At 61.7% G+C, this 57,504-nt stretch carries 51 protein-coding genes and 2 pseudogenes (2 of these 53 cut by a window edge); 26 read left to right on the forward strand and 27 right to left on the reverse strand.

Features of this window, described 5'->3' with window-relative positions:
- The 3 genes in view from HBR94_RS02405 to HBR94_RS02415 are tightly spaced (at most 10 nt apart) and all read left to right on the forward strand, a layout consistent with a single transcriptional unit that may run on beyond the window.
- On the forward strand, positions 1-742 hold the 3' portion of the coding sequence (locus tag HBR94_RS02405; protein ID WP_170044082.1) for an amino acid ABC transporter permease. It extends 440 nt beyond the left edge of the window; only the last 742 of its 1,182 coding nucleotides appear in the window; the start codon falls outside the window, past its left edge; its stop codon occupies positions 740-742.
- 10 nt (positions 743-752) lie between these two features.
- Entirely contained in the window at positions 753-1,850 is a 1,098-nt protein-coding gene (locus tag HBR94_RS02410; RefSeq protein ID WP_115128940.1) for an amino acid ABC transporter permease, read from the forward strand.
- 10 nt (positions 1,851-1,860) lie between these two features.
- Positions 1,861-2,625 carry an amino acid ABC transporter ATP-binding protein gene (locus HBR94_RS02415; RefSeq protein ID WP_045062117.1) on the forward strand — a complete coding sequence of 255 codons (765 nt, stop codon included), beginning with the start codon at positions 1,861-1,863 and terminating at the stop codon, positions 2,623-2,625.
- Positions 2,626-2,671: 46 nt separating this feature from the next.
- On the opposite strand, the pseudogene HBR94_RS02420 reads toward HBR94_RS02415, so the two are convergent.
- Positions 2,672-3,097, reverse strand: a pseudogene (locus HBR94_RS02420) (type II toxin-antitoxin system MqsA family antitoxin); the annotation flags it as partial.
- Positions 3,097-3,168, reverse strand: a pseudogene (locus tag HBR94_RS28925) (type II toxin-antitoxin system MqsR family toxin); the annotation flags it as partial. The pseudogenes HBR94_RS02420 and HBR94_RS28925, both read right to left, overlap by 1 nt.
- A 159-nt stretch (positions 3,169-3,327) precedes the next feature.
- Here HBR94_RS28925 and HBR94_RS02425 point away from each other — a divergent pair.
- Entirely contained in the window at positions 3,328-3,987 is a 660-nt protein-coding gene (locus tag HBR94_RS02425) for a FadR/GntR family transcriptional regulator (protein ID WP_057958539.1), read from the forward strand.
- Positions 3,977-5,257, forward strand: coding sequence for a CynX/NimT family MFS transporter (locus HBR94_RS02430; protein WP_170044084.1), 1,281 nt, complete (start codon positions 3,977-3,979; stop codon positions 5,255-5,257). Before HBR94_RS02425 ends, HBR94_RS02430 begins: the two co-directional genes overlap by 11 nt.
- On the opposite strand, the gene HBR94_RS02435 is transcribed toward HBR94_RS02430, so the two are convergent.
- The 8 genes from HBR94_RS02435 to HBR94_RS02470 form a co-directional block, all read right to left on the reverse strand.
- Complete coding sequence (locus tag HBR94_RS02435; RefSeq protein ID WP_169959725.1) at positions 5,254-5,904, reverse strand: DUF1120 domain-containing protein; 651 nt, start codon at positions 5,902-5,904, stop codon at positions 5,254-5,256. The genes HBR94_RS02430 and HBR94_RS02435 overlap by 4 nt on opposite strands.
- A 17-nt stretch (positions 5,905-5,921) precedes the next feature.
- A complete protein-coding gene (locus tag HBR94_RS02440) occupies positions 5,922-7,064 on the reverse strand; it encodes a DUF1120 domain-containing protein (RefSeq protein ID WP_170044085.1) in 1,143 nt (380 codons plus the stop codon).
- Between the two features lie 11 nt (positions 7,065-7,075).
- The gene (locus HBR94_RS02445) at positions 7,076-9,508 is read right to left on the reverse strand and encodes a fimbria/pilus outer membrane usher protein (RefSeq protein ID WP_346342828.1); all 2,433 of its coding nucleotides are present in this window, start codon (positions 9,506-9,508) and stop codon (positions 7,076-7,078) included.
- A gap of 55 nt (positions 9,509-9,563) precedes the next feature.
- Entirely contained in the window at positions 9,564-10,265 is a 702-nt protein-coding gene (locus tag HBR94_RS02450; RefSeq protein WP_115128934.1) for a fimbria/pilus chaperone family protein, read from the reverse strand.
- A 33-nt stretch (positions 10,266-10,298) separates the two neighbouring features.
- A complete protein-coding gene (locus tag HBR94_RS02455) occupies positions 10,299-10,925 on the reverse strand; it encodes a DUF1120 domain-containing protein (protein ID WP_115128933.1) in 627 nt (208 codons plus the stop codon).
- Positions 10,926-11,014: 89 nt separating this feature from the next.
- Entirely contained in the window at positions 11,015-11,635 is a 621-nt protein-coding gene (locus HBR94_RS02460) for a DUF1120 domain-containing protein (RefSeq protein ID WP_170044086.1), read from the reverse strand.
- 37 nt (positions 11,636-11,672) lie between these two features.
- Positions 11,673-12,287, reverse strand: coding sequence for a DUF1120 domain-containing protein (locus HBR94_RS02465; RefSeq protein WP_115128931.1), 615 nt, complete (start codon positions 12,285-12,287; stop codon positions 11,673-11,675).
- A 47-nt stretch (positions 12,288-12,334) separates the two neighbouring features.
- Positions 12,335-12,961, reverse strand: coding sequence for a DUF1120 domain-containing protein (locus HBR94_RS02470; protein ID WP_057438259.1), 627 nt, complete (start codon positions 12,959-12,961; stop codon positions 12,335-12,337).
- Positions 12,962-13,388: 427 nt separating this feature from the next.
- Between HBR94_RS02470 and HBR94_RS02475 the strand changes: the two genes are divergently transcribed.
- From HBR94_RS02475 to HBR94_RS02495, 5 genes are all read left to right on the forward strand, one after another.
- Positions 13,389-14,198, forward strand: a complete 810-nt coding sequence (locus HBR94_RS02475) for a response regulator (protein ID WP_170044087.1) — start codon at positions 13,389-13,391, stop codon at positions 14,196-14,198.
- A 200-nt stretch (positions 14,199-14,398) separates the two neighbouring features.
- The gene (locus HBR94_RS02480) at positions 14,399-15,034 is read left to right on the forward strand and encodes a response regulator transcription factor (protein ID WP_057438263.1); all 636 of its coding nucleotides are present in this window, start codon (positions 14,399-14,401) and stop codon (positions 15,032-15,034) included.
- A gap of 84 nt (positions 15,035-15,118) precedes the next feature.
- Positions 15,119-15,589 carry a nuclear transport factor 2 family protein gene (locus HBR94_RS02485; RefSeq protein ID WP_057444437.1) on the forward strand — a complete coding sequence of 157 codons (471 nt, stop codon included), beginning with the start codon at positions 15,119-15,121 and terminating at the stop codon, positions 15,587-15,589.
- Between the two features lie 36 nt (positions 15,590-15,625).
- A complete protein-coding gene (locus HBR94_RS02490) occupies positions 15,626-15,910 on the forward strand; it encodes a GIY-YIG nuclease family protein (protein WP_057444436.1) in 285 nt (94 codons plus the stop codon).
- Between the two features lie 81 nt (positions 15,911-15,991).
- A complete protein-coding gene (locus HBR94_RS02495; RefSeq protein ID WP_057438265.1) occupies positions 15,992-16,921 on the forward strand; it encodes a glutathione S-transferase family protein in 930 nt (309 codons plus the stop codon).
- Positions 16,922-17,119: 198 nt separating this feature from the next.
- On the opposite strand, the gene HBR94_RS02500 is transcribed toward HBR94_RS02495, so the two are convergent.
- Positions 17,120-17,473 (reverse strand): glutaredoxin family protein, encoded by a 354-nt coding sequence (locus HBR94_RS02500; RefSeq protein WP_170044088.1) that lies wholly within the window; start codon positions 17,471-17,473, stop codon positions 17,120-17,122.
- A complete protein-coding gene (gene yejK / locus HBR94_RS02505; protein ID WP_038443112.1) occupies positions 17,473-18,477 on the reverse strand; it encodes a nucleoid-associated protein YejK in 1,005 nt (334 codons plus the stop codon). Before yejK ends, HBR94_RS02500 begins: the two co-directional genes overlap by 1 nt.
- A gap of 396 nt (positions 18,478-18,873) precedes the next feature.
- Here yejK and HBR94_RS02510 point away from each other — a divergent pair, with 396 nt between their 5' ends.
- Positions 18,874-19,155: an HU family DNA-binding protein gene (locus HBR94_RS02510; RefSeq protein WP_038443110.1), complete on the forward strand. Its 282-nt coding sequence runs from the start codon at positions 18,874-18,876 to the stop codon at positions 19,153-19,155.
- A gap of 68 nt (positions 19,156-19,223) precedes the next feature.
- Here the strand turns inward: HBR94_RS02510 and rlmF are convergent, their stop codons facing one another.
- The 5 genes from rlmF to HBR94_RS02535 all read right to left on the reverse strand — a co-directional run bounded on the left by rlmF (position 19,224) and on the right by HBR94_RS02535 (position 25,814).
- Positions 19,224-20,240, reverse strand: coding sequence for a 23S rRNA (adenine(1618)-N(6))-methyltransferase RlmF (gene rlmF / locus HBR94_RS02515; protein WP_057958549.1), 1,017 nt, complete (start codon positions 20,238-20,240; stop codon positions 19,224-19,226).
- Between the two features lie 138 nt (positions 20,241-20,378).
- The gene (locus HBR94_RS02520) at positions 20,379-23,225 is read right to left on the reverse strand and encodes a valine--tRNA ligase (protein WP_170044089.1); all 2,847 of its coding nucleotides are present in this window, start codon (positions 23,223-23,225) and stop codon (positions 20,379-20,381) included.
- Between the two features lie 213 nt (positions 23,226-23,438).
- The gene (locus HBR94_RS02525) at positions 23,439-23,822 is read right to left on the reverse strand and encodes a DNA polymerase III subunit chi (protein ID WP_170044090.1); all 384 of its coding nucleotides are present in this window, start codon (positions 23,820-23,822) and stop codon (positions 23,439-23,441) included.
- Positions 23,823-23,829: 7 nt separating this feature from the next.
- Positions 23,830-24,258, reverse strand: a complete 429-nt coding sequence (locus tag HBR94_RS02530; RefSeq protein WP_170044091.1) for a DNA polymerase III subunit chi — start codon at positions 24,256-24,258, stop codon at positions 23,830-23,832.
- A gap of 65 nt (positions 24,259-24,323) precedes the next feature.
- Positions 24,324-25,814, reverse strand: coding sequence for a leucyl aminopeptidase (locus tag HBR94_RS02535; protein WP_170044092.1), 1,491 nt, complete (start codon positions 25,812-25,814; stop codon positions 24,324-24,326).
- A 282-nt stretch (positions 25,815-26,096) separates the two neighbouring features.
- Here HBR94_RS02535 and lptF point away from each other — a divergent pair, with 282 nt between their 5' ends.
- From lptF to tadA, 10 genes are all read left to right on the forward strand, one after another.
- On the forward strand, positions 26,097-27,215 hold the full coding sequence (lptF, locus tag HBR94_RS02540; protein WP_057958552.1) for an LPS export ABC transporter permease LptF: 1,119 nt from the start codon (positions 26,097-26,099) through the stop codon (positions 27,213-27,215).
- Entirely contained in the window at positions 27,208-28,287 is a 1,080-nt protein-coding gene (lptG, locus tag HBR94_RS02545; RefSeq protein WP_057958553.1) for an LPS export ABC transporter permease LptG, read from the forward strand. The genes lptF and lptG overlap by 8 nt, the downstream gene beginning before the upstream one ends.
- A gap of 152 nt (positions 28,288-28,439) precedes the next feature.
- Entirely contained in the window at positions 28,440-30,239 is a 1,800-nt protein-coding gene (lepA, locus tag HBR94_RS02550; protein ID WP_003210439.1) for a translation elongation factor 4, read from the forward strand.
- Between the two features lie 5 nt (positions 30,240-30,244).
- Complete coding sequence (lepB, locus tag HBR94_RS02555) at positions 30,245-31,099, forward strand: signal peptidase I (RefSeq protein ID WP_057438278.1); 855 nt, start codon at positions 30,245-30,247, stop codon at positions 31,097-31,099.
- A gap of 154 nt (positions 31,100-31,253) precedes the next feature.
- Entirely contained in the window at positions 31,254-31,943 is a 690-nt protein-coding gene (gene rnc / locus HBR94_RS02560) for a ribonuclease III (protein WP_029297476.1), read from the forward strand.
- Entirely contained in the window at positions 31,936-32,838 is a 903-nt protein-coding gene (gene era, locus HBR94_RS02565; protein ID WP_029297473.1) for a GTPase Era, read from the forward strand. Before rnc ends, era begins: the two co-directional genes overlap by 8 nt.
- Positions 32,839-33,004: 166 nt before the next feature.
- Positions 33,005-33,694, forward strand: a complete 690-nt coding sequence (gene recO, locus HBR94_RS02570) for a DNA repair protein RecO (RefSeq protein WP_057438280.1) — start codon at positions 33,005-33,007, stop codon at positions 33,692-33,694.
- A gap of 51 nt (positions 33,695-33,745) precedes the next feature.
- Positions 33,746-34,489 carry a pyridoxine 5'-phosphate synthase gene (pdxJ, locus tag HBR94_RS02575; protein WP_057438282.1) on the forward strand — a complete coding sequence of 248 codons (744 nt, stop codon included), beginning with the start codon at positions 33,746-33,748 and terminating at the stop codon, positions 34,487-34,489.
- Between the two features lie 230 nt (positions 34,490-34,719).
- Positions 34,720-36,099 (forward strand): multicopper oxidase family protein, encoded by a 1,380-nt coding sequence (locus tag HBR94_RS02580; protein ID WP_170044093.1) that lies wholly within the window; start codon positions 34,720-34,722, stop codon positions 36,097-36,099.
- A complete protein-coding gene (gene tadA / locus HBR94_RS02585) occupies positions 36,099-36,590 on the forward strand; it encodes a tRNA adenosine(34) deaminase TadA (RefSeq protein WP_057958555.1) in 492 nt (163 codons plus the stop codon). Before HBR94_RS02580 ends, tadA begins: the two co-directional genes overlap by 1 nt.
- Before the next feature lie 85 nt (positions 36,591-36,675).
- Here tadA and cmoB read toward each other — a convergent pair whose 3' ends face one another.
- The 5 genes from cmoB to lon all read right to left on the reverse strand — a co-directional run bounded on the left by cmoB (position 36,676) and on the right by lon (position 42,217).
- A complete protein-coding gene (gene cmoB / locus HBR94_RS02590) occupies positions 36,676-37,632 on the reverse strand; it encodes a tRNA 5-methoxyuridine(34)/uridine 5-oxyacetic acid(34) synthase CmoB (protein WP_057438288.1) in 957 nt (318 codons plus the stop codon).
- Positions 37,629-38,372: a carboxy-S-adenosyl-L-methionine synthase CmoA gene (cmoA, locus tag HBR94_RS02595; RefSeq protein ID WP_170044094.1), complete on the reverse strand. Its 744-nt coding sequence runs from the start codon at positions 38,370-38,372 to the stop codon at positions 37,629-37,631. Before cmoA ends, cmoB begins: the two co-directional genes overlap by 4 nt.
- Before the next feature lie 192 nt (positions 38,373-38,564).
- Complete coding sequence (locus HBR94_RS02600) at positions 38,565-39,212, reverse strand: lysoplasmalogenase (RefSeq protein ID WP_170044095.1); 648 nt, start codon at positions 39,210-39,212, stop codon at positions 38,565-38,567.
- A gap of 1 nt (position 39,213) precedes the next feature.
- Positions 39,214-39,606, reverse strand: coding sequence for a protease inhibitor I42 family protein (locus HBR94_RS02605; protein WP_057438294.1), 393 nt, complete (start codon positions 39,604-39,606; stop codon positions 39,214-39,216).
- A gap of 190 nt (positions 39,607-39,796) precedes the next feature.
- Positions 39,797-42,217: an endopeptidase La gene (lon, locus tag HBR94_RS02610; RefSeq protein ID WP_057438296.1), complete on the reverse strand. Its 2,421-nt coding sequence runs from the start codon at positions 42,215-42,217 to the stop codon at positions 39,797-39,799.
- A 387-nt stretch (positions 42,218-42,604) separates the two neighbouring features.
- On the opposite strand from lon, the gene HBR94_RS02615 reads away from it, so the two are divergent.
- On the forward strand, positions 42,605-44,941 hold the full coding sequence (locus HBR94_RS02615; protein ID WP_169959720.1) for an EAL domain-containing protein: 2,337 nt from the start codon (positions 42,605-42,607) through the stop codon (positions 44,939-44,941).
- 187 nt (positions 44,942-45,128) lie between these two features.
- Here HBR94_RS02615 and HBR94_RS02620 read toward each other — a convergent pair whose 3' ends face one another.
- The 3 genes from HBR94_RS02620 to HBR94_RS02630 form a co-directional block, all read right to left on the reverse strand.
- Positions 45,129-47,540: a glucose/quinate/shikimate family membrane-bound PQQ-dependent dehydrogenase gene (locus HBR94_RS02620; protein WP_169959719.1), complete on the reverse strand. Its 2,412-nt coding sequence runs from the start codon at positions 47,538-47,540 to the stop codon at positions 45,129-45,131.
- Positions 47,541-47,640: 100 nt separating this feature from the next.
- Positions 47,641-48,978, reverse strand: a complete 1,338-nt coding sequence (locus HBR94_RS02625) for a carbohydrate porin (RefSeq protein WP_057438298.1) — start codon at positions 48,976-48,978, stop codon at positions 47,641-47,643.
- 574 nt (positions 48,979-49,552) lie between these two features.
- Positions 49,553-51,571, reverse strand: coding sequence for a TonB-dependent receptor (locus tag HBR94_RS02630; RefSeq protein WP_170044096.1), 2,019 nt, complete (start codon positions 51,569-51,571; stop codon positions 49,553-49,555).
- Between the two features lie 177 nt (positions 51,572-51,748).
- On the opposite strand from HBR94_RS02630, the gene HBR94_RS02635 reads away from it, so the two are divergent.
- Complete coding sequence (locus HBR94_RS02635) at positions 51,749-51,982, forward strand: VF530 family protein (RefSeq protein ID WP_057438302.1); 234 nt, start codon at positions 51,749-51,751, stop codon at positions 51,980-51,982.
- Between the two features lie 4 nt (positions 51,983-51,986).
- Positions 51,987-52,613 carry a Pr6Pr family membrane protein gene (locus tag HBR94_RS02640; protein WP_115128923.1) on the forward strand — a complete coding sequence of 209 codons (627 nt, stop codon included), beginning with the start codon at positions 51,987-51,989 and terminating at the stop codon, positions 52,611-52,613.
- A 104-nt stretch (positions 52,614-52,717) separates the two neighbouring features.
- On the opposite strand, the gene HBR94_RS02645 is transcribed toward HBR94_RS02640, so the two are convergent.
- On the reverse strand, positions 52,718-53,485 hold the full coding sequence (locus HBR94_RS02645; protein WP_169959718.1) for a siderophore-interacting protein: 768 nt from the start codon (positions 53,483-53,485) through the stop codon (positions 52,718-52,720).
- A complete protein-coding gene (locus tag HBR94_RS02650; protein ID WP_057958564.1) occupies positions 53,482-54,054 on the reverse strand; it encodes a PadR family transcriptional regulator in 573 nt (190 codons plus the stop codon). The genes HBR94_RS02645 and HBR94_RS02650 overlap by 4 nt, the downstream gene beginning before the upstream one ends.
- 490 nt (positions 54,055-54,544) lie before the next feature.
- Here HBR94_RS02650 and HBR94_RS02655 point away from each other — a divergent pair, with 490 nt between their 5' ends.
- Together HBR94_RS02655 and HBR94_RS02660 are read left to right on the forward strand one after the other, a co-directional pair.
- Positions 54,545-55,036, forward strand: coding sequence for a CS1 type fimbrial major subunit (locus HBR94_RS02655; RefSeq protein ID WP_170044097.1), 492 nt, complete (start codon positions 54,545-54,547; stop codon positions 55,034-55,036).
- Between the two features lie 117 nt (positions 55,037-55,153).
- Positions 55,154-57,504, forward strand: partial view of a CS1-pili formation C-terminal domain-containing protein gene (locus HBR94_RS02660; RefSeq protein ID WP_170044098.1) — the 5' portion only. The gene runs 175 nt beyond the window's last position; 2,351 of the gene's 2,526 nt are visible here — the first part of the coding sequence; it begins with the start codon at positions 55,154-55,156; its stop codon lies beyond the right edge, outside the window.

A 57,504-nucleotide genomic window follows, 5' to 3' on the forward strand; every position in this document is an offset into this window, starting at 1 on the left:
GTTCCTGACCATGCCGGGGCCGCGCAACAGTCATAACTTCGGCGACACCTTTTTTGTCAGCAGCCGTGGCCTGAACATGCCGGCGGCCGTCGCGGCCGATGGGTTCTGGCCGTTTGTCGTCAGCGTGATGGTGGCGATCATCGCCATTGTGTTGATGAGCCGTTGGGCCAATAAACGCTTTGAAGCCACCGGCGTACCGTTCCACAAATTCTGGGCAGGCCTGGCGCTGTTCCTGGTGATCCCGGCGTTGTGCACGTTGCTGTTTGGCGCGCCCGTGCATTGGCAAATGCCGGAACTCAAGGGCTTCAACTTCGTCGGCGGCTGGGTTCTGATCCCCGAGCTGCTGGCGCTGACCCTGGCGCTCACGGTTTACACAGCAGCGTTTATTGCCGAGATCGTGCGTTCGGGCATCAAGTCGGTCAGCCACGGCCAGACCGAAGCCGCGCGCTCCCTGGGCCTGCGCCCCGGGCCCACGCTGCGCAAGGTCATCATCCCGCAAGCCCTGCGGGTGATCATCCCGCCGCTGACCAGCCAATACCTGAACCTGGCGAAAAACTCGTCCCTGGCCGCCGGTATCGGCTATCCGGAAATGGTTTCGCTGTTTGCCGGCACGGTGCTCAACCAGACCGGCCAGGCCATCGAGGTCATTGCCATCACCATGAGCGTGTACCTGGCAATCAGCATCAGCATTTCCCTGCTGATGAACGGGTACAACAAGCGCATTGCGCTGATCGAACGGTGAGGACACCCGTATGACTTCCCATACTTTCAAACCTGATATGCCGCCGCCGAACAAAGTCTTTGGCCCGATGGCATGGATGCGCGCCAACCTGTTTTCCAGTTGGCTCAATACCCTGCTGACCTTGCTGGCGTTCTACCTGGTGTACCTGGTGGTGCCACCGATCCTGCAGTGGGCGATCCTCGACGCTAACTGGGTCGGCACCACCCGCGCCGACTGCACCAAGGAAGGCGCCTGCTGGGTGTTTATCCAACAGCGCTTCGGGCAGTTCATGTACGGCTACTACCCCGGCGACCTGCGCTGGCGCGTGGACCTCACCGTGTGGCTGGCCGTGATTGGCGTGGCACCGCTGTTTATCTCGCGGTTTCAGCGCAAGGCGGTCTATGGCCTGGGCTTTCTGGTGCTGTACCCGATCATCGCCTACTTCCTGCTGCACGGCGGGATCTTCGGCCTGACCAACGTCGCCACCAGCCAATGGGGCGGCCTGATGCTGACCCTGGTCATCGCCACTGTCGGCATCGCCGGGGCCTTGCCCCTGGGGATTGTGCTGGCGCTGGGGCGACGCTCGAACATGCCGGCGATTCGTGTGGTGTGTGTGACCTTCATCGAGTTCTGGCGCGGCGTGCCGTTGATTACCGTGCTGTTCATGTCGTCGGTGATGCTGCCGCTGTTCCTGCCTGAAGGCATGGGCATCGACAAGCTGCTGCGGGCCCTGATCGGCGTGATCCTCTTCCAGTCGGCCTATGTGGCTGAAGTGGTGCGCGGTGGCTTGCAGGCGATTCCCAAGGGGCAGTACGAAGCGGCCGCCGCGATGGGCCTGGGCTACTGGCGCAGCATGGGCCTGGTGATCCTGCCGCAAGCCCTGAAGCTGGTGATCCCCGGCATCGTCAACACGTTTATTGCGCTGTTCAAGGACACCAGCCTGGTGATCATCATCGGCTTGTTCGACCTGCTCAACAGCGTCAAGCAAGCCGCCGCCGACCCGAAATGGCTGGGCATGGCCACTGAAGGCTATGTGTTCGCGGCCCTGGTGTTCTGGATTTTCTGTTTTGGTATGTCGCGCTATTCCATTCATTTGGAACACAAGCTCGACACTGGCCACAAGCGTTAGGAGTTTTTTGATGAGCGAAGCAATCAAACAGCCGGTGAGCCCTGAAGGCATTATCCAGATGCAGGGCGTCAACAAGTGGTACGGCCAGTTCCATGTGTTGAAAGACATCAACCTCAACGTCAAGCAGGGCGAGCGCATCGTGCTGTGCGGGCCGTCGGGCTCGGGCAAATCCACCACCATCCGCTGCCTCAACCGCCTGGAAGAGCACCAGCAGGGGCGCATCGTGGTCGATGGCGTGGAACTGACCAATGACCTCAAGCAGATCGAAAGCGTGCGCCGGGAAGTGGGCATGGTGTTCCAGCACTTCAACCTGTTCCCGCACCTGACCATCCTGCAGAACTGCACGCTGGCGCCGATGTGGGTGCGCAAAATGCCCAAGCGCAAGGCCGAGGAAATCGCCATGCACTACCTGGAGCGCGTGCGCATCCCGGAGCAGGCCCACAAGTTCCCGGGACAATTGTCGGGCGGCCAGCAACAGCGCGTAGCGATTGCCCGTGCCCTGTGCATGAAGCCGAAAATCATGCTGTTCGACGAGCCGACCTCGGCCCTCGACCCGGAGATGGTCAAGGAGGTGCTGGACACCATGATCGGCCTGGCCGAAGACGGCATGACCATGTTGTGCGTGACCCACGAAATGGGCTTTGCGCGCACCGTGGCCAACCGCGTGATCTTTATGGACAAGGGCGAGATCGTGGAACAGGCGGCGCCCAATGACTTCTTCGACAACCCGCAGAATGAGCGGACCAAGTTGTTCTTGAGTCAGATTTTGCATTGATGGATGTTTGAGACCAACCCGGCCTGGCGCCGGGTTTTTTTTGCGGCTAGGAAGCGTTGAGTACTTCAGTGTCGCTGTTCACGGTAGAGGTGAAGGCACCGCGCAAATCAGCACCCTCGGCGAGAACTTTTGCGTCTGCCAGCAAATGTGGGTGACGATCCAATAACCGCATCAACAGCACCAAGGGTTTGGGTGCCATCAACTCACCGCGTTCGTACCGAGAGAACGCGTTGTGGCCGCCCCCGAACAGCAATTGCACGGCTTCTTTTTGTGTAAGGTGCCGTTTTCGGCGGATGCGTTTTATCTCGGCGCCGATCATTTTTCGCGCGGCGAGAACCAGCTCATCACCCGCTTCTGCATAGCGATCCGCACTATCGGTATCGGGGTCCCAAAAGCCGTCGCCACAGGCTTTGCATTCCCAGCCTGAAAGAGTGTCGACCCGACGCTCCATGCCCTGGACACTGATGGTTTTGCGTTCCTTCCAAGCCGCCTGACATCCGCCTTTATCACCGCCAAATCGTAATGAGGTGGGTACTTTTCCATAAGACACCTGAGGCCAATAATTACCCTTGAAGGGTAATTTTACTGATCGAAAATTCGCTTCCTTTGCCCGCCTGAAAACCCTGGTGCGTTGCTTCTGTAGGCAACTCCGAATAGGCTGTACGAAAATTCATCCTATGATTGGACGAAAGCACAAAACCCATGCCAGACATCGCCCCTCTGATCAAACGCTCCCTGGTCGACCAGGCCCTGGACCAACTGCGCCAGCGCATCACCCAAGGCAAATGGGCGATTGGCGAGCGCCTGCCCACCGAGCCGGAGCTGTCGGCCGAGCTGGGCATCAGCCGCAATACCGTGCGCGAAGCCATGCGGGTGCTGGCGTTCTCCGGGCTGATCGAGGTTCGCCAGGGGGACGGTAGCTACCTGCGTTCCATGACCGATCCGTTGGGGGTGATGAATGCCATGTCCCAGTGCACCCTGGAGCAGGCGCAGGAGACGCGGCAGATTCTTGAGGTCGAGGCCGTCGGCCTGGCGGCCTTGCGCCGCACCCCTGAGGATCTGCAACGCCTGCACCAAGCGCTGCAGGCCAGTGGCGAGCACTACCACGGCGACCTGGAGCACTACATCCAGTGCGACCTGGTGTTCCACAAGCGCCTGGTGGACGCGGCCCACAACCCGGCCTTGAGCGAGCTGTACCAGTACTTTTCCAGCATCGTCGGCGCCCAGTTGCGCCAGACCCTGAATATCAAGCCGCGTCGCCAGGCAGTGTTCGACCTGCATGTCGAACTGCTCAATGCCGTGGAGCAGCAGGCCCCGGAGCGCGCCAAAGCCCTGTCCCGGCAGTTGATCAATGAACCTTGAACCCGAGAACGCCATGCCCCGCCCAGAAAATGCCCTTGAAGAATTGCTGATCGACGCCGAGGCCGACGACGAGGTGGTCCAGCACAGTCCGCCGCAGGTGCATCGTCCGTGGCTGTTGTTACTGGGCCTGATCCTGGTGGCGTTGAACCTGCGCCCGGCGTTGTCGAGCATGGCACCGCTGCTCAGTGAAGTGTCCGCCAGCCTGGGGTTGTCGGCGGCCCAGGCCGGCCTGCTGACCACCTTGCCGGTGCTGTGCCTGGGCCTGTTTGCGCCCATGGCGCCGATCCTCGCCCGACGGTTTGGCGCCGAGCGGGTGGTGCTGGGGATTTTATTGACCCTGGCCGCCGGGATCATTCTGCGCAGCTCATTCGGTGAGGTCGGGCTGTTCGCCGGCAGTCTGCTGGCCGGGGCCAGTATTGGCATTATCGGGGTGTTGTTGCCGGGTATCGTCAAGCGTGACTTCGCCAGGCAGGCCGGGGCCATGACGGGTGTCTACACCATGGCCCTGTGCCTGGGCGCGGCGTTGGCAGCAGGGGCCACGGTGCCGTTGAGTCATTACTTCGCAGACAGCTGGAACATCGGCCTGGGCTTCTGGATGCTGCCGGCACTGCTGGCGGCGCTGTTCTGGTTGCCGCAAGTCGGGCAGAAACACGGCGCCCACCAGGTGGCGTATCGGGTCAAGGGCTTGCTGCGCGACCCGCTGGCCTGGCAGGTGACGTTGTATATGGGCCTGCAATCGTCCCTGGCCTATATCGTGTTCGGCTGGCTGCCGTCGATCCTCATCGGCCGTGGCCTGAGTGCCACTGAAGCCGGGTTGGCCCTGTCCGGCTCGATCATCGTGCAACTGGCCAGCTCCCTGGCCGCACCCTGGCTGGCCACCCGTGGCAAGGATCAACGCCTGGCCATTGTGGTGGTGATGCTGCTGACCCTCGGCGGCCTGTTCGGGTGCCTGTATGCACCGTTGGACGGTCTGTGGGGCTGGGCGATTCTGTTGGGCCTGGGCCAGGGTGGCACGTTCAGCCTGGCGCTGACCTTGATCGTGCTGCGCTCGCGCGATTCCCATGTGGCCGCCAACCTGTCGAGCATGGCCCAGGGCATCGGTTACACCCTGGCGTCCCTTGGCCCGTTCGCGGTCGGCCTGGTGCATGACTGGACCGGCGGCTGGACGGCCATTGGCTGGATTTTCGCGGTAATCGGCCTGGGTGCAATCGTCGCCGGGCTGGGCGCAGGACGTACGCAGTATGTGCAGGTCACCAGCGAGAAACTCTAGAGATACAGCACTTCCAGGGTTGCCGAGCCATCCAGCGGGGTGTCGGTGCTCAGGTCCAGGTTCTGCCGGGCATTGATCACCGCCTCGACTTTGACCGTGCTGATCAGAACCTGAATCGCCGACGGTCCGGCGACACTGTCTTTGGTTTCGGTGAAACCCAGGTAACTGTTGGCGCCAATCTCGATGGTGTTGAGGTTGGCGGTACGCCAGGCCAGGCCGCCGGTGGTGGACTCGGTGCCGTAGATCAGCGAAGTACTGTCGACCAGCGTTTTTCTGGGATCAAACGTCATGGAATACAGCCCGATGCGATTACCACTGTTGTCGAACCCCAACCCGTAATAGATCTCGCTGTTGACCGTGGCCGAACCGTTGCGATTGTCGCGCATGCGCAGGGCAAAGCGCGCTGGGGCATTGCAGCCGATTCTGACTTGCAACTGCTTGATCGGCAGGCGTGTGCCCTTGTCGAGGTTCAGGTCATGCTGGGAAATCTTGCCGTAGTCGATCATCCCGCCGCTGGACAGCAGCGGGGTACAGGCTGTCGGCGTGACCTGGCCTTTGACGCTCAGGTCCACGGTCGAGGCGGCCAGCGCAGGTTGCGCCGAGACCAGTAACAGCAGGGCGGGCAAAGCCAGGCAGTGCTTGTGCATAAAGAAGGTTCCAGAGGTCAGAGGTAGATGATTTCCAGGGTGCCGGAGCCGTTGATACGCACCACGCTGCGCAGGTCCATGGATTGGGTGGGGGCCAGGTAGGGCTTGATGCGCACCGTGCCGACCAGGTGTTGAGCGGCAATCGGCCCCAGGGTGCTGCCGATGCTGTCGGTAAACCCCATCAGGCTATTGGCGGCGATCGGGATCTGCCGGGCGGTGGCGCTGCTCCAGGCCTGGCCGTTGCTGGTGGAGTCGGTGCGATAGAGGGTGCCCAGGTTATCGGCGCTGAAGTCCGCCGGGTCGATGTTCAGATAGTAGCGACCGATTTTGTTGTGACTGGCATCCACGCCCAGGCCGTAGGCGGTCTCATCGGTGCCGCCGGTGGCCGAGCCGAATCGGTTGTCGTGCATCACCAGGGCGAAGCGTGCGGGGGCATCGCAATTCACGGAAAACTGCAACGTACGGGTGGGCAGCGGGGTTTCTGCAGTGGCGCTCAGGTCCTTGGTCAGCAAGGTGCCGTAATCCACCAGGCCGCCGTTGGATAACTGCGGTGTGCAAGCGACGGGGGCGAAGTGGGCGCGCAGGGTCAGTTCCCGGTAGCGTCCGCTTTGGGGGGCGTCGAAGGTGCCCGACACTTCCCAGGTGGTCGCATCGCGCACGTGGGTCGCGGCCACGTCGGCCCAGGCACTGAGGCTTACTTGCAGGGAAAAGTGCTGGCCTTGCACCGGAGTGCCGCCGACCATCGGCACCACCCCATGGCCTGGACGCCAGTTCAACGCTGTGGCGACGGTGGCGGGAGGCTGGCCGGCGCCCGGTAGTAACCCCAGCTCCACTGCCTGGCCATCCAGCACGCCATCGCTGACTTGCAGGGCGTAGTGTCCATGTTCGGTAAATTGCAGGTATTGCGCATTCGCCGCCAGGGCCCGATAGAACACACCCATATCCGCCGGTTGCGGACAACTCAGGTTCAGGCTCAGGCGGCGTTCGCCGAGCAGGCGCTGGGGGGCGCTGTCGTTTTGTGCAAGGCGGCTCATCAGGCCCAAATCCAGCAAGGATTCACTGAGGGTCAACTGGCACTCGTCATCGGCCAGGGCATTGCCGGCAAGGCCGACGGTAAGCACGACCGCCATCAGTCGCTTTGGGGCGCGGAAAAGGCGCATGGTGATCGTCCTCATAAGGCGTTGCAGCTCGCTGGCGCGGTTTCGAAGTACACCTGGGGATCGCCCTTGGCCGGCAGTTCAAACTGCAGCCGGCAGCGCTCCATCTCTGGTGCGCTGACCCACAATTCGGACTGCTCCAGCACGTTGGGCAGGAACACCTGGCCACCGTCCTGCACCAGGGTCACGAACTCGCCGCTGGCGGTACTGACAGAGGCGCCACGGGGCAGCAACTCCCCCTGCGCGGTGCGCGCGGTGAGCAACACTCGACGGGTCAAGGTCACGCCGAATTCGACCCGTTGCACGGCGCCGCGCCCGGCCGAGATCATGGTCAGGCCATTGTTGATATCGGCATTGCGCGGCAGCGAGCGGGTCTGCACTTCTACCGGGCTGCGGCCATAGGCGCTCACCTGGGGCACCACGGCCTGGCCTTGCCAGTCGGTCCACACCGGGCCGCTGGGCGTGCTCAGCTTGATACCGCCCATGTCGCCCAGCGCCACCACGGCAAAGGTGTCGCGCACCGCATACGGCGACAACGTGACACCGCCACCATGCAGCACCACGCCCCCCCGGGCGCTGCCCTGATAGCTCGAACGCTCGGCATCGGCGCGGCTGTAGCTGAAATCGAGTTGGCTGTAGCGGGGCAGGGCCGAGAGGCCGAGGGTGGTTTCGACCTGCTGGTCGCGGGTGTCGTGTTCGGCGCTGACGCGGTAACTCAATTGATCGTCGATCTGTTCGTTCAGCCCCAGCCCCGTGCGATGTTCGCCACCCGAGTTGCGGACCCAGGCCCGCACGCGGCGGCTCTCGCCCAGAGGCAGGCTGACGTTCAGGTACACCGCGTTGTCCTGCTGCTGGCGCCCGCCCATCTGCCACTCGGCACTGGCCGACAATGACACCCCGCCGACGCTGGTGCCCCAGGACGCCAGGCCGCGACTGCTGCTCTCGCCGTCAGCGCTGCTCGAGCGCGAAACCCCGGCACTGAAAGCCCCCAGCCACGGGTGGGACCAGCCCAGCGTGGCGCTTTGTTGATCGCGATAACGGGAGCGCGGTTGCTGGGTGGTGTCGGGCGCGTAGGTGGCTTCTTCCAGTTCCCGATAGCCCGGTGTCCTCCAGGAATTGGCCACGCTGAACGACCATTGATCATTCAGGCGCTGGGCCCAGGACAGGTCGGTTTGCAGGCCACGGACCTTGTCCCGCGCCTGGGTATCGGCGAGCTGTGTGGACAGCTGGATCTGACTGTCCAGCCACGGCAGCCAACCCAGGCTCAGCCCCGCAGCCCGGTATTCACTGGACACCAGCACGCCGCTGCCCAGGGACAGTTGCGAGTGCACGGCACCGGTCCAGCCCGCGCTGGCGACCCACGGATCGTCGCCCTGGGCATCGCCGATATTGCGCACACGGCCCACCGCCACCGAGTACCCCGGTGCTGGCAACCCGAGGCCGAGCATGGCGGCGGGGACGGTGAAGCGTCGCTCGCCGCCGCTGCTTTCCTTGACCGTGACTTCGACGTCCGAACGCGAGTTCAGGCGCCGTACGTCCGTCAGGGAGAACGGTCCGGCGGGCACCACCGTGGAGTGAATCAACGCGCCGTTCTGCCGCACCTCGACTTGCGCCGGGCTGTTGGCAATACCGTCGATGGTCGCGCTTTGCCCCTGTTCCAGTAGAGCCTGTTCGGTCAGGACCTGGACCCCGGTGATCTGCGCACCGGATAACACCGGGTTGTAGAGGCTGATCTGCCCGGCTTGCAGCACGGCTTGATGGCTGGCAAAGGTGCGCTGGGCATAGGCCTCCAGATGGGTGCTGCGCGACAGCCCATCCTGCCAGGTCTGTACTTGGCGGCTGCGCACGATCCAGTCGCCGGCGTTGAAACCCACCTCGGTATTGGCCGAGCCAAACCGGCTGTTGCCGTCGCCGAAGCGGTTATAGAACCCTGTGAGATCGTAATTGAGCAAGCCGGCGACGCCGCCGGTTTCATAGCCCGAGACGTCCTGTTGCACCGGGCGCAATGCATCGGTCGGCACCACCAGGGACACGCTGAGGCTGGCGGGGGCCGGCTCCACCAGGCTTTGTGGGTACTGCGCGAGAAAATCATGGCAGGGCCCTTCGTCGCCGGGGATCGTCAGGTTGGCGGCGTCCAGCAAGGATCGGTCAAAACACAGTACGCCCTGTTGATCAAAACCCACCTCCAGGCGCCCACGAGGCTGGCCGTTGACCCGCAGGCTCACCGCCTGCCTGCCGGCGGCAAAGCGCGGGGCGTCCAGCAGCAGGTTGGCCAACTGTGGGTCAATGCCGCGCTGGTGCAGGGTGGTGGCGTCGAAGCCGGGCCGTGCTTCGGCCCAGGCTTTGCCCGGCAATAAGGCACAGGCCAGCAGCATCGCGGGGAAGGCAAGGCGAGCGGGGGTGTCGGGCACTGCTTCGCCGTCACGGGAGCTCAATATTGTTTTCACGAAAGGCACTCGATTGAAGGGCGTCTGTGGCGGGGCGGGAACCTCTTGTTGCTCGTCAGATGATCGGGGCTTCGTAGGCGGCAGCCGCAAAGCCGTAGACGGTGGCCGGTTGCAGTCGCACTTTAGTGGCGGGGCCGCCGCTGGCCTGCACACTCAGGGTCTCCCCGGGCAACACGTAGGTGCGAGGCAGCATGGCTTTGCCGTCACCGGGCAGCAGGCGCAGGTCCTGGGCCAGGCGCACCACATACGGGCTGTCGTTGCGCACGTGCAAGGTACTGCCCTGTTGCGACCAGGTCAGGCTGGTCCAGGGCGTGCGATTGAGGGCTAGGCCCTTGGGGTGGATGATCACCGGCAGGTTCTGGCGCACCGTCACGCCGACCTGTGCGTGCCCGGCTTTGGCCGCGGAACGGCCCTGGGGCATACCTTCGAAGATCGCCCGTTTGAGCCGCTGGGTACGCAGCGGTTGTTGGCTTTGCAGGATGAAACGGACCAATTGCGATTTGTCCGGCTCCACCCGTGACAGTGGCGGCGTGACTACCAGCAGGGGTTCGGTGTCTTCGGGAATGTCTTCCAGGGTGACGTGCAACAAGGCGAGCTGGCCGTCGGTGTTGGTCACTGAAACGGCGGCCTCACCCTCGGCTTCGTAAATAATCACCACGGAGGTGTCCGGCACCATGCCGTCGGCCTGGGCCTGTGCGCCAAGCAGCAGCGACAGGGCAAGCCAGCAGGTTGTTGTTTTGAGTAAGGTTGTGGTCATGCCGGGGTCTTCCATTGGGGCAGCGTGAAGAGGTCAGAGGTAACGCAGGTCCAGCACGATGGAGCCATCGAGCGGCACCTCCTGATTCAGGGTCAGGTACTGGGTGAAGTTGATCGACGTGTCGATGCGCAATTGAGTCGTCAACTGGCCGATGAAGTCCGGCTGGCGATCTCCGGGCAGGGCAAAGCCGACATAGGATTTGGGGTACGCATTGGGTTCCGGGCGCCAGGTTTCGCCACTGTCGGTGGAGGCCAGGACCTGCATGGGCTGTGAGTCGCCCTGGGGGTTGCGGTAGGACAGGGCGATGGACCCCAGGCGCTCGGCCGGGACGTGGATGTTTCGGCCCAAGCCATAGAAGAAACCAGGGGCCAGTGAGGATTGCGCGCGGTTATCGAGCCCCACCAGGGCAAACAACATCGGCCTGGTGCATTGCACCTTCAGTTCCAGCAACTGGCCCGGTAGTACGGTGAACTCGTTGGCGTTGAGGGTGTGGGCGGGAATTTTCCCATGATTAACCGTGCCGTCCTCTGACAGCGTCACGTGGCAGGCATCCGGCGTCAGCCGCCCCGTTACCGTGATATCGACAGAAGACGCGGCGAAGGCCGCTGCGCCATTCGTCAGCAAAAGCCAGATCGCCAGAAGGCGAGGGTAGGTGTTCATCGGTGGGCGCCACTGGCCGAAGTAGACACGGCCGATACGAAAGAAATACCCATGCCCGCAAGTCTCAGCCAGGCATGGGCGTCCAAGGGTTACAGGTACTTGACTTCAAGGGTGGCGGAACCATCGAGGGTGACCTCGTTGCTCAGGTCCAGGCCGTCGGTACGGGCAATGCTGGTTTCCACCACCAGTTCCGCCACCAGCTCCTGGATGGAGGCCGGCTGGGTGGCGTCATCCATGGTGGCTGCGGCCATGTACAAACCTGGATTCCAGAACTTTTCGCTGTACCAGGTATTGCCGCCGTCTGCGGATGCAATCGGCTGCATCGGTATTCCGTTGGCGACCGCGTTGCGCAGCGTCAACCCGAACCAGCCCAGTTTTTGCGTGCCGTTGATCAAGCCCAGGCCGAACTGGGCCGCAGTGGGGGACGAGCCGGCGCGGTTGTCGATGGCGTGCAGGGCAAATTGAATCGGGGCATCGCACGTGACCCCCAGTATCAGGACGTGGGTGCCGATTTGTGTGGGGCTGTCTGCATGCAAGTCTTTCGCGGAAATCTTGCCATGGTCGACGATTCCGCCATGGTCCATGTTAGGCGTACAGGCGCTGGGTACGATCAGACCCTTGACGGTCAGGTCGACGGTGGAGGCCGCGTAACTGGTGGCAGAGCCAAGCAGCAGCAGGCTGGTGGCGATGGCGGTGAACACGGGTTTCATGGGAGCGAGTTCCTTTCGATTGGGGCTGTGTGTGGCGTTACAGATAGTTGACCTGGACCGTGGCGTGCCCATCGACGGGGACTTCGTCGGTCAGGGTCAGGCCATCGGCAGGCGCAATGTGGGTGTACAGGCGGATCTCCGCGTCCAAGGCGCGGACGGCGATAGGTACCAGGTCATTGCCCCTCGCAACTGCCGTCACCAGGGTGTGGTTGAGCATATTGGTCAGTTCCCACGTCACGCCGCCGTCTCGCGAGGTAATGGTCCGTACCGGGGCACCGTCAGCTATCGGGGTGTAGAGATGAAAGGCGGACCCTCCCAGTTTCTCGCCCTCGGGCGTCATGCCCAGGCCATGCCAGTTGTCGTGGTTGGCCGAGGAGCCGGCACGGTTGTCGACAGTGTTCAGGGTGAAAAGCGTCGGTGCTTCACAGCGCACGCTCAGTAGCATGGATTGATTGGGCAGTTTGGTGTGCTGGTCGGCGTTGAGGTCCTTGGCCGACATTTTCCCGAAGTCGATGGTGCCGTCGCCTGAGATCAACGGTGCGCAGGCGCTGGGCGTAATGGTGCCTTTGACGGCGAGGTCGGTGGTGCTGGCGGCGAATGCCGCCGGTGTGAACAGCAATGTCAGTAGGAGTCTGGAGGCAAAAGCGTTCATAGACATAGGGCCCTTTATCTGGAGTGGTCCAAGCAGCGTCGACCGGTTTAGAGGTACTTCACTTCCAGGGTTGCCGAACCGTCCAGCGCCACCTCATCGGTCAGGGTCAGCGTGTTTGCCGGGGCAATCCAGGTATTGAGCACGATCTCCACGGATGCGGTTTCGAGGGGGTGCGGCAAGTAACCGACATCCGGGACAAAGCTGCCGAATGCAATCAACCGGTTGGGCGCGACATAGTCGTCGTCCCACTGCATGCGCCATGTGCCATCGCGAAATTGCAGCATTTGCGATGGGATGTCGGCGACGGGGTTACGCACGATCACTACATACATCCCGAGTTTTTCCGTGCCATTGATCAGCCCCAGGCCATAGCCTGAGGCATTGGTGCCGTGCGATGTACCTGCCCGATTATCGACAGGGTTGATCGCAAACAGCGTCATGGCCTCGCAATTCACAGTCAGTTGCAGGGTCTTGTCTTCAATTCGTGTTTGTGTGTCCGGGTTCAGGTCTTTGGCCGAGATTTTCCCGAAGTCGATAGCGCCCGGCACGGTGAGGGTGCAGGCGCTTGGGGTGATAAGCCCTTTGACCGTAAGGTCCACGGTGCTGGCGGCAAAGGCCGACGAGGCACTGGCGAGCAACAGGGCGGTGCCCACCAGGTTTAACGACTTGTTCATGTTCAGGTTGTTCCAGTGCAGGTTCGGCTGATAAGGCGCACACGGCAATACCTGCCCTTTGTGAAGGGTGGCTTACAAGGCGGCTTGGCTTATGGGTTTCAGGGCTGCTGCGGGGCGGCGCCTGAGCTCCCTCTTCTCGGGGTAGGCGCAATTTAGCGGGGAGACTGGGCAGGGGAAATACAACTATTACGACAATCGGCGGGAGAGGGAAATCAGTTTGGAGCGTGTCGGAATAAGTTAATTTGTTTTGTAGGAAAGTTGGTTTTTTCGTAGTTTTTGCATCGTCATGACCGCCTTCATAAGGCTACTTTTGTAGTGCGATAGCAGTCGTGTGAAGTGTTCGCACGTCCCCTGGCTGTTGCGTCAGCGTTGCCGGCCTACTACGAGCGCTGGGCGTTGCAGGACCCATCGCAATCATGAGGTGACCATGGAGACTGGCGTATTTTCCAACGCAGTGCTTTCCCGTGAACCGACACCTTCGCCTACACCGCCTGTGCACTGGCAGCACCTCAAGGTACTGGTGGTGGAAGACCACTCCGCCTACCGCATCTTAATGGGGTGGTTCCTCAAACAGCTCGGGCTGGGCCATCAATTGGTCGGCGACGGGCAGCACGGGCTGGCAGCCCTTACCGAACGACGATTCGACCTGGTGATCAGTGATTGTCAGATGCCGCATATGGACGGCTACACCATGAGCCGTGCAATCCGTCTGCGTGAACACGCTAACGCCCAGAGGCGCGTACCGATCATTGCCTTGACCGGTAACCTGGTACATGACGACCCCCAGCGTTGCCGCGATGCAGGCATGGATGCCTGGTTGCTCAAGCCGTTGTCCCTGGGGCAATTGCATAGCGTATTGGCATTGTGGCTGCCAGGCCCGGCCGATGTGCAGGCGCCGGTGCCCGTTTCGGCACTCTGGCCGACCCGTGCCGGCCTGATTGAAACTTTTGGCGATGCTCTTGTAGTGGACCAGATGCTCGCCAGCCTGCTTTGCGAAGCCCGCGAGGACAGTGTCGGCCTGGCTCATGCGTGCCGGACTCTGAATGCGCCGTTGACCGCCGAGCGCTTGCATCGCCTGGTGGGGAGCCTGGCCTTCCTCGGGGTGGCGGACCTGGAGTTGCGAGGCATGCGCCTGATCGAGCGCGTCCATGCCCAGGGCATAGCATTGAGCGCGCCGCAGTTGGAAGCGTTCCAGGCTGACTTGCATACCTACCTCACTTACTTGGGCTCGCTGTGATGCCTTTGTCGATTTGTAGGTAAATGGAAGTCTGTGTTGAAAGTTTTTGGTGTAGGCGTTTTCTTTTTATTTTGTAGGTGTTGCCGAGCTGGCTACCAAACATTGATCGTGATGAAAAAACCGGGAGCTCAGGCAGTTGTTGAAGGGGACCGGCGCAGGTATTTTGCGCGGATTCAAGTTGCCATCATCCGTGGGTATTTATGCTTCGCGTAATTATTGCTGACGATCATCCCATTGTGCGTATCGGGCAGAGAGTGGTAATCGAGGCGAATGGTCGGTGCAAAGTCGTGGGGGAGGCCGATGGCCCCGATGAACTGCTGCGGTTGCTGGAAACCACGCCCTGCGACGTACTGGTGACCGACTTCGCTATGCCGGGCGGCCAGCAGGCTGACGGCTATGGCCTGCTGAGCCTGTTGCACCGCCAGTACCCGAGGTTGCCGGTGATTTTGGTGACCATGTTTGCCAATGTCGCCACCTTGCGCGCCTCCTTTGCCCATGGCGCACAGGCGATCGTCGCCAAAAGTGCCTCGGCCAAGGAGTTGCCCCTGGCTATCAAGACGGTGCACGCCGGCCAGACCTTTGTCAGCGAATGCCTGCGGGTGCAGTTGGTGGAGGCGGGTACGGGCGACCAGTCGCAACAGCCGCAGTTGTCCGGCAAGGAGCGCGAAGTGGTGCGCATGCTCGCCAGTGGCATGACGGTCAGTCAGATCGCCGCGCGGGTCAATCGCAGCATTTCTACCATCAGCAAACAGAAAAGCACGGCCATGAACCGCCTGTGTATTTCCACCGACGTGGATCTGTTCGCCTATGCTCGCAGCTGCGGGATGGTGCCCTAGGTATTCCGCAGATCAATGCCGATGGTGTTGCAGGCCCATGCACACTATCGTAAGTGACTTTCAACCCTTTGCCGGATGCTGCCCATGAGCGACGCCCATAACGCCCTGATCAACGAATTCTATGGCGCCTTCCAGCGCCTGGATGCCGAGGCCATGAGTGCCTGCTACACCGAGGATGTGCTGTTCAGCGACCCGGCGTTCGGCGAATTGCGCGGGCGCGATGCTGGCGACATGTGGCGCATGCTCACCACCCGGGCCAAGGACTTTTCCCTGACCTTCGACCAGGTACACAGTGACGACAACAAAGGCAGTGCTCACTGGGTGGCGACCTACCTGTTCAGCCAGACCGGCCGCACGGTGGTCAACGATATCCAGGCGCGCTTTGTGTTTCGCGACGGCAAGATCTGCGAGCACCACGACCATTTCGACCTGTGGCGCTGGTCGCGTCAGGCCCTTGGCACCAAGGGCCTGCTGCTGGGCTGGACGCCGCTGGTGCGCAACGCGGTGCGCGGCCAGGCGTTGAAAGGGTTGAAGGCGTTCCAGGCCAGTCGTTGATAAGATTGGCGCTCTTTTCGTTTGCCAGAACCTTTTGTGAACAGCCCACCTGAACCTGTCGCGCCCAAACCCTGGTTTGTCTACCTGGTCCGGGCGGCCAATGGCGCGCTCTATTGCGGGATCAGCAACGATCCGCTGCGCCGCTTTGCGATGCACCAGAGCGGCAAGGGCGCGCGGTTTTTTCTGTCCAGCCCGGCGGTGGCGCTGGTGTATACCGAGGCTTGCGCGAGCAAGGGCGAAGCCCTGCGCCAGGAACGCCTGATAAAGAAGCTCAAGAAAAGCGCCAAGGAGTGTCTGGCCCGGGCTTATCAATCTGACTGATCAGTTCCCATCAGGCCAATGGCTAGGCCGCCGGGGTTTTGCGCGATAATCTGGCCGCTCCTTCATCTGGCGGAGTCCGGCATGTCTGAGTTGATCCTGCACCACTACCCCCAATCCCCTTTCGCGGAAAAAGCCCGCCTGCTCCTGGGCTTCAAAGGGCTGTCCTGGCATTCGGTGATCATTCCCCCGGTGATGCCCAAGCCGGACCTGACGGCCCTGACCGGCGGTTACCGCAAAACCCCGGTGCTGCAGGTGGGCGCGGATATTTATTGCGACACCGCGCTGATCGCCCGCCGCCTGGAACAGGAAAAGGCCACGCCGCCGCTGTTTCCCGAAGGCCAGGAACTGCTCAGCCAAAGTTTTGCCGCCTGGGCCGATTCAGTGGTGTTTTCCCATGCCGTGGCCCTGGTGTTCCAACCCGAATCCCTGGCCGTGAAATTTGCCAAGGTGCCACCGCAGTTGCTGCAGGTGCTGGTCGCCGACCGTAGCAAGATGTTCGGCGACGGTAGCGCCGCCCGTATGCCGCTGGAGGTGGCGCGGCACCAGTGGCCGGCAATCATTGCGCGGCTTGAGCAACAGTTGCAGCGTCAGTCAGGGGATTTCCTGTTTGGCGAACCGTCGATTGCCGACTTCGCCATGGCCCATCCGTTGTGGTTCCTCAAAGGCTCATCAGTGACCTCGCCGCTTGTGGATAACTATCCGGCTGCCAGCGCCTGGCTTGCTCGGGTGCTGGGCTTCGGGCATGGCACCGCCAGCGAGATGAATGCCGGGCAGGCCCTGGAAATCGCCCGCGATAGTGCGCCTGCTGCGTTGCCGGATGAAGTGTTTGAAGATCCCAACGGGTTCAAGGTCGGCCAGCAAGTGACCATCGCCGCGACCGACTATGGCGTCGACCCGGTGGCGGGGGAGTTGGTGTTTGCCGGTCGCGAAGAGTTGATCCTGCGCCGCGAGGATGAGCGTGGCGGCACCGTGCATGTGCACTTTCCGCGCCTGGGCTTCTTAATCCGTTAATCAAACCGCTGTAGGCGCGGGTTTGCTCGAATGCCGTTCAGTCAGGCGTGGATCCCCTGTGGGAGCGGGCTTGCTGGTCAGTCAACATCAATGTTTGCTGGGCCGACGTCTTCGCGAGCAAGCCCGCTCCCACATTTGGTCTTCGCTGCGTTGAGCATTGCGTTCGCTTAACGGGTCGGCATTAGGGCTTGCTCGCGCCTACAGGTTCAGGGCGGACAGGATGGCATCCGGGTTGTAGTCGCGGATCTGCGTGCCATTCACGTCCACAAATGGAATCCCGCCGCCTCCCAGGGCCTCATAAGCCTTGCGTCCCTGGGCGTCCTTCTCGATGTCCACGGTCTTGTAGGGGATACCCTTCTGATCGAGGAACCGCTGGGTCTGCTTGCAGTACCCGCACCACTCGGTGCTGTACAGCGTGACCCGGGCAGTGGCGCCTACCTGCTCCGGGACGACCTGCGACGGATTGAACAGTCGCTCGATCTTGCCCCAGTTCTGGATCGCCACCACCACCAGCAACACCAGCAGGACTTTCTTCAGTACCCCGCCGAGCATCAGTTACGGCGCTTGAGCTGGTCGGTCAGTTGGGTCGGCAAGCCCTTGATGATCAGGGTGCCGGCGGCTTCGTCATACTCGATCTTGTCGCCCAGCAGGTGCGCTTCAAAGCTGATCGACAGGCCCTCGGCGCGCCCGGTGAAGCGGCGGAACTGGTTGAGGGTGCGTTTATCCGCCGGGATTTCCGGCGACAGGCCGTAATCCTTGTTGCGGATATGGTCGTAGAAGGCCTTTGGCCGATCTTCATCAATCAGGCCCGACAGTTCTTCCAGGCCCATCGGCTCGCCGAGCTTGGCCTGGCTGCTGGCGTAATCCACCAGGGTCTTGGTTTTCTCGCGGGCGGACTCGTCCGGCAGGTCTTCGCTTTCGACGAAGTCACTGAAGGCCTTGAGCAGGGTGCGAGTCTCGCCCGGACCGTCGACGCCTTCCTGGCAGCCGATAAAGTCGCGGAAGTACTCCGAGACCTTCTTGCCGTTCTTGCCCTTGATAAACGAGATGTACTGTTTGGACTGCTTGTTGTTCTGCCATTCGGACACGTTGATGCGTGCCGCCAGGTGCAACTGGCCCAGGTCCAGGTGGCGCGAGGGCGTCACGTCCAGCTCGTCGGTCACCGCCACGCCTTCGCTGTGGTGCAGCAGGGCGATGGCCAGGTAGTCGGTCATGCCCTGTTGATAGTGGGCAAACAACACGTGGCCGCCGACGGAGAGGTTGGACTCCTCCATCAGTTTTTGCAGATGCTCCACGGCAATCCGGCTGAAGGCGGTGAAATCCTTGCCGCCTTCGAAGTATTCCTTCAACCAGCCACTGAACGGGTGCGCGCCGGACTCGGCATGGAAGAAACCCCAGGCCTTGCCTTGTTTGGCGTTATAGCTCTCGTTGAGGTCGGCGAGCATGTTCTCGATGGCGGCGGACTCGGCCAATTCGGAGTCACGGGCGTGGAGAACTGCGGGCGTGCCGTCGGGTTTTTTGTCGATCAGGTGGACGATGCAATGACGGATCGGCATGGGCTTCTCGGCTGGTTGAGCGGGAGCGGTTGGCCTCCCGGAAAAAGTCGCCAGTGTACCGCACCCGTTGGTCGCGGCGTCGTTTGAAGCGGTTTCGGGAGGCCTCTGACGGGTCATATGCCTTTTTTTCACGGTTTAGAGCGATAAAGCTGACCAAATGGGTAGGTAGAAGCGGATATTTCCCCGTCTCTGTGCTAGTTTTGCCCGGTCTTACGCGATGTATCGGCGTTAAGCGTGCATTCAGCATTTGTCAGGTCGAACCAAACCCCGTTTCAGGCATCTATAACCCCGATCTCTCGCGGTTATGGCCAGGGGTGCCAGGCCATGACGGTCGGGCTCGATGGCTGACACTGCACTCTGCAATCCAAATGAATTTGATAGGGAAGGAACACCACAATGGCTTTGACTAAAGACCAACTGATCGCTGATATCGCCGAATCCACTGATACCACCAAGGTTCAAGTACGTGCCGTACTGGAGCAACTGGCTCAGATCGTTGGTGACCAGCTGGACAACGGCGGCGAAATCACTCTGCCAGGTGTTGGCAAGCTGAAAGTGACCGAGCGTCCAGCCCGTACCGGCCGTAACCCTTCGACTGGCGCTGCCATCGAAATCGCTGCGAAGAAAGTGATCAAGCTGGTTGTGGCCAAAGGCCTGACCGACTCGATCAACAAGTAAGACGCAGCAAAAAAAAACCGTGCACCGGAGCGATCCGGGCACGGTTTTTTGTTGCCTGCGATTTACCTCTAGCGCACCCAGCGCTGGCGCCAGATCTGCTGCTCGTTCTTGGTCTGGAAGGTCCAGGCCACAAAACGGCTCTGTTTCTGGCCCTGGGACATCTCCACTACCTGGCTTTCCAGGGCACCGGCTTTTTTCAGCGCGGTCTCGATGGCAGGCAGGTTGGAGGCTTTTGACACCAGGGTGCTGAACCACAGCACTTTATGGGCGAAATGCGCGCTTTCGGCGATCAATTGCGTGACAAACCGCGCTTCGCCGCCCTCACACCATAGCTCTGCCGACTGGCCGCCGAAGTTCAGTACCGGCAACTTGCGCTTGGGGTCGGCCTTGCCCAGGGCGCGCCACTTACGCTCGCTGCCTTTGGTCGCTTCGTCCATGGAGGCATGGAACGGCGGGTTGCACATGGTCAGGTCAAAACGCTCACCCGGCTCCAGCAGCCCCAGCAGAATATGTTTCGGGTTGGTTTGCAGGCGCAGTTGGATGACCTTGCTCAGGTCGTTGGACTGCACGATGGCCTTGGCGGCCGCCACGGCGGTAGGGTCAATCTCGGAGCCGAGGAAATTCCAGCGGTAATCCATGTAGCCGATCAGCGGGTAGACGCAGTTGGCGCCCATGCCGATATCCAGCACCTTGACGATCGAGCCACGGGGGATCTTGCCGTCGTTGACACTGGCCAGCAGGTCGGCGAGGAAGTGCACGTAGTCGGCACGCCCTGGCACCGGAGGGCACAGGTAGTCAGCCGGGATATCCCAGTGCTGCACGCCATAGAACGCCTTGAGCAGCGCCCGGTTGAACACCCGCACCGCGTCCGGGCTGGCGAAGTCGATGCTTTCCTTGCCGTAGGGGTTGAGGATCACGTACTGGGCCAGTTCCGGCGTAGTCTTGATCAGCGCCGGGAAGTCGTAACGGCCCTGGTGGCGGTTGCGCGGATGCAGAGTGGCCTCTTTGCGTGGCACCACGGGCTTGGCTGTGGCGGCGGTTTTCGGCTTCTTGCGGGGCGGTTTGGGTGTGCTGGGGGCGGTCATGATGATTCTGGTGTTGGCTCAAAGTGGCGGCCATTGTCACACATCCTGAGCCCGCCCCGGGCAAATGTGGGAAGCGGGGTGTTTTCCAGGGCCAAAAAAAAGAGACCCGAAGGTCTCTTTTTTTACGCGGGTTGCCTCTTACAGGCTGGAAATCCGCGCATGTTGCTCCGCCAGCTTGCCCAACGCCTGTTCGGCCTCGGCCAGCTTGGCGCGTTCCTTGTCGATGACTTCGGCCGGGGCCTTGTCCACGAAGGCTGCATTGGACAGCTTGCCGCCCACGCGCTGCACTTCGCCCTGCAGGCGCAGGATTTCTTTGTCCAGGCGCGCCAGCTCGGCACCTTTGTCTATCAGGCCGGCCATCGGCACCAGCACTTCCATCTCGCCGACCAGTGCGGTGGCAGACAGCGGTGCTTCGGCGCCGTCAGCCAATACGGTGATCGACTCCAGCTTCGCCAGCTTCTTGAGCAGGGCGTCATTCTCGGTGAGACGGCGCAGGTCCTCGGCACTGGCATTCTTCACGAACACCGCCAAAGGCTTGCCTGGGCCGATGTTCATCTCGGCGCGGATATTGCGCGTGCCGAGCATCAGGGTCTTGAGCCATTCGATATCGCTTTCGGCAGCCTCGTCGATGCGTGCTTCATTGGCCACTGGCCAAGGTTGCAGCATGATGGTCTTGCCTTCGATACCGGCCAGCGGCGCCAGGCGCTGCCAGATTTCTTCGGTGATGAACGGCATGAACGGATGCGCCAGGCGCAATGCCACTTCCAGCACGCGCACCAGGGTGCGACGGGTACCGCGCTGGCGCTCGACCGGCGCGTTCTCGTCCCACAGCACCGGCTTGGAGAGTTCCAGGTACCAGTCGCAATACTGGTTCCAGATGAACTCGTACAAGGCCTGGGCGGCCAGGTCGAAACGGAACTGGTCGAGTTGGCGGGTCACTTCGGCTTCGGTGCGCTGCAGCTGCGAGATGATCCAGCGATCAGCCAGGGACAGCTCAAAGGCTTCGCCGTTCTGGCCGCAGTCTTCGCCCTTGTCCAGCACGTAGCGCGCTGCGTTCCAGATCTTGTTGCAGAAGTTGCGATAGCCTTCGACGCGACCCATGTCGAACTTGATGTCGCGACCGGTGGACGCCAGCGAGCAGAAGGTGAAACGCAGGGCGTCGGTGCCGTAGCTGGCGATGCCGTCGGCGAACTCGTCGCGGGTCTGCTTCTCGATCTTTTTCGCCAGTTTTGGCTGCATCATGCCCGAAGTGCGTTTCTGCACCAGGGTTTCCAGGTCGATACCGTCGATGATATCCAGCGGGTCCAGGACGTTGCCCTTGGACTTGGACATCTTCTGGCCCTGGCCATCACGTACCAGGCCGTGTACGTACACGGTCTTGAACGGTACCTGCGGGGTGCCGTCTTCATTCTTCACCAAGTGCATGGTGAGCATGATCATCCGGGCAACCCAGAAGAAAATGATATCGAAGCCGGTGACCAGCACGTCGGTGGAGTGGAACTTCTTCAGGAACTCGGTCTGCTGCGGCCAGCCCAGGGTCGAGAAGGTCCACAGGCCGGCACTGAACCAGGTGTCCAGTACGTCGTTGTCCTGCTGCAGCGCCACGTCCGGGCCGAGGTTGTGCTTGGCGCGCACTTCGGCTTCATCGCGGCCGACATAGACTTTGCCAGACTCGTCGTACCAGGCCGGAATGCGGTGGCCCCACCACAATTGACGGCTGATGCACCAATCCTGGATATCGCGCATCCACGAGAAGTACATGTTTTCGTACTGTTTGGGCACGAACTGGATACGGCCATCTTCCACGGCAGCAATCGCCGGCTCGGCCAACGGTTTGGTCGACACATACCACTGGTCGGTCAGCCACGGCTCGATCACGGTGCCGGAGCGGTCGCCTTTTGGCACTTTCAGGGCGTGGTCGTCCACGCTGACCAACAGGCCGGCGGCATCGAATGCGGCAACGATCTGCTTACGTGCTTCGAAACGGTCGAGACCGGCGAACTCAGCCGGGATCCTGCCGTCGATGCTGTCGTTCAGCGTGCCGTCGAGGTTGAACACCTGGCAAGCGGGCAGTACGGCAGCGTTTTTATCGAAGATATTCAGCAGCGGCAGGTTATGGCGCTTGCCGACTTCATAGTCGTTGAAATCGTGGGCCGGGGTGATTTTCACGCAGCCGGTGCCGAATTCAGGGTCGCAGTAGTCGTCCGCGATGATCGGGATGCGGCGGCCTACCAGCGGCAGCTCGACGAACTTGCCGATCAGTGCCTGGTAACGCTCGTCGTTCGGGTTAACCGCTACGGCAGCGTCGCCGAGCATGGTTTCCGGACGGGTGGTAGCGACGATCAGGTAGTCGTTGCCTTCGGCGGTCTTGGCGCCGTCGGCCAGCGGGTACTTGAGGTTCCACAGGAAACCCTTCTCGTCGTGGTTTTCCACTTCAAGGTCGGAAATCGCTGTGTGCAGCTTGGTGTCCCAGTTGACCAGGCGCTTGCCACGGTAGATCAGGCCATCTTCATGCAGGCGCACGAAGGCTTCCTTGACCGATTCCGACAGGCCATCGTCCATGGTGAAGCGCTCGCGGCTCCAATCCACCGACGAGCCGAGACGACGGATCTGACGGCTGATATTGCCGCCGGAATGGTCTTTCCATTCCCAGATCTTCTCCAGGAACTTCTCGCGGCCCAGGTCGTGACGGTTTTGGCCAGTGGCTTCCAGTTGGCGCTCCACCAGCATCTGGGTGGCGATACCCGCGTGGTCGGTGCCTGGCTGCCACAGGGTGTTGCGGCCCTGCATACGGCGGAAACGGATCAACGCATCCATGATCGCATTGTTGAAGCCATGGCCCATGTGCAGGCTGCCAGTGACGTTCGGCGGCGGAATCATAATGGTGTAGGACTCGCCCGCACCTTGCGGAGCGAAATAGTTCTCGGACTCCCAGGTCTGGTACCAGGAAGTTTCAATAGCGTGCGGCTGGTAGGTCTTATCCATGCGCGGCGGGACCCTAGTTGGCATTTATTCAGGAAAGCCGGCAAGTATAACGAGGGATAGGGGAGAGGGCGAGACGAAGAGAGGGGCTAAGGCTGGCGCGGGTCAAATGTGGGAACGGGCTTGCCCGCGATAGCGGTTTGTCAGTCATCGACAAATCGACTGATCCACCGCCATCGCGGGCAAACCCGCTCCTACAGGGGATATCTATGTGGCTTAGGACTGGTACTGGCTAAGCAACCGCTCCATCCGCGCATCCATCCGGCGCTTGATCTCGGTTTCGATATGCGGGGCAAAGTCGTCGATCACGTCCTGCATGATCAATTGCGCAGCGGCGCGCAGTTCGTTGTCCAGGTGCAGCAACAGGGCATCGGGGGCTTTTTCGGCGGCGGGCGCTGCCTGGACGACGGGCGGCTCGACTGGCGCGGCGACGGCTGGCTTGGCGCCGACCGTATCGAACAGCAGGGGGATCTGTACCTCTTCTGCGACAGTATCGGTCAGCAGCGGCGGTTGCAGGTTGTCATCACCCAGCAACTGGCGGATCGACTCGAGGTCGTCCAGCAGGTGGTCAGACGGTTTTAGCGGATTTGAAGTGTCCATCATGTGCTCAGAGTCGCTGTAATCGGTGATCTTGCAGAGAATAGCCCTGTTCGCGGTAGAAACGGAAACTCTCACGCGCGGCCTGACGAATAGCCGGATCTTCCACCACCACTTCCGCGACCCGGGCAAACCCCTTGGCGAAGGCTGGCACTTTCAGGTCCAGGTTGACCAGCAGGTCATGGTGATCGCCACAACTGTCGCTCACACCCAGCACCACCTGGCTGTCCGGCTCCGATTCTGCGGGGCCGTGGGGCACAAAGCTCTCGCCCTTGAAGCGCCACAGGCGGGCATCGAGGTCGTCACGCTGGGCGGCATCGCTGCAGTGCAGGTAGATGCGGTGGCCCATGCGCCAGGCCTTTTCCGTGAGTTTGCAGGCAAAGTCCAGGCGAGCCGACGGATCGGCGCTGGGCAATATATAGAAGTCGACTTGGGTCATTACATTTCCAGGCAGGCACGCAAAAACCTGTAGGAGCCTGTAAATCGGCTCCTACAGAGTTGCGTTTAGGCTTTGGCGCGATCCAGCAGGTACTGGGTCAGCAACGGCACCGGACGGCCGGTAGCGCCTTTGTCCTTGCCACCGCTGGTCCAGGCGGTGCCGGCGATATCCAGGTGGGCCCAGTTGAAGTTCTTGGCAAAACGCGACAGGAAGCACGCCGCCGTGATGGTGCCGGCCTTTGGCCCGCCAATGTTGGCGATGTCGGCGAACGGGCTGTCCAGTTGCTCCTGGTACTCATCGAACAGTGGCAACTGCCAGGCGCGGTCGTCGGCCGCCTTGCCGGCGCTGAGCAATTGCTCTACCAGTTCGTCGTTGTTGCCCAGCAGGCCCGAGGTGTGGGAGCCGAGGGCGACGATACAGGCGCCGGTCAGGGTGGCGATATCAATCACCGCCTGGGGCTTGAAGCGCTCGGCGTAGGTCAGGGCATCGCACAGCACCAGGCGGCCTTCGGCGTCGGTGTTGAGGATTTCCACGGTCTGGCCGCTCATGGTGGTCACGATATCGCCTGGGCGGGCAGCACCGCCGCTCGGCATGTTTTCGGCACAGGCCAGGATGCACACCAGGTTGATCGGCAGCTTGAGCTCCAGCACGGCGCGCAGGGTACCGAACACACTGGCGGCGCCGCCCATGTCGTACTTCATCTCGTCCATGCCGGCACCCGGCTTGAGGCTGATGCCGCCGGTGTCGAAGGTGATGCCTTTACCGACCAGGGCGAACGGTTTGTCGGCTTTCTTGCCGCCGTTGTATTGCATGACGATCAGGCGGGGCGGCTGGTCGCTGCCCTGGCCCACGGCATAGAACGAGCCCATGCCCAGTTCTTTGATCTTCTTCTCGTCGAGGACTTCGACTTTCAGGCCCTTGAATTCTTTGCCCAAGGCCTTGGCCTGTTCACCGAGGTAGGTCGGGTGGCAGATGTTGGGTGGCATATTGCCCAGGTCGCGGGTGAACGCCATGCCCGCGGCGATGGCCTGGGCGTGGGTGGTGGCGCGCTGTACTTCAGCCTGGGCGGCCTTGATGGTCAGCAGGGTGATTTTCTTCAGGGCGCGGGGTTCGGCTTTCTGGCTCTTGAACTGTTCGAACGTGTAACCACCGTCCAGCAGGGTTTCGGCCAACAGGCGGGTCTTGCCGTAGCTGTCGCGGCCCTTGACCACGATTTCGTCCAGCGCCAGTGTCGCATCGCTGCCGCCCAGGCCCTTGAGGGTGTTGAGGATGGCGCTGATGATCTTGCGGAACGGGCGGTCGCCCAGTTCGGCATCCTTGCCCACACCCACCAGCAATACGCGGTCGGCTTTGAGGTTAGGCAGGCCTTGCAACAGCAGGCTTTGCCCGACTTTGCCGGCCAGGTCGCCACGCTTGAGCACCGCGCTGATGGCGCCACCGCTCAGTTCATCGACTTGTTTGGCGGCCGCGCCGAGCTTGCGGTCTTCGCCGATGGCGACCACGAGGGTGGCGGTCTTCAACGTTTCGGGGCTAACGCTTTTTACAACCAATTCCATGTTCGGGTCCCTTATATAAGGTCAAAGAGCCTGGAGTCTGTACTCCGGCCTGTGGGCTGGGCCGCCTGTAGACGGCCGCGACAAAGCCCGCAGTTTGTACCGCGCCGCCCGAGCCTGACAACCCTTGACGCCAGCTTTGTGCATGGGTGTGAGCAAGCTCCGTGACAGGCGCGGACAATCACAGGATAATGCGCCATCTTTTTCGCCGGCCCGTGTCAACGGGGCGACTTGATATGCTTGCTTGTTTGGCCGCCTTAGCCTGACAACCCTGGAGTGTCTGGTTTGATCGTCTTCCGTTATCTGTCCCGCGAAGTTCTGCTGACCCTGAGTGCCGTAAGTGCGGTACTGCTGGTCATCATCATGAGTGGTCGTTTCGTCAAATACCTGGCCCAGGCCGCCTCGGGTGCCCTGGATCCAGGCTCGTTGTTCCTGATCATGGGGTTCCGTCTGCCTGGCTTCTTGCAGCTGATCCTGCCCCTGGGCCTGTTTCTCGGGATCCTGCTGGCCTATGGCCGGCTCTACCTCGAAAGCGAGATGACCGTGCTGTCGGCCACCGGCATGAGCCAGCAGCGTCTGCTGGCCATGACCATGGTCCCGGCCACCGGCGTAGCGCTGGTGGTGGCCTGGCTGAGCCTGAGCCTGGCACCCCAGGGCGCCATGCAATTTCAGCTGGTGCTCAACAAACAGGACGCGATGACCGAGTTCGACACCCTCGAGCCGGGGCGCTTCCAGGCGCTCAACGACGGCACCCGCGTGACCTACACCGAGCGCATGACCGACGATCGGGCCAACCTCGGCGGTGTGTTCATCTCCGAGAAGCGCCTGGGCCAGGACAAGAAAGACCGAGGCATTTCCGTGCTGGTGGCCGATAGCGGGCGCCAGGAAGTGCGTCCGGACGGCAGCCGCTACCTGATCCTGGAAAACGGCTACCGCTACGACGGCAGCCCCGGCCAGGCCGACTACCGTGCCATCAAGTACGACACCTACGGGGTCATGCTGGCCCGGCCGGATGTGAGCAACGAGGTCACCGACCGCGATGCCATCCCGACCTCAGCCCTGATCGGCAGCAAGCAACTGCGCTCGATTGCCGAGCTGCAATGGCGTATTTCCCTGCCACTGCTGGTGTTTATCGTCACCTTGATGGCGGTGCCGCTGTCCCGGGTCAACCCGCGCCAGGGCCGCTTCCTCAAGCTGCTGCCGGCGATCCTGCTGTACATGGCCTACCTGACCATCCTGATTTCCGCCCGTGGCTCCCTGGAGAAGGGCAAGCTGTCGCCGACCCTGGGGCTGTGGTGGGTCCACGGCATCTTCCTGGTAATTGGCCTGGGCCTGCTGTATTGGGAACCGATTCGCTTGAAAATGCAGAGCCGTCGCGGCATGAAGGAGATGGCTCGTGGGTAAGTTGGATCGCTACATCGGTAGCAGCGTACTGGTCGCCATCCTGGCGGTATTGGGCATCATCCTCGGCCTGGCGTCGTTGTTTGCCTTCATTGATGAAGTGGGCAACGTCACCGATACCTATACGGTCACTGACGTACTGAGCTACGTGGCGCTGACCGCGCCGCGCCGGCTCTACGACATGATGCCGATGGCCGCACTGATCGGCTGCCTGATCGGCCTGGGCAGCCTGGCCAGCAACAGCGAGCTGACCATCATGCGCGCCGCGGGGGTGTCCATTGCCCGTATCGTCTGGGCGGTGATGAAACCCATGCTGCTGCTGATGGCCACCAGCGTATTGATCGGCGAATACGTGGCGCCACCGGCGGAAACCACCGCCCAGGCCAACCGTGCGCTGGCCCAGGGCTCGGGCGACGCGCAGAGCTCCAAGCGGGGCCTGTGGCACCGCCAGGGCGATGAATTTATCCACATCAACGCCGTGCAACCCGGTGGCCTGCTGGTGGGTGTGACCCGCTATCGCTTTGATGAAGAGCGCCACATGCTGTCGTCGAGCTTTGCCAAACGGGCACAGTTCAATGACAACCAGTGGGTGCTGAGCGATGTCACCACCACCCATTTCCGCAACCCCGGCAAAGGCACCGAGGCCAGCACCGAGGTGATCAACGAGCCGACACAGACCTGGGACATCGCCCTCAAACCGGAACTGCTCAATACCGTGGTGATGGTCCCGGAAAGCCTGCCGATCTCCGGTTTGTGGAGCTATATCCACTACCTCAAAGACCAGGGCCTGAACAACGGCCGCTACTGGCTGGCATTTTGGGTCAAGGTGTTGCAGCCGGTGGTGACCGCTGCCCTAGTGCTGATGGCGATTTCGTTTATTTTCGGCCCGTTGCGCTCGGTAACCCTGGGCCAGCGGGTATTTACCGGGGTATTGGTCGGTTTCACCTTCCGCATTGCCCAGGACCTGCTGGGGCCGTCGAGCCTGGTATTCGGCTTCTCGCCGCTGTTTGCGGTGCTGGTGCCGACCGGCATCTGTGCCCTGGCCGGGTTCTGGCTGCTGCGGCGGGCCGGTTGATCCGCGGTTGTTGAACAAAAAATGCCCCATTCGCAAGAACGGGGCATTTTTGTTATTGGTCGTCAAAGATGACGTCTGGCCTGAGCATCAGGTACAATTCCCGGCTATTTTTCAGCGGGCAATCTGCCTGCAGCCTTTTTGAGTGTTGATCCGTGAGTGATTTGAGTCATATCCGCAATTTCTCCATCATCGCCCACATTGACCATGGTAAGTCGACGCTGGCCGATCGATTCATCCAGATGTGCGGCGGCCTTGCCGAGCGTGAAATGGAAGCCCAGGTCCTGGACTCCATGGACCTCGAACGCGAGCGCGGGATCACCATCAAGGCCCACAGCGTTACCCTGTACTACACCGCCAAAGACGGTATCAAGTACCAGCTGAACTTCATTGACACCCCGGGCCACGTCGACTTCACCTACGAAGTCAGCCGTTCCCTGGCCGCCTGCGAAGGCGCGCTGTTGGTGGTGGACGCGGGGCAGGGCGTTGAAGCCCAGTCCGTGGCCAACTGCTACACCGCGATCGAGCAGGGCCTGGAAGTCATGCCGGTGCTGAACAAGATCGACCTGCCACAGGCCGATCCGGACCGTGTGAAGGAAGAAATCGAAAAAATCATCGGCATTGACGCCACCGACGCCGTCGAGTGCAGCGCCAAGACCGGCCTGGGTGTCGACGAAGTGCTCGAGCGCCTGGTCAAGACCATTCCTGCGCCAACCGGTAACTACGAAGATCCGCTGCAAGCGTTGATCATCGACTCCTGGTTCGACAACTACCTGGGCGTTGTGTCCCTGGTACGCGTGCGCCATGGCCGGGTGAAGAAGGGCGACAAGATTCTGGTCAAGTCCACCGGCAAGATCCACCTGGTGGACAGCGTCGGTGTATTCAACCCCAAGCACACCGCTACCACTGATCTGAAAGCCGGTGAAGTAGGCTTCATCATCGCCGGTATCAAGGACATCCACGGTGCGCCGGTCGGTGACACCCTGACCTTGAGCTCGACGCCTGATGTCGACGTGCTGCCAGGCTTCAAGCGCATCCAGCCCCAGGTCTACGCCGGCCTGTTCCCGGTCAGCTCCGATGACTTCGAGGATTTCCGCGAAGCCCTGCAAAAGCTGACCCTCAACGACTCGTCGTTGCAGTACACCCCGGAAAGCTCCGACGCCCTGGGCTTCGGCTTCCGCTGCGGGTTCCTGGGCATGCTGCACATGGAAATCATCCAGGAGCGCCTGGAGCGCGAGTACGACCTGGACCTGATCACCACCGCGCCAACCGTTATTTTTGAGCTGGCGCTGAAAACCGGTGAAACGATTTACGTCGACAACCCGTCCAAGCTGCCGGATCTGTCGTCGATCGAAGACATGCGCGAACCGATCGTGCGCGCCAATATTCTTGTGCCGCAGGAACACCTGGGCAACGTCATTACCCTGTGTATCGAAAAGCGTGGCGTGCAGCACGACATGCTGTTCCTCGGTACCCAGGTCCAAGTGACCTACGATTTGCCGATGAACGAAGTGGTCCTGGACTTCTTTGACCGTCTCAAATCCACCAGTCGCGGCTATGCTTCGCTGGATTACCATTTCGACCGTTATCAATCGGCCAATCTGGTGAAGCTCGATGTGCTGATCAACGGCGACAAGGTCGATGCCCTGGCGCTGATCGTGCACAAGGATAATGCGCACTACAAAGGTCGCCAGTTGACCGAGAAGATGAAGGAACTGATTCCGCGCCAGATGTTCGACGTTGCGATCCAGGCCGCCATTGGCGGGCAGATCATTGCGCGGACCTCCGTCAAGGCTCTCAGAAAGAACGTACTGGCCAAATGCTATGGCGGCGACGTCAGCCGTAAGCGCAAGCTGCTTGAGAAGCAAAAGGCCGGTAAAAAACGCATGAAGCAAGTGGGTAACGTGGAAATTCCACAAGAAGCCTTCCTTGCGGTGCTCAGGTTGGATAGTTAGGTCCTATGTCACTAAATTTCCCGCTGTTGCTGGTCATCGCCGTTGCCGTCTGTGGCTTCCTGGCGCTGCTCGATCTGCTGTTCTTCGCCCCGCGTCGCCGGGCGGCCATCGCGTCCTATCAGGGCAGCGTCAGCCAGCCCGATGGCGTGGTGATCGAGAAGCTGAACAAAGAGCCCCTGCTGGTTGAATACGGCAAGTCGTTCTTCCCGGTGTTGTTCATCGTGCTGGTGCTGCGCTCGTTTCTGGTAGAGCCGTTCCAGATTCCTTCGGGTTCGATGAAGCCAACCCTGGATGTGGGCGACTTTATCCTGGTGAACAAGTTTTCCTACGGGATCCGCTTGCCGGTGATCGACAAGAAAATCATCGAGGTGGGTGATCCGCAGCGCGGCGATGTGATGGTGTTCCGCTACCCAAGCGACCCGAACGTCAACTACATCAAGCGTGTGGTCGGCCTGCCGGGTGACGTGATTCGCTACACCAGCGACAAACGCCTGTTCGTCAATGGCGAGTCGGTGGCTGAGAAACTCATCGGTGCCGAGCCGAATACCCTGGGCAGCGCCGAGCTGTACGAGGAAAAACTCGGGGCGGTAGAGCACCAGATCCGCAAGGAAATGAGCCGCTACCGTTCGCCGCCCGACAACCAGTGGACCGTGCCTGCCGGGCACTACTTCATGATGGGCGACAACCGCGACAACTCCAACGACAGCCGCTACTGGGATGATCCAAGCATTCCCAAGGAGCTGCTGGGCATGGTTCCGGACCAGAATATCGTCGGCAAGGCCTTCGCGGTCTGGATGAGCTGGCCCGAACCCAAACTCAGCCACCTGCCGAATTTCTCGCGGGTGGGGCTGATCAAGTAATCCATGCGGCGCTGTGAACACAGCGCCGAATGCTTTTCTGGGGCTTGGACATTGGTCCGGCCTCGAGCGATACGCAGCATTGCCAGGATTTGAATTTGAACACAGCGTTAATCGTCGATGGCCTTTGCCGCCACGTACTGAAAGTAGGTAAACCGTGAGCGTTTCTTTGAGTCGTCTTGAGCGTCAGCTCGGCTACACCTTCAAGGACCAGGAATTGATGGTCCTTGCCCTCACACATCGCAGTTTTGCCGGGCGCAACAATGAACGCCTGGAATTCCTCGGTGATGCCATTCTCAACTTCGCCGCTGGCGAAGCCTTGTTCAACCGCTTCCCCCTGGCCCGTGAAGGCCAGCTGTCGCGTCTGCGCGCGCGCCTGGTGAAAGGCGAGACCCTGGCCGTACTGGCCCGTGGTTTTGACCTGGGCGAGTACCTGCGCCTGGGGTCCGGCGAGTTGAAAAGCGGCGGTTTCCGTCGCGAGTCGATCCTGGCCGATGCCCTGGAAGCCCTGATCGGCGCGATCTATCTCGATGCCGGGATGGAAGTGGCCAAGGAGCGGGTCATGGCCTGGCTGGCGTCGGAAATCGACAGCCTGACCCTGGTGGATACCAACAAGGATCCCAAGACCCGCCTGCAGGAATTTTTGCAGTCGCGCGGCTGCGAACTGCCACGCTACGAAGTGGTGGATATCCAGGGTGAGCCGCATTGCCGTGTGTTCTTCGTCGAATGCGAAGTCACCTTATTGAACGAAAAAAGCCGAGGTCAGGGTGTGAGCCGTCGTATTGCCGAACAGGTAGCGGCCGCTGCAGCACTGATTGCCCTGGGCGTGGAGAATGGCCATGACTGATTCAACCGCAACACGCTGTGGCTATGTTGCCATCGTCGGCCGTCCCAACGTGGGCAAGTCCACGCTGCTCAACCACATCCTCGGGCAGAAGCTGGCGATCACCTCGCGCAAGCCGCAGACCACCCGCCACAACATGCTAGGCATCAAGACCGAAGGCAACGTGCAAGCGGTCTATGTCGATACCCCGGGCATGCACAAAGGTGGCGAGAAAGCCCTGAACCGCTACATGAACAAGACCGCTTCGGCGGCGTTGAAAGACGTCGACGTGGTGATCTTCGTGGTTGACCGTACCAAGTGGACCGATGAAGACCAGATGGTGCTGGAGCGTGTGCAGTACGTCACCGGCCCTTTGATCGTCGCGCTGAACAAGACCGACCGCATCGAAGACAAAGCCGAGCTGATGCCGCACCTGAGCTGGTTGCAGGAACAACTGCCGAACGCCCAGATCATGCCGATCTCGGCCCAGCACGGGCACAACCTCGAAGCCCTGGAGCGGGTGATCGCCGGCTACCTGCCGGAGAACGAGCACTTCTTCCCGGAAGACCAGATTACCGACCGCAGCAGCCGCTTCCTCGCCGCTGAACTGGTACGCGAAAAAATCATGCGCCAGATGGGCGCCGAGCTGCCGTACCAGATCACCGTGGAAATCGAAGAGTTCAAGCAGCAGGGCAAGACCCTGCATATCCATGCGCTGATCCTCGTCGAACGTGACGGCCAGAAGAAAATCATCATTGGCGACAAGGGCGAGCGCATCAAGCGCATCGGCACCGAGGCGCGCAAGGACATGGAATTGCTGTTCGATTCCAAGATCATGCTTAACCTGTGGGTGAAGGTTAAGGGTGGCTGGTCCGATGATGAGCGTGCACTGCGCTCCCTGGGCTACGGCGACCTGTAATCAGCCTTTAGTAACACCGCAGGACAAAGTGTGGGAGCGGGCTTGCTCGCGAATGCAATGGATCAGTCACCAGATGCTTTGGCTGACCCACCGCATTCGCGAGCAAGCCCGCTCCCACATTGGATAGTCGTTGTTTTCCAGACCGTGTTCCCGCAGCGAGAACCCCATGTCCCCAACCCCACCCCCCAGCCAACCCGCCTACGTCCTGCACAGCCGCGCCTACCGCGAGACCAGCGCCCTGGTGGACTTCCTCACGCCCCAGGGCCGGCTGCGCGCGGTGTTGCGCAGCGCGCGGGGCAAGGCGGGCACGCTGGCGCGGCCATTCGTGGCCCTGGACGTGGAGTTTCGCGGCAAGGGCGAGCTGAAAAACGTCGGCCGCCTGGAAAGCATCGGCACCTCGGCCTGGCTCAATGGCGAGGCGCTGTTCAGCGGCCTCTACCTCAATGAACTGCTGATCCGCCTGCTGCCCGCCGAAGACCCGCACCCCGCAGTGTTCGATCACTACGCTGCGACTCTGCTGGCCCTGGCCGAAGGCCGCCCCCTGGAGCCGCTGTTGCGCGCTTTCGAGTGGCGTCTGCTCGACGACCTGGGCTACGGTTTTGAACTGAGCAACGACCTGCACGGCGAGCCCATCGCCAGCGACGGCATGTACCGCCTGCAGGTGGATGCCGGCCTGGAGCGCGTCTACCTGCTGCAACCCGGCCTGTTTCAGGGCACCGAGTTGCTGGCCATGGCCGACGCCGACTGGAGCGCCCCCGGTGCCTTGTCTGCAGCCAAGCGCCTGATGCGCCAGGCCCTGGCCGTGCATCTGGGCGGTCGGCCGCTGGTCAGTCGCGAGTTGTTTCGAAAGCCCTGACATCCCCGTGTATGCTGTGCGCCGATTCTTTCCCTTTTCAGGAGCGCTTCCGTGACCACCAGCAATCGCATTCTTCTTGGCGTCAACATCGACCACGTCGCCACCCTGCGCCAGGCCCGGGGCACTCGCTACCCTGATCCGGTCAAGGCCGCGCTGGATGCCGAAGAAGCCGGCGCCGACGGGATCACCGTGCACCTGCGCGAAGACCGCCGGCACATCCAGGAGCGCGACGTACTGGTGCTCAAGGATGTGCTGCAAACGCGCATGAACTTCGAAATGGGCATCACCGAAGAAATGATGGCCTTCGCCGAGCGCATCCGTCCGGCGCATATCTGCCTGGTCCCGGAAACCCGCCAGGAACTCACCACCGAAGGCGGCCTGGATGTCGCCGGCCAGGAAGCGCGGATCAAGGCGGCAGTCGAGCGTCTGTCGCAGATCGGCAGTGAAGTCTCGCTGTTTATCGACGCCGACGAACGGCAGATCGAAGCCTCGCGCCGCGTGGGCGCCCCGGCCATCGAGTTGCACACCGGCCGCTACGCCGATGCCACCACCCCCACCGAAGTGGCCGAAGAACTGCAGCGCATCATCGACGGCGTGGCCTGTGGCCTGCGCGAGGGCCTGATCGTCAACGCCGGCCATGGCCTGCACTACCACAACGTCGAAGCCGTGGCGGCGATCAAGGGCATCAACGAACTGAACATCGGCCACGCGCTGGTGGCGCACGCGCTGTTCGTCGGTTTCAAAGGAGCGGTTGCCGAAATGAAAGCGCTGATCCTGGCTGCCGCTAAGCCCTAATCAACGCTGGGCTTGTGTGGGAGCGGGCTTGCCCGCGATAAGGGCGTTTCAGTCGATACCTCTATTGACTGACACAGCGCCATCGCGGGCAAACCCGCTCCCACACAAGCTTGCTCCCACATAAGGCCTTTCCCACATGCGGCAATGCGAAGCCTTACTGTTTAGCCGGTAGGGGTGTATCGTATTTGCCCTTTGCGGGCCTTGGGCCTGCGCAGATTTGTGAGGTTGTTGTGTCCCGATCCTTTTCCCGTCGACAAATCCTTGGTGGCCTCGTCGGCCTGGCAGTCGTGGGTGTCGGTGCCGGTGGCGCCTATCGCTACTGGCTGGGGAAAGTCGCGGACGCCAGCGCCGGGCGCGATTACGAGTTGATCGCCGCACCGTTGGACGTGGAACTGGTGCCGGGACACAAGACCGAGGCTTGGGCCTTTGGCCCTTCGGCGCCGGGCACCGAGTTGCGCGTACGCCAGGGCGAATGGCTGCGGGTGCGCTTTATCAACCATCTGCCGGTTGCCACCACCATCCACTGGCACGGCATCCGCCTGCCCCTGGAAATGGACGGCGTGCCCTACGTCTCGCAACTGCCGGTATTGCCCGGTGAGTATTTCGACTACCAGTTCCGCGTGCCGGATGCCGGCAGCTACTGGTATCACCCCCATGTCAGCAGCAGCGAAGAACTGGGTCGTGGCCTGGTCGGCCCGTTGATTGTCGAAGAGCGCGAGCCCACCGGCTTCAAGCACGAACGCACCCTGAGCCTGAAAAACTGGCATATCGACGAGCAGGGTGAATTTGTCGAGTTCAGCATCCCCCGCGAAGCAGCCCGTGGCGGTACGGCCGGGCGCCTGTCGACCATCAACGGTGTGCCGCAGGCGGTCATCGACCTGCCTGCCGGGCAAATCACCCGGGTGCGCCTGCTCAACCTCGACAACACCCTGACCTATCGCCTGAATATCCCCAACGTCGAGGCGCAGATCTACGCGCTGGACGGCAACCCCATCGAGCCACGGCCCCTGGGCAAGGAATACTGGCTGGGCCCGGGCATGCGCATCTGCCTGGCAATCAAAGCCCCGCCGGCCGGCGAAGAGCTGTCGATCCGCAATGGCCCGGTGCGCCTGGGCACCTTCCGCTCGGTGGCCAACACCGACGCCCCCGGCGAGTGGCCACCGGCGTTGCCGGCCAACCCGATTGCCGAGCCCGACCTGGCGAATGCCGAGAAGCTCAACTTCAATTTCGAATGGGTCGGCTCGGTCTCGGTCGATGTCGAAAACAGGCCGCCGAGCCTGTGGCAGATCAACGGCCAGGCCTGGGATATCACCGACAAGACCTGCGCCGACCGCCCGATTGCCAAGCTCGAGTTGGGCAAGAGCTATATTTTCGAACTGAAGAACATGACCCAGTACCAGCACCCGATCCACCTGCATGGCATGAGTTTCAAGGTCATCGCCTCGAACCGCCACAAAGTCACGCCGTACTTCACCGACACCTACCTGCTGGGCAAGAACGAACGCGCTCGCGTGGCGTTGGTGGCGGATAACCCTGGGGTGTGGATGTTCCACTGCCATGTGATCGACCATATGGAAACCGGCCTGATGGCCGCCATCGAGGTGGCGTGATGCGTCAGATACGCCCCACGGCGATTATCGACCGCAGCCGCGACCAGGACTTTATGCGCGAAGCCCTGGCCCTCGCCGCCCAGGGCGCGGCCCTCGGCGAAGTGCCGGTGGGCGCGGTGCTGGTGCAGGACGGCGAAATCATCGGGCGCGGCTTCAATTGCCCGATCAGCGGCAGCGACCCCAGCGCCCACGCCGAGATGGTCGCCATCCGCGCGGCGGCCCAGGCCGTCAGCAACTACCGCCTGCCGGGCAGCACCCTGTATGTGACCCTGGAACCGTGCAGCATGTGCGCCGGGCTGATCGTCCACTCGCGCATCGCGCGGGTGGTGTACGGCGCGCTGGAGCCCAAGGCGGGGATTGTGCAAAGCCAGGGGCAGTTCTTTACCCAGGGCTTTCTCAATCATCGAGTGATGTATGAAGGCGGGGTGTTGGCCGAGGAGTGCGGAGCGGTGTTGAGTGAGTTCTTCAAGGCGCGCCGGGCTAAACCCTGACCTCAATGTGAGAACCAGATCAATGTGGGAGCAGGCAAGCCAGCTCCCACATTTTTGATCTGTATTTTCTCAGGGCGATTGGGGGTTACTTCTTGGCGATGATCACCGCACGCATCGGTGCCGGCAGCCCTTCAATCGTCTTGCTGTGATCCTCAGGGTCGAGGAAGTCACTCAGGGACTGATACTTCATCCACTCTGTCCCGCGCTGTTCCTCGACCGTGGTCACGCTCACATCCACGCAGCGCACCTCAGTGAAGCCGGCACGCCGCAGCCATAGCATCAGCGCCGGCACCGAGGGCAGGAACCACACATTGCGCATCTGCGCGTAACGGTCTTCCGGCACCAGTACCTGTTGTTGATCGCCCTCGATCACCAACGTTTCCAGCACCAGCTCGCCGCCCTTGACCAGGCAATCCTTGAGCGCCAGCAAATGCTCGATCGGCGAGCGGCGGTGGTAAAACACGCCCATGGAGAACACCGTGTCAAAACCTTCCATGTTCGGCGGCAGGTCTTCGAACGGGAAGGGCAGGTGCCAGGCGTTGGGCGCCGACAGGTAGCGCTGCACCGCCTGGAACTGGCAGAAGAACAACCAGTTGGGGTCCACGCCAATCACACTGTCGGCGCCGGCGCCGAGCATGCGCCACATGTAGTAGCCGTTGCCACAGCCCACATCGAGGATGCGCTTGCCCGCAAGGTTCAGGTGCGGCGCGACCCGCGACCATTTCCAGTCCGAGCGCCATTCGGTGTCCACATGCACCCCGAACAGGTTGAACGGACCTTTGCGCCATGGGCTCAGGCCCATCAGCGCGGCATGCATCTGCTCACGGGTTGCGTCATCGCAATCGGTGTCGAGGGTCAGGCCGTTCAGCAGGTCGACTTCGCTTGGCAGGATCTTGGGCAATGCGTCCAGCGCACTTTGCCAGCGCGCCAGGTCGCCATGGCCCTTTTCCATTTTTGCATCGAGTTGTGCTTGCAGGCCCTGGGCCCACACGGCCAGGGGAGTGCCGACCAGATGGCGGGCGAGGGGGGACAGATCAATCATGGCAAGGCAATCAACGAGGCAAAGTTAAGACACTGGAACCACGGCACGACTTTCGAGAACCCGGCCGCCAGCAGGCGTTCGCGGTGTTCTTCGAGGCTGTCGGGCTTCATGACGTTTTCGATGGCGCTGCGCTTCTGGGCGATTTCCAGTTCGCTGTAGCCGTTGGCGCGTTTGAACGCTACGTGCAGATCGGTGAGCAACGTATGTTCTTCGGGATCATTGAAGCGCAGTTTTTCCGAGAGAATCAGCGCGCCACCGGGCAGCAGCGATTGGCGAATCCGCCCGAGCAAGGCTAGGCGCTCCTCGGGGGCTATAAATTGCAGGGTGAAATTCAGCGCCACCACCGAGGCCGGCTGGAACTCTAGGGCGAGGATATCGCCTTCGATCACCTCCACCGGCAGCAGCTCCTGGAACATCGAGTCCTGGCCGTTGAGGTATTCGCGGCAGCGCTCGACCATCGCCGCCGAGTTATCCACAGCGATCACCCGGCAACCGTCGGTGCGCACGTGGCGACGCAGGGCCTGGGTCACCGCGCCCAGGGACGAACCCAGGTCATACAGCACGCTGCCCGGCTGGGCAAACTGCGCCGCCAGCACGCCGAGGTTCTCGACAATCGTCGGGTAACCGGGCACCGAGCGCTTGATCATGTCCGGGAACACCCGCACCACGTCCTCGTTAAAGGCGAAGTCCGGCACCTGGGGCAAGGGCTGGGCGAATAGGCGATCGGGTTCTTTGCTCACGGCTGTTCCGGCGACGAAGTGGAAAAGGCCGGCATTTTAGCCAACTTGGCCGAGCGATGCGCGCCTTCTCTGATCTGTGGCGAGCGGGCTTGTTGTGGCGAGCGGGCTTGCCCGCGCTGGACTGCGCGGCAGTCCCATCTAGGGGGCCGCTGCGCGCCCCAACGCGGGCAAGCCCGCTCGCCACAGGGGGAGTCAGGTCAGGGGCGTGCGGCGCGGCTGGGAAAAGGCCGAGGCGGTGATGCCCCACTGGCCCAACCAGTAGGTGATGATCAACAGGTACGGTGCGGCATCGAAGGTCACCACAAAGCGGTTGATGCCGATCAGCGTGTCGGAAAACACAAACAACGCCGCGCCGACGGCCGCCAACTGCGCCGAGCGCTTGGGTACGTCGCTGCTCAGGCGCGCCAGTGCACGCCAGAGCATGGCGCTGATCACCAGCGCATACACCACCACCGGAATCAGCAAGTCGCCCAGGCCGTGGGATATCAGGATGCTCAACAGGATCGCCCCAACCCCCAGGGCCAAGGCCAGCGGTAACAGGGCCGGGCGCCGGCAGTCGCTGAAGTAGGCCTTGAGATACGCCAGGTGCGCGAACAAAAACGCGCCCAGGCCGAAGATAAACAGGTCGCCAGGCCAGGCCAGCAACACATCGCCCACCACGGAGAAAATCAACCCCAGACTGATCCAGCGTCGATAGTCACTGGGCGGCGCATCATGCAGCCAACCCAACAGCGCCAGTACCGGCAGCGGCTTGACCAACAGGCACAGCAAGGTGGCATGCGTGCTCAGGCCGTAGATAAAGGTACCCGCACCCATCAACGCAAGAATCATCCATGGCATATCAGTTCACCGTAATGGCGCAGTCAAAGGTGTCCACCGGATTCACTTCCGGGGCCCAGGGTTGTTGGGAGGTCAGGCGCAGGCGGCCAGTGCCTGCGGTAAAGGCCTGGAAGCGCCAGGTGGATTGCCCGGCGGCACCCACTACGCCGGCGTCCTCGGGGTTGCTGTAGACCTCGGGGCCGAGGCTGCGCAGCACGCCGCCGGCCGAATCCTGGATCGCCCAGCGATAACCGGTGGTGGGGTTGCTCGGCAAGGTCAGGGTCAGGTTTTGCCCGGCCTTGAGCTTGAGCGGGCAGGCGCTCTGTTTTTCGACGGTGACGTTTTGCTTCGGTGCACTGGCGCAAGCCGCGAGCAGGGCGAGGCTTAGCGGAAGAAGCAGGCGGGCAGCGGTCATGAAGGCTCCGTTTATTGGCGACGAAGGGCGAGCATAACCGAAGATGAGACAAGGTGTTACAGCAGGGTTTTGTGTTGAGGCGGCTGACGCCATCGCGGGCAAGCCCGCTCCCACATTTTGATATGTGAACACATTCAAGTGTGGGAGCGGGCTTGCCCGCGATGAGGCCAGTGCCAACGCTACAGATCTATCAGAACAACACCTTCGCCACATCCGCAAAGCGCTTGGCAAAGTGCACCGTCATGCCTTCCTTGAGGTACTCCGGCAATTCTTCAAAGCTGCCCCGGTTGGGCTCCGGCAGGATCAGTTCATGGATCTTCTGGCGCCGCGCCGCAATCACCTTCTCGCGCACGCCACCAATCGGCAGTACGTGCCCGGTCAGGGTCAGTTCGCCGGTCATGGCCACGCCTTTTTTCGGCGGCTGGTTGCGCGCCAGCGACAGCAATGCACTGGCCATGGTCACCCCGGCACTCGGGCCGTCCTTGGGCGTGGCGCCTTCCGGCACGTGCAGGTGCACGAAGGCTTCGTCGAAGAACTTCGGGTCACCGCCAAACGACTTCAGGTTGGAGCTGATGTAGCTATAGGCGATTTCGGCGGATTCCTTCATCACTTCACCCAACTGCCCGGTGAGCTTGAACCCACGATTGAGCGTGTGGATACGCGTCGCCTCGATCGGCAAGGTCGCGCCGCCCATGCTGGTCCAGGCCAGGCCGGTGATGACACCCGTGCCCGACAGTACCTGCTCGTTGCGGAACACCGGCATGCCCAGGGAGCTTTCCAGGTCCTTGTTGCCGATCTTGATCACCGAGTCCGGCTCATCCAGCAGCTTGACCACCGCCTTGCGCACCAGCTTGCCCAGTTGCTTCTCCAACTGGCGCACCCCGGCTTCACGGGCATAGCCGTCGATCAGCGCGCGCAGGGCGCCATCGGTGATGCTCAGGCTGTTCTTGGCCACGCCGGCTTTTTCCAACTGCTTTGGCCACAGGTGACGCTTGGCAATGGCGACTTTTTCTTCGGTGATATAGCCCGACAGGCGAATCACTTCCATACGGTCCAGCAATGGGCCGGGGATCGAGTCCAGGGTGTTGGCGGTGCACACGAACAGCACTTTGGACAGGTCCAGGCGCAGGTCCAGGTAGTGATCGAGGAATTCGACGTTCTGTTCCGGGTCGAGGGTCTCCAGCAGGGCCGACGCCGGGTCGCCCTGGTAGCTCTGGCCCATCTTGTCGATCTCGTCGAGCATGATCACCGGGTTCATCACCTCCACATCCTTGAGCGCCTGCACCAGCTTGCCCGGCAGGGCGCCGATGTAGGTGCGGCGATGGCCCTTGATTTCGGCCTCGTCGCGCATGCCGCCGACGCTGAAACGGTAGAACGGCCGCCCCAGAGACTCGGCGATGGATTTGCCGACGCTGGTCTTGCCCACACCCGGCGGGCCTACCAACAGCACGATGGAACCGGCGACTTCGCCTTTATAGGCGCCGACCGCGAGGAACTCGAGGATGCGACTCTTGATGTCGTCCAGCCCCGCATGGTGTTTATCCAGGACTTTGCGTGCGTGTTTGAGGTCGAGTTTGTCCTCGCCATACACGCCCCACGGCACCGAGGTCGCCCAATCCAGGTAGTTACGCGTGACCGCGTATTCCGGCGAGCCGGTTTCGAGGATCGACAGCTTGTTCAGCTCTTCATCAATGCGTTTCTGCGCCTGGGCCGGCAGCACCTTGCCTTCCAGGCGCTGCTCGAACTGTTCGACGTCGGCGCTGCGATCGTCCTTGGTCAGCCCCAGCTCCTGCTGGATCACCTTGAGTTGTTCCTTGAGGAAAAACTCGCGCTGGTGCTCGCCGATCTTGCGGTTCACCTCGGCGGAGATTTCCTTTTGCAGGCGCGCGACTTCCACCTCTTTGCGCAGCATCGGCAACACTTTTTCCATGCGCTTGAGCATTGGCACGCAGTCCAGCACTTCCTGCAACTCGTTACCGGTGGCCGAGGTCAGCGCGGCGGCGAAGTCGGTCAGGGGCGACGGGTCGTTGGGGCTGAAGCGGTTGAGGTAGTTCTTCAGCTCTTCGCTGTACAGCGGGTTGAGCGGCAGCAGTTCCTTGATCGCATTGATCAGGGCCATGCCGTAGGCCTTGACCTCATCGGTCGGCTCGCTGGGCTGGTGCGGGTATTCGACCTCCACCAGATACGGTGGGCGGTGGTGCTTGAGCCAGGTCTTGATGCGCACGCGGGTCAGGCCCTGGGCAACGAACTGCAGCTTGCCGTTTTCGCGGCTGGCGTGATGCACCTTGACCAGGGTGCCGTACAACGGCAGGGCAGAGGTATCGAAATGCCGCGGGTCTTCGGGCGGCGTGTCCATGAAGAACAGCGCCAGGGAGTGGTGGTCGGATTTGCTCACCAGCTCCAGGGTCTCGGCCCAGGGTTCTTCATTGACGATCACCGGCAACACTTGCGCCGGGAAGAACGGCCGGTTGTGGATCGGGATGATATAGACCTTGTCCGGCAGATTTTGCCCAGGCAGGGCCAGGCCGGTGTTGGACGATGGAGTTTCAGCGTTTTCGGGGTCGGCGTAGTCGTTGAGGTCGATATCGGGGAATTCTTGCTGGTCGCTCATGGGGCACCTGCACAGTGAAGTATGGAGGTTAGATGGGGCAGGTGAGCGGTGGTTTCAATGGCCCGGCGTGGTTAGCAACAAATTGCATGACATTTTCGAAGACCCCTGTGGCACTGGCTGTTTGTGCGACACCCAGAACCCTTCAGCAAATCAGGGGCGATTTTATGCCTGCGTGCGCCGTTTAGACGGTGATCTGTCGTCAAAATAATGTCAGCAAACCTCCCGTATTTATTAGGTTTACTTCTGCTCGGCGAAGACTAATCTGGGTTTTCCAAATGTTCGGCATCGACGGGCATTTATTTGACACCGGGCCGCCAGTCGCGAGGGAAGCGTATGACAAAAGGGCGCTTGAGCTGGGGCGTGGGCACGCTGCCAGGAGGCAAGCGGATGAAATGGCGCCACGCCTTCCAGGCGCGGCTGGCCGGGGTGTTGGCGTTGCTGCTGCTGGTCGTGGTGGGCGCGGTGTATTTTGCCGTGAAAGTGGCCACCACCCGGGCTGTGGAAAATCAGGCCCTGGTGCAACTGGAGACCGGCAGCCGAGTGTTCGAGCGCCTGCTGGACCTGCGCGGGCGGCGCCTGCAATACGGCCTCGACTGGCTGACGGTGGACGAACAGTTGCGCCGTGCCGTCGCTGAGGGCCAGCCGGCGGCGATCCTTGCGGCCCTGCACCGGCAGGGCAGCGGCATCCGTTCCAGCGAGGTGTTTGTGCTGGGGCTGGATGGGCAGGTCATTGTCAGCACCCTGGCTGGCGTGCCGGCGCAGCAAGTCTTTCCCTACGCCGAGGCGCTGCGTCAGGCTCGGCGCAATTCCCTGCATATGCTCGTCGTCTCCCTGGCCGGCCGGCCGTTTTTGCTGGTCCAGGAAGATGTGCTGGACCCGCTGCCCATTGCGCGGGTGGTCATGGGCTTTTCCATGGATGAGGTGTTTGCCGCCGAGTTGCGCTCCCTGAGCAACCTGGAGGTGTCGTTCATGAGCGTGGACAAGGGCCAGCCGGGCGCCTTGTTCAGCACCCAGCCCGTGACCGATCGCCCGGCCATTATCGAGGCGCTACAGGCTTCGCACCCCAGGGCGCTGGCACAAATAAGCGAGTTTCACGGCCAGCGTTTTCTCAGCCAGGTGCTGCCCCTGGCCAACACCGGCGATGGCGGGCAAGTCATGGCCTTGCTGCAAAGCCCGCTGGACCAGGCCCTGCAATCCTTTGCGCCGCTGGACCGGCAATTTCTCGGCATCGCCCTCGCGGCCCTGCTGGTCTCGCTGGTGGGCGCGCTGTTGATGGCGCGCCGCGTGTCGCGCCCGCTCGATGCCCTGGTGCAGGCAGCCGAGCGCATTGGTGGCGGGGATTACCGCACGCCAGTGGCGGTGCGCGGCAAGGATGAATTCGGCCTGCTGGCCCGTGCCTTCAATGCCATGCAAAGCGGCATCGCCGTGCGCGAGCGGCAATTGGCGCACAATGCCCTGCACGATGCGCTGACCGGCCTGCCCAACCGCGCCCTGGCCATGGAGCGCCTGGGCAGTGCGATCAGTGCGCGGCGGCCGGTGGTGTTGCTGTACCTGGGGATTGAAAACTACCGGGTGATCAACGAAGGCTTTGGCCCCCAAGGGGTCGAGGAAATGTTGCGCGAAGCCAGCCGCTGTCTGCTGTCGAGCCTGGCGGCCGGGGATTCGGCGGCGCGCATTACCGGCAGCGAATTTCTGGTGCTGTTGGAAAACACCAAGCTCGACAGCGCCGTGGCCCGCGCCGACCGCCTGTACAGCCTGTTGACCGAGCCGCAGCGGGTGGGTGTCGATGAACTGCGCCACGAAGTGAGCATGGGCATTGCCGCCTACCCCGAAGATGGCCAGCAGGTCGAAGAACTGATCAGCCGCGCGGCCATTGCGCGCCACGATGCGGCCGCGTTGCCCGGCTATCTGCAGATCTATCAACAAGACCGCGACCTTGCCCATCAACGCCAGATCAGCCTGATTCGCGACCTGCGCCGCGCCGCCATCGAAGACGAATTGTTCCTGTGCTATCAACCCAAGCTCGACCTGCGCCACGGCTACGTGCGCCAGGCCGAGGCACTGTTGCGCTGGCAGCACCCGACCCTGGGCCTGGTGTCCCCCGTCGAATTCATCCCCCTGGCCGAACGCTCCGGCAGCATGGCCAGCCTGACCCATTGGGTGATCGAAGAGGCGATCCGTCAGTTGGCAGAGTGGAGCGTGCGCGGGCTGGAGGTGCAGCTGTCGCTGAACATTTCGGTGGACGACCTCGGCGACGAAGGGCTGGCGCCGCGGGTGACCGAACTGCTGGAACTGCATGGGGTGCTGGCCGGGCAGTTGATTTTCGAGATCACCGAAAGCGCGATCATGCACAACCCGGAACAGGCCTTGCGCATCCTCGAGCAACTGCGCGGCTGTGGCATCAGCCTGTCGGTGGACGACTTCGGCACGGGCTACTCGTCCCTGGCCCAGTTGCAGCGCCTGCCGGTGCAGGAGCTGAAGATCGACCAGTCCTTTGTGCGCAACCTCGACAGTACCAGCGGTGACGCGGTGATCGTGCGTTCGACCATCGAGATGAGCCACAACCTGGGGCTCAAGGTGGTGGCCGAAGGGGTGGAGTTCGAACCCAGCCTGAGGCTGCTCAAACAATGGAATTGCGACACCGCCCAGGGCTACCTGATCAGCCGGCCGTTGAATGCCATGGCCTTTGAGATGTGGATGCGCCGGGATCGCAGTACGGTGTGACGGGTCCGGCGCGGTCAAAATATGGGAGAGGGCTTGTGTGGGAGCTGGCTTGCCTGCGATAGCGGTGGGGCAGTGCAACATATGCCAACGGATCCACCGCTATCGCAGGCAAGCCAGCTCCCACATTTGAGTTGTATTTCAAATAAAAAACCCCGGAATTCCGGGGTTTTTTTGTTGCAGCTGTCGCTTAATCCGCCAGCTTGAACGCCATCACATAGTCACCCTGCTTGGTCCCCAGGGAACCATGACCGCCCGCCACGACCAGCACGTACTGCTTGCCGTCCTTGCCGGTGTAGGTCATCGGGGTGGTTTGCGCGCCTGCAGGCAGGCGGCCTTCCCACAGTTGCTTGCCGTTTTTCACGTCATAGGCACGCAGGTACTGGTCGAGGGTACCGCTGAGGAAGGACACGCCACCGGCGGTGGTGAAGGTCCCGCCCAGGCTTGGCACACCCATGCTCAGGGGGATGGGCACTGGCGAGCTGTCACGCACGGTGCCGTTCTTGTGCATCCAGATGGTCTTGTTGTTGGTCAAGTCCACGGCGGCCACATAACCCCAGGCCGGTGCCTGGCATGGCAGGCCCATTGGCGAGAGCATGGCTTCCAGGACCACGCCATAAGGCGTGCCTTTGTTCGGCTGCACACCTTCGGTCTCGCTGACACGCGGGCCCATGGCGGCGATTTTTTCTGCCGGGATCATGGTCGACTTGAACGCCATGTAGCTTGGGTTGACGAAGGCAATCTGGCGCACCGGATCAACCGAGATGCCGCCCCAGTCGAACACGCCGAAGTTGCCGGGGTAAACGATCGAACCTTGCAGCGATGGCGGGGTGAACGGGCCATCGTAGCGCAGGGATTTGAAGTCGATCCGGCAGAGCATTTGGTCGAACGGAGTCACGCCCCACATGTCACGTTCCTTGAGGGGCGGTGGCATGAAGTTGAGGTCGGACTTGGGCTGGGTCGGCGAGGTGTGATCGCCTGCCACTGCGCCTTGCGGTACCGGGATTTCGTTGATCGGCACCACCGGCTCGCCCGTTGCACGGTCCAGCACGTAGATGCTGCCTTGCTTGGTCGAGGCCATCACGGCTTGCTTCACGCCGGCCGCTGTCTTGATGTCGATCAGGCTTGGCTGGCCGCCCACGTCCATGTCCCACAGGTCATGGTGGGTGAACTGGTAGTGCCAGCGCACTTTACCGGTGTCGATATCCAGGGCGGTCAGGCCGGCAGCGTGCAGCTCGGAAGCCGGGGTGCGGTAGCCACCGAACTGGTCCGGGGTCTGGTTGCCCATCGGCAGGTAGAGCATGCCGAGTTTTTCATCGACGGCGAACATCGACCACATGTTGGGCGAGTTGCGGGTGTAGGTCTTGCCTTCGGCAATCGGCGTTGTGTCGTCCGGGTTGCCGCTGTCCCAGTTCCACACCAGCTTGCCGGTGTGCACGTCGAACGCGCGGATTACGCCGCTTGGTTCGTCGGTGGAGACGTTATCGGTGACGTGACCGCCAATGACCACCAGGTTCTTGGTGATGGCGGGCGGCGAGGTGGAGTAGTAACCACCGGGGGCGAAGGTGCCGATGTTGGCGCCCAGGTCGACCTGGCCTTTGTCGCCGAAGTCTTCACACATCTTGCCGGTGTCGGCGTTCAGTGCGATCAGACGGGTGTCGGCGGTCGGCAGGAAAATGCGGCGCGGGCAGGCATTGGCGGCTGGCGCGGCGGCGCCGGTGGCCGGGCTTTGCTCGGTGGCGGCGTAGGCCGCGTCATCGTGATACGACACGCCACGGCAGGTCATATGCGCCCAACCCTTGAAGTTCTCGGCTTTCTGCGTCGAGAGCTTAGGGTCGAAACGCCAGATTTCCTTGCCGGTGTCCGGATCAAGGGCAATCACCTGGCTGTGCGGGGTGCACACGTAGAGCATGCCGTTGACTTTCAGCGGGGTGTTTTCCGCGGTGGTTTCACCGGGGTCGCCCGGGCCAGGCAGGTCGCCGGTGCGATAAGTCCAGGCCGGTACCAGCTTGTGGGCGTTTTCCGGGGTGATCTGCGCCAGCGGCGAGTAACGATCACCGAAACCCGAACGGCCATAGGAGTTCCAGTCGCCATCGGCCTGGGCCGGCGCGGCATTGGTCATGCCCGGTACCGCGTCGCGGTCCAGTTGGCCCTTGATTTCACCGGGGTTGGTGAACTGGCTGGCCACGGCGGTTGCGCCGGCCAGCACCACGGCTACGCTCAGCGCGCCGGTGCCCAGCGGGGCGGGTTGGCCGCGCAGCAGGGGACGGCGGAACCACGGCAGCAGCATGACGATGCCCAGGCCGAACAACAGGGCCAGGCGCGGCACCAGTTGCCACCAGTCCAGGCCGACTTCCCACAGAGCCCACACCGTACTGGCGAACAGCACCACAGCGTACAGGCCCAGCGCCGCGCGGCGCGTAGCCAGCAGCAGAACGCCGGTCAGAGTGATGCCGATACCGGCCAGCAGGTAGTACAGCGACCCGCCGAGCATGCTCAGCTTGATGCCCCCGGCCAACAAGGCCAGGCCCATGATCAGCAGCAAGATCCCCAGCAGCCTGGGCAGCAGGCGGCTTGGGCTTGAAGCACCATCAGTGCTCATAGTGTGATTCTCCGTGACGTTTAAAGTAGTCCCGCGCTTGTTCACTGTAGATGACGTTTGTGCGCGGGCTTGGTTCAGGTCTCATTGCGTTTATTGCGATTCAGAAGGACGCTTGCAGCTTGATCCCGCCGACCAGCGCGTCATCCACCTGGGCAACGGCCCCCGGATGCCGGATGTATTGCAGGTTCGGGCGCACCGTCAGCCAGTTGCTGACATGCACGCCGTAATAGAGCTCGGCGCTGTATTCGGTGTCTTGCACCGGCAGGTAGGCGGCGTCGTCGAAGTCGTAGACCGCACGGGCCTGGTTGCTGGCCTGGGCGTTCTTGCGATAGGCCGGGTTGACGTGCACGCGGGCCACGGCAAAGCCGATATCGTCCTGGGCGCGGGCATCGAACGGGCCTTTGTAGACCACCCCGGCCTGCACATAGTTATCCACAGCGTTGGTCTTCTTATCGTGCATCGTCGCGTTGGCGAACACGCTCAAGCCACGGCTGTTGTCGCTGGCGAGGCGGGTGACCTGCTGCTGCACACCCAGCCACACACCGTGCTTGCTGGAGGCACTGCGATAGGCCTCGCCACTGACGGCGGCGGGCTGGTCGTGGCGGTCCTTGTAGACATCGCTGGCCTTGGCGCTGCTGTAGTAGTAACCGGCGCGGTATTCGCCCGGCAGGCCATGGAACGTTGGCGTCCACACCAGCTCCACCGGCAGCAGGGCGCCCTGGGTGCCGCTGCCACTGAGCTTGAAGCCATTGCCGCGATCGAGGTTGGACGGGTTCTGCTCATAGGCGCCGACCTGCGCGTACAACTCGGGCGTCAGGTGGTATTTGACCCGCAGCGCCCATTGGCTCACGGGCCAGTTGTACCAGATGCCACCGACCCAGTTGCCCACCTGGGAGCCGCAGAACGCCAGGTTCTGGAAGTCACAGGGGAAGCTGTTGAAGTCTTCGCCTTCGCCAAAACGCCCAGCTTTGATATCCAGTTTTTGGTCGAAGAATTTCTGCTGGTACCACATCTGCGTCAGGCGCCAGGTCTGGCCACGGCCCCAGACTTCCTGGGACGAGGTAAAACCGCCGACCCGTGGGTCATTGATGCGGTCATTGCTGATGTTATTGCCACTGCGCTCGGTGATCGTCAGTTGGAACTCGGCGTCGTGCCAGCCGAGGATCTTCTGCAGGTCCAGGTGGCTGCCGAAGGCCCATTGGTCGCTGTAGCGGGCGGTGCGGTCATGGTCCGAGCCGCCATGCAGGTTGCTGCCCATCTCGCCGGTGTAGTCGATCTTGAAGTCGTAGCCTTGTTGAGACAGCGCTGTCCGGGAACCGCCGAAATCACCCAGCATCCACGGTGACTCGCGGTCAAAGGCAGGGGCGGCCTGGGCACAGGTGATCAGGCACAAAGGCAGCAGCGCAGCGCACAGGCGCAGTGTTGGGAAAGCAGGCATAGGCAAGGGCAGGTCTTAATAGTTTTTGGTTTTAGTACGCAAACGGCGACCGGCGGGGCGGGCGCGCATCAGGTTTTTGGGTGGCAGATGAAACGTTTCAGGTTGTTGCCGACAAGGATAAAGCGCCGGCACGGGGAGAGAAAGGGCTAATCGCAAGATGGATTATTTCGGATTTGGTAACAGTCGGCACAGAGACCGCAAAGCAGTGAGGGAGCTGGCTTGCCCACTCCCACAGGGGATCTCGTTTACAGCACGGGTTTGGCTAGACCACACAACTTGATGTGGGAGCTGGCTTGCCTGCGATAGCGTTGGGTCAGCACCGGATAGGCTGGCTGACCCACCGCCATCGCGGGCAAGCCCGCTCCCACAGGGGGGCTCGTTTGCAGTACGGGTTTAGCTAGACAACACAATTTGATGTGGGAGCTGGCTTGCCTGCGATAGCGTTGGGTCAGCACCGGATAGGCTGGCTGACCCACCGCCATCGTGGGCAAGCCCGCTCCCACAAGGGGGCTTGTCTGCAGCACGAGTTTGGCTAGACAACACATAGCTCCCACAGGTTGAACATCCCTGTCTGTCAGAAGGTCGTGCGCAGGCCCACCTGCACGCTGCGCCCCGGTGCCGGTGCGATATCGCGCAGGATCGAGCTGGCATAACGCACGGTCTGGTTGGTCAGGTTCTCGCCGTCAACAAATGCCAGCCACTGGCTGCCACCCAGGTTGAAGCGATAGCCGGCACTGGCGCCCAATGTGGTGTAGCCGTCGGTCCCGCTTTCGTTGTTCGGCACCCGACCCTGGCCAGCAGCATGCTCGATATCAATGCGCGCCTGCCAGCGATCCAGTTCCCACAGCAGGCCACTGTTCAGGCGCAGCGGCGCAATACGGGGCAGGGCTTCGCCGGTCTCCAGGTTGGTGGCGCGGGTGTAGTCGCCCGACAGTTCCAGGGCAAATTTGCCGTAGGCGCTTTCGCCAAGTTTCCAGTGATCCTGGGCTTCGAAGCCGACGAAACGTGCGCGTACGCCGGAGTAGGTGTATTCCGGGATGCCGTCGGCGTCTTCTTCGCCTTCGTCATTCAAGGTGCGACCGCTGTTCAGCAGGCCGATGTAGTTGGAGAAGTGGCTGTAGAACACGCCAAAACTGCCCTTGTGCGTGCCATTGTCAAAGCGCAGGGCCAGGTCGCTGGCCACGGCTTTTTCCTTGGACAACTTGGCGTCGCCCACTTCATAAGTGCCGGTGGCGACGTGGGCGCCGTTGGCGTACAGCTCGTAGAAGGTCGGCGCGCGCTCGGTGTAGCCCAGTGTCGCGGCCAGCGACCAGATGGGCGTGAGGGTATACACCGCGCCCGATGACAGGCTGCCAGCGGTGAAGCTGCTGGAGGTGTTGGCATTGGCAAAGCGCTCGTTGCCCTTGCCGTCCGGGTCGACAGTGGTGTGTTCCAGGCGCCCGCCCAGGCTCAGTTTCAGGCGCTCGGTGGCCTGCATTTCTTCGAGGATAAACAGCGCGCCGGCATTGGTCTCGGTCTGCGGTACGAAGGCTTCCTCGCCCAGGGCGGAAAATTCGCTACGGCTGACCTGGGCACCGACGATGCCGTCGAAAGGCCCCATCGGCTGGTGCCGTGCTTCGATGCGCGCCTCATAGCCCTTGTTCTTGAAGGTGGTACCGGTTTCGCCGCCTTCGATTTCCCGGTGTTCGTAATCGGTGTAGCCAGCGTCGAGTTTGACCGAGGTAAACGGCCCTTGCAGGTTGCGGATTTCGGACGCAAAGGCGTAATGCTCTTGCTGCATGCGGATGCGCACATCCTGTTCGGCGGGCGAGCCGTAGTTGCTGTCGGAGTTGCTGTAGGACAGCCCGGCGTAACCGTCGTCCCAAGTGTAGGAACCGCCCACTGCGCCACTGTCCTGACGCCCATCGCTGTTGCCCAGGCGGCCGTTTTTGCCGGGGCCGTTTTCACTTTGCGGGGCATGGCGGCTGCGGGCGTAACCGGGGATTTTCAGGTCGTTGAATTGCCGTGCGCTGGCATCCAGGTGCAGGGCGAAGCGGCCGTTGCCGGCTTCCAGCTTACCGGCGCTGCTGCGGGTGGTGTCGGCGCCGCCGTAGCGCAACTCGCCCGCGCCATGGATACCTTCGATGGCTTCGGTGGGGATGCGGTTGTCGAAGGTATTGACCACGCCGCCGATGGCGCTGCCGCCGTAGAGCAGGGCGGCCGGGCCACGGACGATCTCAATGCGCTCGACATTGACCGGGTCCAGCGGCACCGCATGGTCATAAGACAACGACGAGGCATCCAGCGCGCCGACGCCGTTGCGCAGGATGCGGATGCGGTCGCCATCCTGGCCACGGATGATCGGGCGGCTGGCGCCAGGGCCAAAGTACGACGACGACACCCCCGGCTGCTTGTTCAGGGTTTCGCCAAGGCTGCCTTTTTGTTGCAGGGTCAGGTCATCGCCTTCCAGCACCGTGGTGGGCGAGGCCAGTTGTTGGCTGCCCAGCGGGTTGCCGGTGATGACTTGGGGTTGCAGTTCCAGGGCGTGGGCCTGGGTGCCGATCAGCAGGGCGGCGGCCAGCGGCGTCAGGCGCCAGAGAGGGGAGAGGGACATCGGGGGTTCCTTGGCAAAGCAGAGAAGGTTTGATATGAATGGTTACAATATAACATCTCTTTTTCGTCCGGGAAGCGGAACTTTTTCAACGGCTATAGTGAACACGGTGCTTCCGCCTGCCTGGCCTCTCGGCTAAGGTGCGCGGCTTCCTCTTTATTTACTTGGCAAAGGCCCGGCATGACCGCATCGAACAACAACCCCCTGCACGGCGTTACCCTGGAACAGGTGCTCACTGCACTGGTGGCGCATTACGAATGGGAAGGCCTGGCCGAGCGCATTGATATCCGCTGCTTCAAGAACGACCCGAGCATCAAGTCCAGCCTCACCTTCTTGCGCAAGACCCCGTGGGCGCGGGAGAAAGTCGAAGGCCTGTACGTTAAGCTGATGCGCACCAAACGCCCGCTGGACTGATCCCATGAAGCGCTTTATCGCGTCAGCGGCGCTGGCCGGCTGGGCGGGCCTGGCGATCCAGCAGTACCTGGTCCTCTACTCACGCTGGATGGCCGATGCCAGCCTGTTGGGTGGATTGGTGAGTTTCTTCAGCTTCTTCACGGTGCTGACCAACACCCTGGCGGCGGTGGTGCTCAGTTATGCACTGGTGAATCGCCCTTCAGCCGGGCGCCGCTTTTTCCTGCAGCCTGCGGTCAGCAGCGGGATAGCGGTGAGTATCGTCGTGGTGGGGCTGGCGTACAGCCTGCTGCTGCGGCATTTGTGGAGCCCCGAGGGCTGGCAGTTTATCGCCGACGAATTGCTCCACGATGTGATGCCGCTGCTGTTCCTGGGGTATTGGTGGCGGTGTGTGCCCAAGGGGACGTTGCGCCTCAGGCACATCGGCTATTGGGCGATCTACCCGTTGCTGTATTTCGTGTACGTGCTGCTGCGCGGGCATATGCTGGGGCAGTATCAGTACCCGTTTATTGATGTCGACACCTTGGGATATCCACAGGTGTTTATGAATGCGGGGGGGATATTGCTGGGGTTTGTGGCGGTGGCGTTGGCGATAGTGGGGCTGGACAAGATCCCCAAGGTAACGAAGGACTAATGTGGGAGCGGGCTTGCCCGCGATTGCAGTGGATCAGTAGCAAATGTGCCGACTGATACAGCGCAATCGCGGGCAAGCCCGCACACATTTTGACCGAGTGAGCCCTATTCTTCGTCGCTGCCCTGGGCTCGCCAGTAGCCCACGGCCTTGACGAATTCGTCGTTGAGCTGGTGCTTATCCAGCAGCACCCGCCGAACCTGGCGTGACAGCTTGGTCTCGGTAGCCACCCAGGCATACAGCGCCCCGGCCGGTGGCTGCAGGTGCTCCACCGTGGCCAGCAGGTCATCGACCCCGCGCATCACCCAGATCACTTCCACATCCGCCGCACTGTCGAGCGTCTGCTTTTCGTGCTCATCGGCAATTTCAATCACTGCCAGCACCTTGCGCCCCGCCGGCAGTTCTTCCAGGCGCCGGGCAATGGCCGGGATTGCGGTTTCGTCGCCGATCAGCAGGTAGCTGTCGAAGATATCCGGCACGATCATCGAGCCCCGTGGCCCGCCGATGTACAGGTGTTGGCCGACGGCAGCCTGCTCGGCCCAGGTCGACGCCGGGCCGTCGCCGTGCAGCACAAAGTCGATATCCAACTCCCCGATGGCCAGGTCGAAACGCCGTGGTGTGTAGTCGCGCATCGCCGGTTGTGGGCCCTCGCCCTTGATGGTGAAGGTCGGGCTTTGCAGCGCGGCCAGTTCGGCGGCGTTCTGCGGGAACAGCAGCTTGATATGGTCATCGCTGCCCAGGCTGATAAACCCGGCCAGTTGCTCGCCACCCAGGGTGATGCGGCGCATGCGCGGGGTGATATCGACCACCCGCAATACCTGCAGGCAGCGGCGTTTGATCTCGTGGGTGACGCGGTGGATGACGGGCTTGTTCATTCACTTTTCCCCTGTACAGGTTGGACGGCCGGGCCATCCACAATGGCTTGGGCGGTGCTGTTGAGCAGCCCCGCAACACGCGTGATTTCTTCCGGGCTCCAGCGCCCGTGGTGCAGTTGCAAGGCATGGCGCAGGTTGTGCACCGCCTCGTGGATCTCGGGTGGCCGGTCGTGGCCGCGCAGCGAACGCTTGCTCACGTCGATGCGCATGCGCACACCGTCCAGGGCAATTTTCTGTTCACTCAAGAAGAGACGTCCGGCGTCGGTGATTGTGTAGCGTTTTTTCCCGCCCTCGGCGTCGCCACTGATCAACTCGCTTTCTTCGAGGAAGGTCAGGGTGGGGTAGATCACCCCGGGGCTGGGGCTATAGGCGCCGTCGAACAGCCCTTCGATCTGGCGGATCAGGTCGTAGCCATGGCACGGCTGTTCGGCGATCAGCGCCGGCAGGAGGATTTTCAGATCGCCCGGGGCAAAGACCCGGGGCCCCCGGCCACCGCGCTCGCGGCCTGGGCGTTTCTCGAAGCCGTCGCGGCCGTCACCGGGTTCACGGTGGGAATGATGGTCTCTCATTGTCATGCTCTCTGTGGGTGTCTAAGACATAACGTAAGATATATCTTATGGATCGAGCAATGCCTTCTGACGAACGGTAGGGCGCCAACCCCGGGTGCTATCACCGGCACCACAGGCTGATTTATAAATGGTCGGTTTAAATAGAGTTGTGGAGTTTTTGCTCTAAAGTAAGTTCTGCTTAGCTATAGCTATTCGTGTACTCCATTTCTTACGGAACGATGTCTTATATAGGTAAGCCGAACTAATGTTGCATGTATTACCGGGATGACAGGTAATACGTGACTTATTGAGTTTTCAGGATTTTTTCTGCCTGCATAGAGGGTTTGATAACTACGCGCTACACGGAAATGGCTGGCTTACCTGAAGTTGGAATCGGCAGATAATTTACTTGCGTCTTAGGACTCAACTTGGAGTTGGGCTTGTGGCGCGTCATGAAGTTTCGATCGAGTCGAATCTTTAACTTACTTAAAGTGACAACAGGTATTTAACGATGCTGAAAAAAACTGCTTTCGTCCTGCCACTGGTCTTGTTGGCTATCGGCTCTTCCAGCGTGTTTGCTGCCGGTGAAGCCACCAGTGTCATCAACATCAAGGCAACCATTCCTACCAAACAGTTCCACGCCCAGCCGGTGGATCCGGATTTCGGTAAGGATGAAACCATGTCCTACAACACCGTCACTGGCCAATTGAGCCAGATCCGTGCCACCTACGCGGTAAAAAATACTGACGGTTCGATCAAGGCCTACATCGAAGGCGGCCCGGCATCCCTGAGCAACGGCACGTCCTCCATCCCCCTGACCACTTCCTTCAACGGCGTGACCCTGACCGGTTCGCCACTGGAAGTCGTGGATGACGCCAGCTCCACCCCGGGCACCCAGGCCGATATGGTGGTTGTGGCCGCCAAGCCAGCCGACACCGACGCAGGCCTGTTCACCACCAACTACACCGTGGTGTTCGATCACGAGCCACGCGTTGCGCCGTAAAGGCGACCTGTTGATCAGTAAGCATCGGCTTATTGCTTAGCCCTACCGATCGACAGGCAGTCGCTGTCGGTTGATCGGTATTCAAGTATTCCCTGTGCGTAATCAGAGTATCCGTTCATGTTCCCGATGATTTTCATCGCGGCAGCGCTCGCCTTGTTGTTTTGTACGGGGGCGTTTGCAGCTGACGCGGCAACTGGCACAACCCCAAGAAGTTTGCTGTCCCAGGCCAAGGGTTTACCGGCTGACTTCGAGGAGCATTTTTTTGATGTGCCGTTGGCGGTACGGGTCGAACTGGATGAGGAGTTCGTCTCTGAGGCGATGATTGTCCTCACCCGCGACGACCGCCTGACCCTGCTGGATTTCACTGACCATGAAGGCAGTGTGATCAAGGATATCGAGCGCGACCGCTGGGGTGACTACCTCAAACAGGGTGTGCCGTTGGGGACCTGCGAAAGTGGCTGCCCGGATCAGTTGCTGGCGGTGCACTACAACCTGGAAAAGTCCCTGCTCACATTGCTCACCGAGAATGCCGAGCGTGAAGGGCAAGAATCGAAGTACTACTCCCTGCCCACGGGCGGCAGCACGGGCCTGATCGTGCGTAACCAGCTGAATATCAGTGGCGGCCAGGGCCAGGACCTGGGTGGACGCCTGGGGCTGGATGCCAGCGGCAGCCTGGGCAATTGGAACCAGGTGCTGAACATGCAGTTCTCGCGCTTGGGCGGCCCGGATGACGATGCCCTCAACCACGCCGTGTACTCGTTGTACTCCCAGCGTGAACTGCACGGTGAGTTCCTGCGCCTGGGCTATTTCACGCCTAACGCCGAAGGCCTGACCCGGCAACTGCGTACATTCGGCGCGAGCCCCGACACCGCCGTGGGCGTGATGTACGGCAGCTCCGACAGCCTGATGATCAGCAATCCCAAGCCGAGCATCTACCCCATTTACGTCACGGCCAATCGCCAGGCCTCGGTCGAGATTTACCGCAACGGGCTGTTGATCAACACCCAGGCCGTTACCACGGGCTTGCAGAGCCTGGACACACGGCCCTTGCCCGGCGGCATCTACGAGGTGGAAGTGCGCCTGGTGGAAGACGGGCAGATCACCAGCACCACCCAGGAGTTGGTGTACAAGCCCAATAACTGGCGCAACCTCGACAACCGCTGGCGCTACAACGTCTTTGCCGGGCAAGAAAGCAAACTGCTCAGCAACTGGGACGAGCAACCCAGTGGCGACCTGACCGCCGGTGCCTCCCTCAACTATCTGGCTCACCCTCGAGTGGTACTGGGGTTGTCCGGGCGCCAGGTCAAGGACAACATGCAGTACGGCACGTCCGTCGACTGGTCCCTGGCCAATAACGCCAGTCTCTACGCCAACATCTACCAGACCGATAGTTACGGCACCGGCGTCGACTTCAACAGCCTCTACAACTACGGGCTGGGCAGTGTGGTGCTCAACCACACCCGCAGTTGGCTGGATAACCGCAACACCTACGAAACCCTGCCCGACGGCACCCGCATTCGCCAGCGCGATATCTTTGTCGGCCAGACCAGCCAGTCGTCGCTGTCAGTGAACCATCGCCTGAGTAACCTGCGTTCCATCAACGCCCGGTTGGCTTATAGCGAAGGCAACGTTCAAGGTCTGGGGCTGGACCTGGGCTGGACCGAACGGGCTCACCTGTTTGGCAATGACGCCAACTGGCGACTGTCGCTGTTCGACCGTCCTGCCAGCTCCAGCACCGGCGACAAGCGCAATCGCGGGGTCGACCTGAGCGTCAGCCTGGCCCTTGGCAGCCCGGGCGAACAATGGTCGGCCAGCATCGGTACACGCACCTCCCGTGACGGTGGCCGCGACAACAACGGCTCGCTGAGCTATCGCCGCGACCTGCAGGATCATGTTCTGCAAAGTGTTTCGGCCACCGCCCTGGTTGACACCTACGGCGTCGGGCTGTCCGGCATGGCCAGCTTCCAGACCGATGCGGTCAATGGTGACGGTTTTGTGCAGCGCTCATCGTTCAATAACGACCTGACCGGTGGCCTCAACCTGGACAGCACCTTTGCCGTCGGCGGGCAGCGGATGGTGCTCACCAGCCAGTATGCCGGCAGCGGTTCGGGGATGATTGTCGACGTTGAAAGCGATGTGGACGACATCGTCCTGCGGGCCGATGACTTGAGTGGCGGCAGCACCATCTTGCGACCTGGGCGCAACTTCATCCCAATCGCCGCCTACAAGGGCAGCTCGGTCAGCTTCGACTTCGACGGCAACCACGCACCTGCGGCCAATATCCAGCCACCGCGCACGGCCTACCACCTGAACAAGGGCGGCGTGGATTATCGCAAGATCAGCGTGATGCGCACCGTCACCGTGCTCGGGCGCCTGGTGGACCCTCAGGGCAAACCGCTCAAGGGCCACCACATTCTCAACCACGCCAGCCGTGGGGTGAGCGAGGTCGATGGGTTTTTCTCCCTGGA

Origin of the sequence: Pseudomonas sp. WS 5412, from assembly GCF_012985615.1 — a bacterium.
Lineage (GTDB): Bacteria > Pseudomonadota > Gammaproteobacteria > Pseudomonadales > Pseudomonadaceae > Aquipseudomonas > Aquipseudomonas shahriarae.

Coding starts and splice junctions, on each gene's coding strand:
- HBR94_RS02415 (WP_045062117.1), top strand. CDS start 1,861: ATGAGCGAAGCAATCAAACAGCCGGTGAGCCCTGAAGGCATTATCCAG.
- HBR94_RS02615 (WP_169959720.1), top strand. CDS start 42,605: ATGAAATGGCGCCACGCCTTCCAGGCGCGGCTGGCCGGGGTGTTGGCG.
- HBR94_RS02440 (WP_170044085.1), bottom strand. CDS start 7,064: ATGCGCCTTTTCCGCGCCCCAAAGCGACTGATGGCGGTCGTGCTTACC.
- yejK (WP_038443112.1), bottom strand. CDS start 18,477: ATGCCGATCCGTCATTGCATCGTCCACCTGATCGACAAAAAACCCGAC.
- HBR94_RS02470 (WP_057438259.1), bottom strand. CDS start 12,961: ATGAACAAGTCGTTAAACCTGGTGGGCACCGCCCTGTTGCTCGCCAGT.
- HBR94_RS02635 (WP_057438302.1), top strand. CDS start 51,749: ATGACCGCATCGAACAACAACCCCCTGCACGGCGTTACCCTGGAACAG.
- HBR94_RS02435 (WP_169959725.1), bottom strand. CDS start 5,904: ATGCACAAGCACTGCCTGGCTTTGCCCGCCCTGCTGTTACTGGTCTCG.
- HBR94_RS02625 (WP_057438298.1), bottom strand. CDS start 48,978: ATGCCTGCTTTCCCAACACTGCGCCTGTGCGCTGCGCTGCTGCCTTTG.
- HBR94_RS02450 (WP_115128934.1), bottom strand. CDS start 10,265: ATGACCACAACCTTACTCAAAACAACAACCTGCTGGCTTGCCCTGTCG.
- lon (WP_057438296.1), bottom strand. CDS start 42,217: ATGAGCGACCAGCAAGAATTCCCCGATATCGACCTCAACGACTACGCC.
- HBR94_RS02460 (WP_170044086.1), bottom strand. CDS start 11,635: ATGAAACCCGTGTTCACCGCCATCGCCACCAGCCTGCTGCTGCTTGGC.
- rlmF (WP_057958549.1), bottom strand. CDS start 20,240: ATGACCGCCCCCAGCACACCCAAACCGCCCCGCAAGAAGCCGAAAACC.
- HBR94_RS02535 (WP_170044092.1), bottom strand. CDS start 25,814: ATGGAATTGGTTGTAAAAAGCGTTAGCCCCGAAACGTTGAAGACCGCC.
- HBR94_RS02655 (WP_170044097.1), top strand. CDS start 54,545: ATGCTGAAAAAAACTGCTTTCGTCCTGCCACTGGTCTTGTTGGCTATC.
- HBR94_RS02500 (WP_170044088.1), bottom strand. CDS start 17,473: ATGCTCGGCGGGGTACTGAAGAAAGTCCTGCTGGTGTTGCTGGTGGTG.
- HBR94_RS02630 (WP_170044096.1), bottom strand. CDS start 51,571: ATGTCCCTCTCCCCTCTCTGGCGCCTGACGCCGCTGGCCGCCGCCCTG.
- HBR94_RS02640 (WP_115128923.1), top strand. CDS start 51,987: ATGAAGCGCTTTATCGCGTCAGCGGCGCTGGCCGGCTGGGCGGGCCTG.
- HBR94_RS02475 (WP_170044087.1), top strand. CDS start 13,389: ATGGAGACTGGCGTATTTTCCAACGCAGTGCTTTCCCGTGAACCGACA.
- HBR94_RS02650 (WP_057958564.1), bottom strand. CDS start 54,054: ATGAGAGACCATCATTCCCACCGTGAACCCGGTGACGGCCGCGACGGC.
- HBR94_RS02645 (WP_169959718.1), bottom strand. CDS start 53,485: ATGAACAAGCCCGTCATCCACCGCGTCACCCACGAGATCAAACGCCGC.
- tadA (WP_057958555.1), top strand. CDS start 36,099: ATGCGTCAGATACGCCCCACGGCGATTATCGACCGCAGCCGCGACCAG.
- HBR94_RS02480 (WP_057438263.1), top strand. CDS start 14,399: ATGCTTCGCGTAATTATTGCTGACGATCATCCCATTGTGCGTATCGGG.
- HBR94_RS02410 (WP_115128940.1), top strand. CDS start 753: ATGACTTCCCATACTTTCAAACCTGATATGCCGCCGCCGAACAAAGTC.
- HBR94_RS02495 (WP_057438265.1), top strand. CDS start 15,992: ATGTCTGAGTTGATCCTGCACCACTACCCCCAATCCCCTTTCGCGGAA.
- HBR94_RS02485 (WP_057444437.1), top strand. CDS start 15,119: ATGAGCGACGCCCATAACGCCCTGATCAACGAATTCTATGGCGCCTTC.
- HBR94_RS02430 (WP_170044084.1), top strand. CDS start 3,977: ATGAACCTTGAACCCGAGAACGCCATGCCCCGCCCAGAAAATGCCCTT.
- era (WP_029297473.1), top strand. CDS start 31,936: ATGACTGATTCAACCGCAACACGCTGTGGCTATGTTGCCATCGTCGGC.
- HBR94_RS02530 (WP_170044091.1), bottom strand. CDS start 24,258: ATGACCCAAGTCGACTTCTATATATTGCCCAGCGCCGATCCGTCGGCT.
- HBR94_RS02605 (WP_057438294.1), bottom strand. CDS start 39,606: ATGACCGCTGCCCGCCTGCTTCTTCCGCTAAGCCTCGCCCTGCTCGCG.
- HBR94_RS02455 (WP_115128933.1), bottom strand. CDS start 10,925: ATGAACACCTACCCTCGCCTTCTGGCGATCTGGCTTTTGCTGACGAAT.
- HBR94_RS02600 (WP_170044095.1), bottom strand. CDS start 39,212: ATGCCATGGATGATTCTTGCGTTGATGGGTGCGGGTACCTTTATCTAC.
- HBR94_RS02525 (WP_170044090.1), bottom strand. CDS start 23,822: ATGGACACTTCAAATCCGCTAAAACCGTCTGACCACCTGCTGGACGAC.
- HBR94_RS02465 (WP_115128931.1), bottom strand. CDS start 12,287: ATGAACGCTTTTGCCTCCAGACTCCTACTGACATTGCTGTTCACACCG.
- HBR94_RS02620 (WP_169959719.1), bottom strand. CDS start 47,540: ATGAGCACTGATGGTGCTTCAAGCCCAAGCCGCCTGCTGCCCAGGCTG.
- recO (WP_057438280.1), top strand. CDS start 33,005: ATGTCCCCAACCCCACCCCCCAGCCAACCCGCCTACGTCCTGCACAGC.
- cmoB (WP_057438288.1), bottom strand. CDS start 37,632: ATGATTGATCTGTCCCCCCTCGCCCGCCATCTGGTCGGCACTCCCCTG.
- HBR94_RS02510 (WP_038443110.1), top strand. CDS start 18,874: ATGGCTTTGACTAAAGACCAACTGATCGCTGATATCGCCGAATCCACT.
- HBR94_RS02425 (WP_057958539.1), top strand. CDS start 3,328: ATGCCAGACATCGCCCCTCTGATCAAACGCTCCCTGGTCGACCAGGCC.
- lepB (WP_057438278.1), top strand. CDS start 30,245: ATGTCACTAAATTTCCCGCTGTTGCTGGTCATCGCCGTTGCCGTCTGT.
- HBR94_RS02520 (WP_170044089.1), bottom strand. CDS start 23,225: ATGGATAAGACCTACCAGCCGCACGCTATTGAAACTTCCTGGTACCAG.